The 57,446-nt window shown below is 69.4% G+C and carries 48 protein-coding genes (2 of these 48 only partly in view); 25 read left to right on the forward strand and 23 right to left on the reverse strand.

All coding sequences use genetic code 11. The features are described from left to right. The 3 genes from prpB to ACFO8M_RS15885 form a co-directional block, all read left to right on the forward strand. Positions 1-702, forward strand: partial view of a methylisocitrate lyase gene (gene prpB / locus ACFO8M_RS15875; RefSeq protein ID WP_387977293.1) — the 3' portion only. 204 nt of this gene lie to the left of the window's left edge; the window shows 702 of its 906 coding nt (coding positions 205-906); the start codon falls outside the window, past its left edge; it ends in the stop codon at positions 700-702. Continuing rightward, on the forward strand, positions 699-1,817 hold the full coding sequence (locus tag ACFO8M_RS15880; protein WP_387977295.1) for a bifunctional 2-methylcitrate synthase/citrate synthase: 1,119 nt from the start codon (positions 699-701) through the stop codon (positions 1,815-1,817). Before prpB ends, ACFO8M_RS15880 begins: the two co-directional genes overlap by 4 nt. 91 nt (positions 1,818-1,908) lie before the next feature. Then, a complete protein-coding gene (locus ACFO8M_RS15885) occupies positions 1,909-2,442 on the forward strand; it encodes a DinB family protein (protein WP_387977297.1) in 534 nt (177 codons plus the stop codon). Positions 2,443-2,462: 20 nt separating this feature from the next. Here ACFO8M_RS15885 and ACFO8M_RS15890 read toward each other — a convergent pair whose 3' ends face one another. Further along, on the reverse strand, positions 2,463-3,008 hold the full coding sequence (locus ACFO8M_RS15890; RefSeq protein WP_387977299.1) for a potassium channel family protein: 546 nt from the start codon (positions 3,006-3,008) through the stop codon (positions 2,463-2,465). A 10-nt stretch (positions 3,009-3,018) separates the two neighbouring features. Beyond that, on the reverse strand, positions 3,019-4,326 hold the full coding sequence (locus ACFO8M_RS15895; RefSeq protein WP_387977301.1) for a chloride channel protein: 1,308 nt from the start codon (positions 4,324-4,326) through the stop codon (positions 3,019-3,021). Between the two features lie 173 nt (positions 4,327-4,499). Here ACFO8M_RS15895 and ACFO8M_RS15900 point away from each other — a divergent pair, with 173 nt between their 5' ends. Beyond that, on the forward strand, positions 4,500-5,081 hold the full coding sequence (locus ACFO8M_RS15900) for a DUF4396 domain-containing protein (protein WP_387977303.1): 582 nt from the start codon (positions 4,500-4,502) through the stop codon (positions 5,079-5,081). Here the strand turns inward: ACFO8M_RS15900 and ACFO8M_RS15905 are convergent. Further along, complete coding sequence (locus tag ACFO8M_RS15905) at positions 5,078-5,644, reverse strand: TetR/AcrR family transcriptional regulator (RefSeq protein ID WP_387977305.1); 567 nt, start codon at positions 5,642-5,644, stop codon at positions 5,078-5,080. The two genes, ACFO8M_RS15900 and ACFO8M_RS15905, sit on opposite strands and share 4 nt — an antisense overlap. A gap of 181 nt (positions 5,645-5,825) precedes the next feature. Between ACFO8M_RS15905 and ACFO8M_RS15910 the strand changes: the two genes are divergently transcribed. After that, positions 5,826-7,328: an MDR family MFS transporter gene (locus ACFO8M_RS15910; protein ID WP_387977307.1), complete on the forward strand. Its 1,503-nt coding sequence runs from the start codon at positions 5,826-5,828 to the stop codon at positions 7,326-7,328. 102 nt (positions 7,329-7,430) lie between these two features. Further along, positions 7,431-7,892 carry an SRPBCC family protein gene (locus ACFO8M_RS15915; protein ID WP_387977309.1) on the forward strand — a complete coding sequence of 154 codons (462 nt, stop codon included), beginning with the start codon at positions 7,431-7,433 and terminating at the stop codon, positions 7,890-7,892. 26 nt (positions 7,893-7,918) lie between these two features. Here ACFO8M_RS15915 and ACFO8M_RS15920 read toward each other — a convergent pair whose 3' ends face one another. The 3 genes from ACFO8M_RS15920 to ACFO8M_RS15925 are packed head-to-tail and all read right to left on the reverse strand — an operon-like array spanning position 7,919 to position 13,435. Next, positions 7,919-11,086 carry an error-prone DNA polymerase gene (locus tag ACFO8M_RS15920; RefSeq protein ID WP_449267474.1) on the reverse strand — a complete coding sequence of 1,056 codons (3,168 nt, stop codon included), beginning with the start codon at positions 11,084-11,086 and terminating at the stop codon, positions 7,919-7,921. Next, positions 11,079-12,464, reverse strand: a complete 1,386-nt coding sequence (locus ACFO8M_RS26585; protein WP_449267475.1) for a DNA polymerase Y family protein — start codon at positions 12,462-12,464, stop codon at positions 11,079-11,081. Before ACFO8M_RS26585 ends, ACFO8M_RS15920 begins: the two co-directional genes overlap by 8 nt. Continuing rightward, the gene (locus ACFO8M_RS15925; RefSeq protein WP_387977311.1) at positions 12,461-13,435 is read right to left on the reverse strand and encodes a hypothetical protein; all 975 of its coding nucleotides are present in this window, start codon (positions 13,433-13,435) and stop codon (positions 12,461-12,463) included. Before ACFO8M_RS15925 ends, ACFO8M_RS26585 begins: the two co-directional genes overlap by 4 nt. A gap of 458 nt (positions 13,436-13,893) precedes the next feature. Here ACFO8M_RS15925 and ACFO8M_RS15930 point away from each other — a divergent pair, with 458 nt between their 5' ends. Together ACFO8M_RS15930 and helR are read left to right on the forward strand one after the other, a co-directional pair. Beyond that, positions 13,894-15,102, forward strand: a complete 1,209-nt coding sequence (locus ACFO8M_RS15930; RefSeq protein ID WP_387977313.1) for a glycosyltransferase — start codon at positions 13,894-13,896, stop codon at positions 15,100-15,102. Positions 15,103-15,112: 10 nt separating this feature from the next. Continuing rightward, complete coding sequence (helR, locus tag ACFO8M_RS15935) at positions 15,113-17,263, forward strand: RNA polymerase recycling motor ATPase HelR (protein ID WP_387977315.1); 2,151 nt, start codon at positions 15,113-15,115, stop codon at positions 17,261-17,263. 129 nt (positions 17,264-17,392) lie between these two features. Here helR and ACFO8M_RS15940 read toward each other — a convergent pair whose 3' ends face one another. Next, the gene (locus ACFO8M_RS15940) at positions 17,393-17,968 is read right to left on the reverse strand and encodes a transposase family protein (RefSeq protein WP_387977317.1); all 576 of its coding nucleotides are present in this window, start codon (positions 17,966-17,968) and stop codon (positions 17,393-17,395) included. 292 nt (positions 17,969-18,260) lie between these two features. On the opposite strand from ACFO8M_RS15940, the gene ACFO8M_RS15945 reads away from it, so the two are divergent. Both ACFO8M_RS15945 and ACFO8M_RS15950 read left to right on the forward strand, forming a co-directional pair. After that, entirely contained in the window at positions 18,261-19,097 is an 837-nt protein-coding gene (locus tag ACFO8M_RS15945) for an MBL fold metallo-hydrolase (RefSeq protein ID WP_387977318.1), read from the forward strand. A 257-nt stretch (positions 19,098-19,354) separates the two neighbouring features. Next, the gene (locus ACFO8M_RS15950; protein WP_387977320.1) at positions 19,355-22,303 is read left to right on the forward strand and encodes a carbohydrate binding domain-containing protein; all 2,949 of its coding nucleotides are present in this window, start codon (positions 19,355-19,357) and stop codon (positions 22,301-22,303) included. A gap of 65 nt (positions 22,304-22,368) precedes the next feature. Here ACFO8M_RS15950 and ACFO8M_RS15955 read toward each other — a convergent pair whose 3' ends face one another. Both ACFO8M_RS15955 and ACFO8M_RS15960 read right to left on the reverse strand, forming a co-directional pair. Next, entirely contained in the window at positions 22,369-23,718 is a 1,350-nt protein-coding gene (locus ACFO8M_RS15955) for an MFS transporter (protein ID WP_387977322.1), read from the reverse strand. A 216-nt stretch (positions 23,719-23,934) separates the two neighbouring features. Continuing rightward, on the reverse strand, positions 23,935-24,603 hold the full coding sequence (locus ACFO8M_RS15960) for a TetR family transcriptional regulator (RefSeq protein WP_387977323.1): 669 nt from the start codon (positions 24,601-24,603) through the stop codon (positions 23,935-23,937). Positions 24,604-24,773: 170 nt separating this feature from the next. On the opposite strand from ACFO8M_RS15960, the gene ACFO8M_RS15965 reads away from it, so the two are divergent. Together ACFO8M_RS15965 and ACFO8M_RS15970 are read left to right on the forward strand one after the other, a co-directional pair. Further along, complete coding sequence (locus tag ACFO8M_RS15965) at positions 24,774-25,658, forward strand: shikimate dehydrogenase (RefSeq protein ID WP_387977325.1); 885 nt, start codon at positions 24,774-24,776, stop codon at positions 25,656-25,658. Positions 25,659-25,660: 2 nt separating this feature from the next. Then, the gene (locus tag ACFO8M_RS15970) at positions 25,661-27,502 is read left to right on the forward strand and encodes a bifunctional sugar phosphate isomerase/epimerase/4-hydroxyphenylpyruvate dioxygenase family protein (protein ID WP_387977327.1); all 1,842 of its coding nucleotides are present in this window, start codon (positions 25,661-25,663) and stop codon (positions 27,500-27,502) included. Here ACFO8M_RS15970 and ACFO8M_RS15975 read toward each other — a convergent pair. Beyond that, positions 27,477-27,905: an SRPBCC family protein gene (locus ACFO8M_RS15975; RefSeq protein ID WP_387977328.1), complete on the reverse strand. Its 429-nt coding sequence runs from the start codon at positions 27,903-27,905 to the stop codon at positions 27,477-27,479. The genes ACFO8M_RS15970 and ACFO8M_RS15975 overlap by 26 nt on opposite strands. Positions 27,906-28,093: 188 nt before the next feature. Here ACFO8M_RS15975 and ACFO8M_RS15980 point away from each other — a divergent pair, with 188 nt between their 5' ends. Together ACFO8M_RS15980 and ACFO8M_RS15985 are read left to right on the forward strand one after the other, a co-directional pair. Next, complete coding sequence (locus ACFO8M_RS15980; protein WP_387977330.1) at positions 28,094-29,392, forward strand: GH1 family beta-glucosidase; 1,299 nt, start codon at positions 28,094-28,096, stop codon at positions 29,390-29,392. Further along, entirely contained in the window at positions 29,392-30,666 is a 1,275-nt protein-coding gene (locus ACFO8M_RS15985; RefSeq protein WP_387977332.1) for an MFS transporter, read from the forward strand. Before ACFO8M_RS15980 ends, ACFO8M_RS15985 begins: the two co-directional genes overlap by 1 nt. Here ACFO8M_RS15985 and ACFO8M_RS15990 read toward each other — a convergent pair. From ACFO8M_RS15990 to ACFO8M_RS16015, 6 genes are all read right to left on the reverse strand, one after another. Then, complete coding sequence (locus tag ACFO8M_RS15990) at positions 30,585-31,904, reverse strand: sulfotransferase family protein (RefSeq protein ID WP_387977334.1); 1,320 nt, start codon at positions 31,902-31,904, stop codon at positions 30,585-30,587. The genes ACFO8M_RS15985 and ACFO8M_RS15990 overlap by 82 nt on opposite strands. Before the next feature lie 191 nt (positions 31,905-32,095). Further along, complete coding sequence (locus ACFO8M_RS15995) at positions 32,096-32,743, reverse strand: response regulator transcription factor (protein ID WP_387977336.1); 648 nt, start codon at positions 32,741-32,743, stop codon at positions 32,096-32,098. Next, complete coding sequence (locus ACFO8M_RS16000; RefSeq protein ID WP_387977338.1) at positions 32,728-34,020, reverse strand: sensor histidine kinase; 1,293 nt, start codon at positions 34,018-34,020, stop codon at positions 32,728-32,730. Before ACFO8M_RS16000 ends, ACFO8M_RS15995 begins: the two co-directional genes overlap by 16 nt. Positions 34,021-34,230: 210 nt before the next feature. Next, entirely contained in the window at positions 34,231-34,791 is a 561-nt protein-coding gene (locus tag ACFO8M_RS16005) for a GNAT family N-acetyltransferase (protein WP_387977340.1), read from the reverse strand. A gap of 13 nt (positions 34,792-34,804) precedes the next feature. Next, positions 34,805-35,143, reverse strand: coding sequence for a thioredoxin family protein (locus tag ACFO8M_RS16010; RefSeq protein ID WP_387977341.1), 339 nt, complete (start codon positions 35,141-35,143; stop codon positions 34,805-34,807). A 46-nt stretch (positions 35,144-35,189) separates the two neighbouring features. Then, positions 35,190-35,615, reverse strand: a complete 426-nt coding sequence (locus tag ACFO8M_RS16015) for a winged helix-turn-helix transcriptional regulator (protein ID WP_387977343.1) — start codon at positions 35,613-35,615, stop codon at positions 35,190-35,192. Between the two features lie 97 nt (positions 35,616-35,712). Between ACFO8M_RS16015 and ACFO8M_RS16020 the strand changes: the two genes are divergently transcribed. Then, entirely contained in the window at positions 35,713-36,588 is an 876-nt protein-coding gene (locus tag ACFO8M_RS16020) for an ATP-grasp domain-containing protein (protein WP_387977345.1), read from the forward strand. Here ACFO8M_RS16020 and ACFO8M_RS16025 read toward each other — a convergent pair. Beyond that, positions 36,571-37,536, reverse strand: coding sequence for a GlxA family transcriptional regulator (locus tag ACFO8M_RS16025; RefSeq protein WP_387977347.1), 966 nt, complete (start codon positions 37,534-37,536; stop codon positions 36,571-36,573). The two genes, ACFO8M_RS16020 and ACFO8M_RS16025, sit on opposite strands and share 18 nt — an antisense overlap. 135 nt (positions 37,537-37,671) lie before the next feature. Here ACFO8M_RS16025 and ACFO8M_RS16030 point away from each other — a divergent pair, with 135 nt between their 5' ends. The 4 genes from ACFO8M_RS16030 to ACFO8M_RS16045 all read left to right on the forward strand — a co-directional run bounded on the left by ACFO8M_RS16030 (position 37,672) and on the right by ACFO8M_RS16045 (position 41,545). Beyond that, positions 37,672-38,250 carry a hypothetical protein gene (locus ACFO8M_RS16030; protein ID WP_387977349.1) on the forward strand — a complete coding sequence of 193 codons (579 nt, stop codon included), beginning with the start codon at positions 37,672-37,674 and terminating at the stop codon, positions 38,248-38,250. Positions 38,251-38,379: 129 nt separating this feature from the next. Then, positions 38,380-39,240, forward strand: a complete 861-nt coding sequence (locus tag ACFO8M_RS16035; RefSeq protein WP_387977351.1) for a glycoside hydrolase — start codon at positions 38,380-38,382, stop codon at positions 39,238-39,240. A gap of 169 nt (positions 39,241-39,409) precedes the next feature. Next, positions 39,410-40,912, forward strand: coding sequence for a pectinesterase family protein (locus tag ACFO8M_RS16040; protein WP_387977353.1), 1,503 nt, complete (start codon positions 39,410-39,412; stop codon positions 40,910-40,912). Between the two features lie 168 nt (positions 40,913-41,080). After that, entirely contained in the window at positions 41,081-41,545 is a 465-nt protein-coding gene (locus ACFO8M_RS16045; protein WP_387977355.1) for a VOC family protein, read from the forward strand. 81 nt (positions 41,546-41,626) lie between these two features. Here ACFO8M_RS16045 and ACFO8M_RS16050 read toward each other — a convergent pair whose 3' ends face one another. Beyond that, positions 41,627-43,228 (reverse strand): carbohydrate-binding protein, encoded by a 1,602-nt coding sequence (locus ACFO8M_RS16050; protein WP_387977356.1) that lies wholly within the window; start codon positions 43,226-43,228, stop codon positions 41,627-41,629. A gap of 330 nt (positions 43,229-43,558) precedes the next feature. Between ACFO8M_RS16050 and ACFO8M_RS16055 the strand changes: the two genes are divergently transcribed. Next, entirely contained in the window at positions 43,559-45,625 is a 2,067-nt protein-coding gene (locus ACFO8M_RS16055; protein ID WP_387977358.1) for a cellulase family glycosylhydrolase, read from the forward strand. Between the two features lie 223 nt (positions 45,626-45,848). Continuing rightward, positions 45,849-46,292, forward strand: coding sequence for a hypothetical protein (locus ACFO8M_RS16060; protein WP_387977360.1), 444 nt, complete (start codon positions 45,849-45,851; stop codon positions 46,290-46,292). Positions 46,293-46,365: 73 nt separating this feature from the next. Here ACFO8M_RS16060 and ACFO8M_RS16065 read toward each other — a convergent pair whose 3' ends face one another. After that, positions 46,366-46,701: an ArsR/SmtB family transcription factor gene (locus ACFO8M_RS16065; RefSeq protein ID WP_387977362.1), complete on the reverse strand. Its 336-nt coding sequence runs from the start codon at positions 46,699-46,701 to the stop codon at positions 46,366-46,368. 94 nt (positions 46,702-46,795) lie between these two features. Between ACFO8M_RS16065 and ACFO8M_RS16070 the strand changes: the two genes are divergently transcribed. Continuing rightward, positions 46,796-47,791: a zinc-dependent alcohol dehydrogenase family protein gene (locus tag ACFO8M_RS16070; protein WP_387977364.1), complete on the forward strand. Its 996-nt coding sequence runs from the start codon at positions 46,796-46,798 to the stop codon at positions 47,789-47,791. Positions 47,792-48,020: 229 nt separating this feature from the next. Here ACFO8M_RS16070 and ACFO8M_RS16075 read toward each other — a convergent pair whose 3' ends face one another. The 3 genes from ACFO8M_RS16075 to ACFO8M_RS16085 are packed head-to-tail and all read right to left on the reverse strand — an operon-like array spanning position 48,021 to position 52,855. Next, a complete protein-coding gene (locus ACFO8M_RS16075; RefSeq protein WP_387977365.1) occupies positions 48,021-49,007 on the reverse strand; it encodes a LacI family DNA-binding transcriptional regulator in 987 nt (328 codons plus the stop codon). A 48-nt stretch (positions 49,008-49,055) separates the two neighbouring features. After that, positions 49,056-51,329 carry an alpha-L-arabinofuranosidase C-terminal domain-containing protein gene (locus ACFO8M_RS16080; RefSeq protein ID WP_387977367.1) on the reverse strand — a complete coding sequence of 758 codons (2,274 nt, stop codon included), beginning with the start codon at positions 51,327-51,329 and terminating at the stop codon, positions 49,056-49,058. Next, entirely contained in the window at positions 51,326-52,855 is a 1,530-nt protein-coding gene (locus ACFO8M_RS16085) for an alpha-N-arabinofuranosidase (protein WP_387977369.1), read from the reverse strand. Before ACFO8M_RS16085 ends, ACFO8M_RS16080 begins: the two co-directional genes overlap by 4 nt. 191 nt (positions 52,856-53,046) lie before the next feature. Here ACFO8M_RS16085 and ACFO8M_RS16090 point away from each other — a divergent pair, with 191 nt between their 5' ends. The 3 genes from ACFO8M_RS16090 to ACFO8M_RS16100 are packed head-to-tail and all read left to right on the forward strand — an operon-like array spanning position 53,047 to position 55,466. Further along, a complete protein-coding gene (locus tag ACFO8M_RS16090; protein WP_387977371.1) occupies positions 53,047-53,730 on the forward strand; it encodes a cyclase family protein in 684 nt (227 codons plus the stop codon). A gap of 21 nt (positions 53,731-53,751) precedes the next feature. Further along, entirely contained in the window at positions 53,752-54,396 is a 645-nt protein-coding gene (pnuC, locus tag ACFO8M_RS16095) for a nicotinamide riboside transporter PnuC (RefSeq protein ID WP_387977373.1), read from the forward strand. After that, positions 54,393-55,466, forward strand: coding sequence for an AAA family ATPase (locus tag ACFO8M_RS16100; RefSeq protein WP_387977375.1), 1,074 nt, complete (start codon positions 54,393-54,395; stop codon positions 55,464-55,466). The genes pnuC and ACFO8M_RS16100 overlap by 4 nt, the downstream gene beginning before the upstream one ends. 45 nt (positions 55,467-55,511) lie before the next feature. Here the strand turns inward: ACFO8M_RS16100 and ACFO8M_RS16105 are convergent, their stop codons facing one another. Next, positions 55,512-57,446 carry the 3' portion of a potassium transporter Kup gene (locus ACFO8M_RS16105; protein WP_387977377.1) on the reverse strand. 39 nt of this gene lie beyond the right edge of the window, so only the last 1,935 of its 1,974 coding nucleotides appear in the window; the start codon falls outside the window, past its right edge; its stop codon occupies positions 55,512-55,514.

Here is a 57,446-nt window from a genome sequence, read left to right on the forward strand (position 1 = left end):
GAGGTCGCCGGGCGCGGCGGCCAGATCGCCCGCGCCACCGACCTGCCCACTCTCATCGACGCCGACACCGGCTTCGGCGAGCCCGCCAACGTCGCCCGCACCATCGCGGCCTTCGAGGACGCCGGCCTCGCCGGATGCCACCTCGAAGACCAGGTCAACCCCAAGCGCTGCGGGCACCTCGACGGCAAAGAGGTCGTACCGACCGCCCAGATGCTGCAGCGGGTCCGCGCGGCCGTCCAGGCCCGCGCCGACCCCGACTTCGTCATCTGCGCCCGCACCGACGCCCGCGCCCTCGAGGGCCTGGACGCCGCCATCGACCGCGCCAAAGCCTATGTGGACGCCGGGGCGGACATGGTCTTCCCCGAGGCGCTGCGCACCGAATCCGAGTTCGCGGCCTTCCGCGAGGCGGTCGACGTGCCGCTCCTGGCGAACATGACCGAGTTCGGCACCTCGCCCGCACTCACCGCCCGCCAGCTGGAGAACCTCGGCTACAACCTCGTGATCTGGCCCGTCTCCAGCCTCCGGGCCGCGATGGGCGCCGTCGAGGACCTGTTCGACACCTTGGAGGCCGAGGGCACCCAGGCCTCCCATGTGGACCGGATGCAGACCCGCGCCCGCCTCTACGAACTGGTCGACTACGCCTCCTACGCCGAGTTCGACCGGCAGCTCTTCGACTTCAAGATCCCCGGGAGGGACGCATGAACACCGAAATCCACAAGGGCCTCGCCGGAGTCGTCGCCGACACCACCGCGATCTCCGAGGTCGTCCCCGAGACCAACTCCCTCACCTACCGCGGCTACCCCGTGCAGGAACTCGCCCGCGGCCGCTCGTTCGAGGCCGTCGCCCACCTCATCTGGTACGGCGACCTGCCCGACCGGGCCGCACTCGCCCGCTTCGCCGAACGCGAAGGCGCGCAACGGGAGGTCACCCGCTCGACCATCGCCGTCATCGACCGCCTCCCTGACAACTGCCACCCGATGGACCTGCTGCGCACCGCCGTCAGCTGCCTCGGCGCCGAGGACCCGGCCGAGGACGACAACAGCCCGGCCGCCAACCGCGCCAAGGCCGAGGCGATGTTCGCGAAGCTCCCCACCGTGATCGCCCACGACTTCCGCCGCCGCAAAGGCCTCGACCGCATCGCGCCCGACCCCGGCCTCGGCTTCGCCGAGAACTTCTTCCACATGTGCTTCGGCGCGGTGCCCGAGCCGGAAGTGCTGCGCTGCTTCGAGGTCTCGATGATCCTCTACGCCGAGCACAGCTTCAACGCCTCCACCTTCACCGCCCGCACCGTCGCCTCCACCCTCTCGGACATCTACTCCGCCGTCACCGCCGCGATCGGCGCCCTCAAAGGCCCGCTCCACGGCGGCGCGAACGAGGCGGTCATGCGCATGATGCTCGACATCGGCGACCCCGCGCTGGCCCGCGACTGGCTGCACGAACGCCTGGCCGCCAAGGAGAAGGTGATGGGCTTCGGCCACCGCGTATACAAGGACGCCGACTCGCGCGTGCCGACCATGAAGGCCGCGTTCACGAGCATGGCCGAGATCCGCGGCGGCGAACGCTGGGTCGCGATGTACGAGGAACTGGAGTCGGCCATGCTGGAGGCCAAGGGCCTCCACCCGAACCTCGACTTCCCGGCCGGGCCCGCCTACTACCTCATGGGCTTCGACATCCCGATGTTCACGCCGCTGTTCGTCATGTCCCGCATCACGGGTTGGACCGCGCACGTGATCGAGCAGCTCGAGTCGAACGCGCTGATCCGGCCGCTGAGCGCCTACACCGGGCTCGCGCAGCGCGCGATCCCGCTGGCGGCCTGACCGTCACGGGGCCGAGGCGTCATTCGGGTGTGCGGAGCCCGGCCTGGCCAACCTCGTTGCGCACCGGGCGCGGCCGGGCCAGAATCGGGTCATGTCTAAAGCGATGTTCGCCGAAGGCGACGCCGACCCCCGCACGGATCCTCCTGGTGAGGCGGGTGAGCGCGAGATCCTGCTGGGGTTCCTGCGATTCCAAAGGGAGACGCTCGAACTCAAGTGCTCTGGTCTGAACCCCGAGCAGCTCGCTCGACGCTCGGTGGAGCCGTCCGGGATGTCCCTGCTCGGGCTGGTGCGGCACCTGTCCGATGTGGAGCGCGGATGGATCCGCAGCCGCGTCGCGCAACAGGAGGTCGAGCCCCGGTTCTGGCGGGCCGACGCCGAGGACGCCGCCTTCGACGAGGCCGAGGGCACCCCTGAGTGCGTCGAAGCCGCGTGGGCGTTCTTCCGTGACGAGGCGGCCCTCACCGACCGGTTCGCAGCCGAGACACCGCTGGAGGCGACGTACGAGCACTGGCAGGGGACGCTGTCGCTGCGGTGGATCCTCCACCACCTGCTCAACGAGTACGCCCGCCACAACGGACACGCCGACCTGCTCCGTGAGCGCATCGACGGCAGGGTCGGGGCCTAGAGGAGGGCCCGCAGCTGCGCTCAGCGGTCGCGGCGGTCGTGGGTGCGGGCGCGTTCGGCGAGTTTGCCGGCCACGAGCGAGGCCGAACCGGCGATCGCGGTGATGTTGAACGCCATCTGCACGCACAGGACGACCCGGGCGGTCTGGCCCTGCGCCGAGACGTCGCCGAATCCGACGGTGAGCAGGGTGCTCAGCGCGAAGTAGAGGCCGTCGACGCGGGTGTCCAGGCCGTCGAACTGCTCGGGCCGGTGCACGGCCAGGCCGTAGTCGATGAGCGCGAACAGCAGCAGCCCCGCGAGGATCCCGACGACCAGGGCTCCGAGGGGCGCGTCGGGCTCCCGGAGCTGCCGCACCGCCTGCCAGCGGATGGCGATCGTCAGCACCGCCAGCATGACGACGGTGACGCACCAGCGCACGATCAGGACGCCGGTGTCGGGCTCGGCCCGGATCGGGACGACCGCGAAGACGACGACGAGCGCGACGCACGCGAGCAACCACCGCAGCGCGTACGGGAAACGCCGCCGTCCCATGTGCTCCTTCTCGACTCCGGAGTGCTTGTCCTGCATGGGCACCGCCTTAATCTGCGACGGGCGCCGGCTCGCGCCCGGCGCCGGTCCGGTCGATGAGCTGCTCTGACGCGAAGGCCACGACCACGGCGACGAGCACGATCGGCGTCATCCCGGTGGCCCCCGATCCGAGCAGCAGCGTGATGAGGACCGCCGAGGAGACCGGCAGCGGCAGGATGGCCGCGGTGGCGGCGGCCATGCCCGCGGCGATGGCGGGCACGAGGCCGAAGCCGGGCAGGCCGCTGAGCAGCGCCCCGGCGGCCGCACCGAGGAACACGGCAGGGAAGATCGGGCCGCCGCGCAAGGTCGCGAGGGCCACCGCGTAAGCCAGGCCCTTCAAGAGCAGCAGAGCGATGAGCGCCCCGACGGGCGGCGTCGTCCCCTGCTCGGTGAGCGTCCCCAGCGAGTCCTGCCCGGAGAGGACGACTTCGACGGGGGAGCGTCCGGTCAGGAGCGAGTAGGCCCCGGCGGCGACCGCGGTCACGGCCACGGCCGCCATCGCCATGCGCGCGGGCCGCCGGGTCGTGATCGGGACGAGGCGCCGCCCGAGGTGGTGGATCTGGCGGACGCTCACGGCGATGAGCACGGCCATGGGAATGGTCCACAGCAGATCGGCCAGGTCAGGCCGGGCGGGCGCGTCGAGCCCCGGGAGTTGCAGCGATGGCACCTCCAGGCCCGTCCACACGCCGAGCCCGGTGAAGACGAGCGCGCCGACCCCGGCCGCGAACAGGCACGGCAGCACCACCCTGGTCGGGCGGAGTCCGGTCCGGCCCACGGATTCGAGGATGAACACGGCCGCGACCAGCGGGCTGCCGAAGATGACGGCGACCGCCGCCGCGGACCCGGACGCGCTGAGGAGGCCGCTTTCGGGGCCGCCGCGCGCGATCCACTTGGCGGTGAGCATGAGTGCGAGCGCCCCGCCCACGGCCATGAGCGGCGCCTCGGGACCGAGCACGACGCCGAGCGGCAGGCCGCCGATGGCCGCGAGCAGCACCCCTGGCAGGTGCGAAGGCGGCACGGGGTCGGCCGAGAGCCCTTCGATCGGGACGTGCCCGCCGTGCCCGGGGAGCCGACTGACAGCGACGGCGACGAGTGCGCCGCCGATGAGGAGCCATGGGGCCGGCCACCACCAGGGCACCGGATCCAGCCCCCACTGCTCGGGCAGGTCCTCCCAGACGAAGGCCGTGAGCCAATGCAGCAGCGCGAGGAACCCGAAGGCGGCCACCGAGACCGGAACGCCGATGAGGCCCGCGAGGGCGAGCACGCGCACGTACCAGCCGTCGAGCCGCTCGGGGGCGCCGTCCGAAGTCCCGACCATGCCGCCCCTTCCGCTCCACCGTTCGCTGCACTGTGGATCTTCCTACGGCGGACGCCCAGGCCGCAGGGCATTGGGTTTCTCATGCCCGGATCCGGCTTGCGTAATACCCTATGGGGGTATACGATCTCTCGGGCGCGGCCGCCCCGGGCCGCAGAGTAACAAGGAGCAGCACTGTGGACCACTCAGCCCATGGGCGCCACGGCGATCACGGCCATGCCGCAGCAGACCACGCCGCCAAAGACCATGCCGCGGAACACCACACCGCTGAAAGCCACGCCGACCACGGCTCCCATGAAGCCCACGGCGCGCAGGCAAAGACCGCGAGCTGGGGCATGGCCGCCTCCGCCACGCTCCACTGCCTGACCGGCTGCGCCATCGGCGAAGTGATCGGCGTGGTCATCGGCACCGCCCTCGGCTGGCACGGCGCGGCCACCATCGCCCTCGCGATCGTGCTCGCCTTCATCTTCGGCTACGCCCTGACCATGCGCGGCGTCATGCGCGCCGGGCTGTCCTTCAAGGACGCGCTGAAGATCGCGCTCGCCGCCGACACCATCTCGATCGCCGTCATGGAGATCGTGGACAACGCGTTCATCCTCGCCATCCCCGGTTCGATGGAGATGGGCCTGGCCGACCCCCGGTTCTGGCTCACGCTGGCCGCCGCGCTCGCGATCGCCTTCGTGGTCACCGTCCCGATCAACCGCCGGCTCATCTCACGCGGTAAGGGACACGCGGTCGTGCACCAGCACCACCACTAGGCGGAAGCGGCGACGGGGCGCAGCGCGTCCATGGTCCGGTCGAGGCAGTGCCCGAAGTCGTCCGGCCGGGTCACCGCGTGCACCATCGCCGCGTGCAGGCACGCGAACGCGCCGCCGACCACCGCGCGCAGCACCACCGAGTCGGGCTCGCACCCATGGCGGTGCGCGGCCCGGGCCTGCAGCAGTTCGGCCAGTGAACGCTGGAGCCGGTCGAGCCGGCCCAGATAGGCCGCGAACAGCCGCGGGCTCTCGTCCACGATCCGCTGGAGCGCCGCGTCGTGATCGCGCAGCGCGGGATCGGCGAGGCGCTCCACGATCGGGTCGAACGCGTGACGCAGCGAGTCCCATGCGGACTCCTCCAGCGGCCGCGCCTCCAGCCGCCCCACGAGGTCGTAGCCCAGGCGCTCGAGACTGTCGAGCACCACTTCGTCCTTTGAGGCGAAGTAGCGGAAGAACGAGCGCTGCGACATGCCGACCGCCGCGGCGATCTCGTCAACCGTGGTGTCCTCGAATCCCTTCGCGACGAACAGCTCCTCAGCGGCCCGTGCGATTCTCGACTGCACGGCCCGACGTGATACTTCTCGCAAGCTCCCACCGGCGGTCATGACTAGGATGGTAGCAACTGCAATGATTGACAGTCACTGACACATTTCGGTGCGCGTGCCCCGTCACCCCCGGCACCCGGTGGGCGCCGGAGCGGGCCCGTCGGCACCGGCCAGGAACACCACCGAAGGAAACCGCCCCATGACCGTTGACCAGCGACCGGCCGACACCCCAGAGGCCGCCGCCGAAACCCCCGCAGAGACAGCACCCGAACCAGGGATGTCGAAGCAGATCAAGATCGTGCTCGGCGTGCTCCTCGTCGCCACGTTCGTCATGATCCTGAACGAGACCGTGATGGGCGTGGCCCTGCCGCGCCTCATGGACCAGTTCCAGATCACCGCCGCCACCGTGCAGTGGCTGACGACCGGCTTCATGCTCACCATGGCCGTCGTCATCCCCATGACCGGCCTCATCCTGCAGCGCTTCACCACCCGCACGGTGTTCCTCGCCGCCATCGGCCTGTTCACCGCCGGCACCCTGCTCGCCGGCGCGGCCACGGTCTTCCCCGTGCTCGTCGCCGCCCGCGTCATCCAGGCCAGCGGCACCGCCGTCATGCTGCCGCTGCTCATGACCACCGTGATGACCTTCGTCCCGGCCGAACGCCGCGGACGCACCATGGGCTTCATCACCATCGTCATCGCCGTGGCCCCCGCGATCGGCCCGACCTTCTCCGGGTTCATCCTCAACAACCTCACCTGGCGCTGGATGTTCCTGGCAGTGCTGCCCATCGCCGTACTCGCCCTCGTCCTCGGCGGGGTCCTCATCAAGAACCTCGGCGAGACCCGCCCGGTCAAGCTCGACCTGCTCTCCGCGCTCCTCTCTGCGGTGGCCTTCGGCGGCCTCATCTACGGCCTCAGCAGCTTCGGCGAATCCGCGGCCGGGAACGACACCCCGATCCCGCCCTACGCCGCCGTCGCGGCCGGCGCCGCGTCGCTGGCCCTGTTCGTCTTCCGCCAGCTCCGGCTCCAGCGCCGCGACGCGGCCCTGATGGACATGCGGCCCTTCAAGAGCCGCTCGTTCACCGTCGGCATCGTCATGCTGCTGATCTCGATGGCGACCCTCTTCGGCTCGCTCATCCTGCTGCCCATCTACCTCCAGAACGTCCTGGGCCTCACCACCCTCGAAACCGGCCTGGTCGTCCTGCCCGGCGGCCTCGCGATGGGTCTCTCCGGCCCGTTCATCGGCCGCATCTTCGACCGCGTCGGCCCCCGGCCGCTCGTCATCCCCGGCTCGATCGTCCTCGCGAGCGCCGTCGGACTCCTGACGATGCTCGACCAGGACAGCGCGGTCTGGTTCATCGTGGTCATCAACGTGATGCTCAGCCTCGGACTCAGCAGCCTCATGACCCCGCTCATGACGTCCTCGCTCGGAGCCCTGCCCATGGAGCTCTACCCCCACGGCAGCGCCATCATGAGCACCCTCCAGCAGGTCGCGGGCGCGGCCGGCACCGCCGTGTTCATCACGCTCATGACCAGCGGCGCCGCCTCGAGCATCGAGTCCGGCGCCAACGAGATCACCGCCCAGGCCGACGGCATCCACCTCGCCTTCCTGTGCGGCACCGCCATGGCCGTCGTCGCCGTGGCCGCCTCCTTCCTCGTGAAGAAGGCGGACGGCCCCGCGGCCGACGCCATCCCGTCCCACTAACGGGACACGAACACAGGCCCGGCCCCGACTCCTTGAACTCATGGAGTCGGGGCCGGGCCTTTTCGCGCCCCCGCTGTCGGTGCCGAGTGCTACGGTCCCCCCATGTCGAGAACCGACCGGGCAAGCAGGGACATCCCCGTCGCAGTCGAACGCGTCTACGCCGCGCTCATCGACCCCGAAGCGCTGGCCGTCTGGCTGCCGCCCGACGGCATGACCGCGCGCTTCGACCACTACGACGCCCGCCCCGGCGGCAACTACCGCATGACCCTCACCTACAACGACGCCTCCGGCTCGCCCGGCAAGACCACCGCCGAAGCCGACACCGTCGAAGCCCACTTCACGGAAATCGTGCCGAACACCCGCATCGTAACCGAGATCGACTTCGTCTCCGACGATCCCGCCTTCACCGGCACCATGACCCAGACGTGGACCCTCGAACCGACCCCCGAAGGCACCCGCGTCACCATCACCGCCCAGAACGTCCCCAGCGGCATCTCGCCCGAAGACCACGCCGACGGCATGGCCTCCTCGCTCCTCAACCTCGCCGCCTACCTGGAGCGCTGACGGCTCGCGCCTGAACGGCTCGCGCTCTAACGGAAGTCCCGGGACGGCGCGCTCGGGCTGTTCAAGTCGAGCACCGTGAGCTTGTCGGCCACGATCATCGGCATCGTGTCCTTCGCGGCATCGATCGGCTTCTCCACCGAGCCCCTGATGACCAGGGCCTTCGCGACCGAGGCGACGCTCCGCCAGCGCTTCCAGAGCCCTTGGGAGCACACGATGTTCGCGATGCCGGTCTCGTCCTCCAAACTGAGGAACGTGACGCCCTTGGCGGTCGAGGGGCGCTGGCGGTGGGTGACGATCCCGGCGACCTCGATGCGTTCGCCGTCTTCGATGTAGGGGAGCCGGTCGGCGGGGAGGACCCCGGCGGCGTCGAGCGCGGCGCGGGCCAGTTCCATCGGGTGGGTCTGGACGGAGAGGCCCAGGCCGGTGTAGTCGGCGCGGGCGAGTTCGGCGGCGCTCATGCCCGGGAGGGTCGGCGGCGGCGCGGCTGGTCCGGTGCCGGGGATGGTGTCGGGGCGCTCGTCCACGGTCCCGGCCGTCCACAGTGCTTTGCGGCGGTCGGGTTCAAGGCTTTCCAGGGCTCCGGCGACGGCGAGCTTCTCCATGCGCTCCTTGCCGAGTCCGGCCCGGCGGGCGAGGTCGGCGAGGCTCTGGAACGGGCCGTCCGCTTCCCGTGCGGCGACTATGCGTTCGGCCGCGGGGGCCCCCAGGCCCTTGACGTTGTCGAGGCCGAGGCGCAGGTCCGCCACGCCCATGAGCGGTGCGAGGCACTGCCGTTCGGTGGGGATGAGGGAGGCGACCTCCTTGCTGGCGTTGACCTCCGGGGCCAGGACGATGAGGCCGTGGCGTGCGGCGTCGGCGATGAGGGAGGCGGGGGAGTAGAAGCCCATCGGCTGGCTCGCGAGGAGGCCGGCGTAGAACGCGGCGGGGTAGTGGCATTTGAGCCAGGCCGAGGAGTAGACGAGGAACGCGAAGCTGGCGGCGTGCGATTCGGGGAAGCCGAAGTCGGCGAAGGACCGCAGCTGCTCGTAGAGCCGGTCGGCGTCCGCGCCGGTGATGCCCCGTTCGGCCATGCCGGAGTAGAGGCGTCCTCGCAGTTCCTCCATGCGTTCTTCGGATCGTTTGGCGCCCATGGCTCGCCGGAGCCGGTCGGCTTCGCCGGCGTCGAATCCGGCGGCGTCGATGGCGATGCGCATCAGCTGCTCTTGGAACAGCGGCACGCCGTAGGTGCGCTCCAGGGTCTTGTGGAGGATTTCGGGCACGAGGTGGCGCCAGGGTTCGCCGTGGCGGCGGCGCAGGTACGGGTGGACGGCGCCGCCCTGGATGGGGCCGGGGCGGATGAGCGCCACTTCGGCGACGAGGTCGTGGAACTCCCTGGGGCGCAGGCGGGGGAGTGTCGCCATCTGGGCGCGGGACTCGACCTGGAAGACGCCCACGGTGTCGGCCCGGCAGAGCATGTCGTAGACGGCCTCGTCGTCGGGCGGCAGCCGCCACAGGTCGATCCGGCTCCCGTGGAAGTCGGCCACGAGGTCGGCCATGCGGTGCAGGGCCTCCAGCATGCCCAGGCCCAGCAGGTCGAATTTGACGAGCCCGGCGTCGGCGCAGTCCTCTTTGTCCCATTGGAGGACGGTGCGGTCCTTCATGCGGGCGGGCTCGACCGGGACGATCTCGCTGACCGGCTGCTCGGTGAGGACCATGCCGCCGGGGTGGATGCCCAGGTGCTGCGGCATGTGGGTGAAGTCGGCGGCGAGCGATTGGACGTCGGCGGGGATGCCCTCGGCCTCGTCGGGGTCGAGGCCGCCCCAGTAGTGGAGGCGCTTGGACCACGCGACGGCCTGGTCGTGGCCGTATCCGAGGGCCTTGGCGGCGTCGCGCACCGCCGAGCGGGGCCGGTAGGTGACCACGTTGGCCACCAGGGCGGCCCGGTCGCGGCCGTACTTGTTGTAGACGTACTGGATGACCTCTTCGCGGCGGCCGGACTCGATGTCGATGTCGATGTCGGGCGGGCCGTCGCGGGCGGCGGAGAGGAACCGCTCGAACAGCAGCCCGAAGGACACGGGGTCCACATTGGTGACGCCGAGGGCGTAGCAGACGGCGCTGTTCGCAGCCGATCCCCTTCCCTGGCAGTAGATGTCGTGGGCCCTGCAGAAGTCGACGATGTCGGCGACGATGAGGAAGTAGCCGCTGAACCCGAGCTGCGCGATGATCCGCAGCTCGTGCCGGATCTGGTCCCAGGCCCCGGGGACCGTCGCGGACTCCGGCGGCCCGTAGCGCTCGGTAGCGCCTTCATCGGTCAGGGCTTCGAGGTAGGTGTCGTCGTCGAGGCCGTCTGGGACGGGGAAGTGCGGCAGCCGGGGGGCCAGCAGTTTGAGGGTGAAGGCGCATTCGGCGGCGATCCGCACGGATTCGGCGACGGCCTCGGGGAAGTCGGCGAAGCGCTGCGCCATCTCGGTGCCGCTGCGCAGGTGCGCCCCGGCGTTCGCGGGCAGGTGCGGGTCGGTCGCTTCGAGGGTGCCGCGGGCCCGGACGGCCGCGAGCGCGGCGGCGGTCCTGGCGCGGTTCGGGGCCGCGTAGTGGACGTTGTTGGTGGCCACGGTCGGCACGCCGAAGCGGCGGGCCAGGCCCGCGAGTGTTTCGATCCGTTTCGTGTCGTCGGGCAGGTCGTGGCAGGTGAGTTCGACGGCGAGGTGCTCGGGGCCGAAGGCGTCGGCGAGTTCGCGCAGGGCGTCCTCGGCGGCGTCCGGGCCGCCGGAGTCCAAGGCCGCGTTGAGGAAGCCTTTGCGGCAGCCGGTGAGAACCTGCCAGCCGCCGTTCGCTTGGGCGGCAAGGTTTTCGAGGTGGTAGCGCGGCAGGTCCTTCTCGCCGCCTTCGAGTTTGGCCGCGGTGATGGCGCGGGAGAGGGAGCGGTAGCCGTCGGGGTCGCGGGCGAGGACGACGAGGTGGCGTCCGGCCGGGTCGACCTGGCCGCGGCGGGCCCGGGGCAGATCGAGGTTCAGTTCGGCACCGAAGACCGTGGAGAGCCCGAGTTTCAATGCGGCCGAGTCGAACTGCGGGACCGCGTACAGGCCGTCGTGGTCGGTGATCGCGAGTCCTTTGAGGCCGAGCCGGTGCGCTTCTGCGGCGAGCGCGGCGGGGGCGTCCGCGCCGTCGGCGAAGGAGTAGTGGGAGTGGCAGTGCAGCTCGGCGTACTCAGTCATACCAGCCCACCGCCTTCCATTGCCCGCTTTCGCAGACGAGGAGGGCGGCGCGGCCGTCGGCGAGCTCGACCTGGAGCCGCGCGTAGCGGCGGGCCGCGGGGCTCCACCAGCGTTCGGACACCGGCCACGGCCCGGCCCAGGCGACGACCGGGATTCGCTTGCCGCCCAGGGCGATCAGGGCCGGGGCGGCGGACAGGTCGCCGCGGGCGAGGGCCGCCACGGGGGCGCCGGCCGCGTCGAGGACGGCGACGGTCTCGTCGGTGCCGATGAGGCTGGGCAGCGGATCGGGCAGCGTTCCGGGCCACGGGCCGGAGGGCGGCGGCGGTGCGTGCTCGACTTCCCATGCGGCGGAACCGAACCGTTCGTCGAGGTCGCGGCCGTCGGTGGCGGCGGCGATCTGCACGGCGTCGGGGCCGAAGCGGCTCTGGGTGTGCCGCAGGGCGGCCTCGGCCTTCACTTCCCGGGCGCCTTTGTCGCCCCACAGGCCCCGCCCGGCCGCGACCAGGCCGATGAGTCCGCCGGGGGCGAGTTCGAGCACGGTGATGGCGTGCGCGGTCTCGTCGATCGTCTCGCTCGCCGAACCGGTGGCGAGCCAGCCTTCGCACTGCCAGCGCACCCGCCGGGCCAGTTCGGCCGCGCCGATGGCCGGGTCGAGCTGCCAGGTGCGCCGCCGCTCCATGCCGCTGCCGGTGCGGGCGGTGATGGTGACGCGGGTGCAGGCGAGATTGCGCTCGTCCAATATGGTCAGCAGGCGTTCGGCCAGTGGCCGGGCGGCGAAGACGGCCTGTTCGACGGTGGCGTACGGGGTCTCGGGGGTGTCGGTCACGGTCAGCTCCGGCGCGGCCGGGCGGGGGACGAGCGGGCGGGAGAACTGCCCGGCGGCGAGCAGCTGGGCCCGGCGCACGGCCGCGCCGAACCGCTCCGCGACGGCTTGGCCGGGCAGGTCGCGGAAGGCACCGAGTGTGCCGATGCCCAAGTGGCGCAGGGTCTCGCAGGTCTCGGCCTCGACCAGGCCCGTGGCCTGGAGGTCGAGGATGTCGCGCTGGGCGAGGAAGGCCGCGTCGCGCCCGGTCGGGACGATCCGGCCTTCGCGGGCGGCCAGGACCGCGGCGAACAGGCCGTCGGCGACGCCGGTGAGGCAGTCCTGGTTGACGAGGCCCGCGACGGTGTCGATGAGGGTCTCGCAGAAGGCGGCCTCCTCGCCCGCGCCGCGACGCAGCGGCACGGCGACGACGCCGGGTTCGAGCACTTCGACGTATGGCGTGAGCAGGTCGAGCGCATCGAGCACCGGCTCGAACGCGGCCGAGTCCTCGGCATCCCAATCCACGAGCCGCATCACGAGGACCCGCCCCGACGCTCGTCGCACCTGCACGCTCACGGGAGATCACTCCCGGCGCGGTGAAGCGGGACGATCCGACGCGGGGTTCCTCCGGCTCGGTTCACCGCTCCGCTTCGCCCGGCGGCATCGCGGTCCACGGTGGATCGGGGGCGCAGGTCGATGACGTTCTTGCGGGCGCCGCGATCTGTTCCGGCGGTTCTCGCGGACAGCTCGATGACGTCCGCTTCCTCCTCGCCGCCGTAGGGCCAGATTCGAGCTTTCCGGGTGCTTCCGGAGCGCCAATATGCGGCGACCTCCAGCTCGCAGGCATCGAGGCGTCCGGCACCCCAGCGTCGTCCTGCATTGGGGCGCAAGCCCTTCCAACTCACGTGGGCGACTTCGAGCCGGGCGTCGGCGCCGGCCACCGGGCGGGTCTCCCACCAGATGATCGCGGTCCCGCTCTTGCGGGCGCGTGCGGTCAGCCGCCGCGTCTGCGTCGGCGTGAGCCCTTCGCTCGGCACCACCACCGCGGCGACGCCCTCGGCGAGCGTCCCCGCCGCTTCGGCTACGAGCGACCCCGGGTCGACCAGCGCCACGCGCCCGAGGTCGACTCCGGCGGCCGTCGCCGCCAGCGGGTATACCCGCGGCATCCCGACCAGCGCACACCAGGCCCCGGCCCCGGTCGGACCGGCTAGGAGCCGCCACAGCAGCGAGGTCGCCCCGCGCCGCGAAGCCGTGATTGCGGTCACGGTTGCGAGTCCGCCGTAGGGCAGCAGCGCGGAAATGTCGGGGGTGACGGGGAGGATGGCCCTCGGAGCCTGCACCATGTCCGGGCGTGGCGCGGCCTCGGCCGGTGGGGCGACACGCGGCTCGGCGACGACCGCGCCGCGGACCGCGGCGAGATCCGGCTCGGCGGTCAGCGCCGATCCGCTCGCTAGGCGGGCCTCGCGGGCCTCGACTGCCGGGCGCAGCTCTGCGGCGGTGCGCAGGCCGAGCTCAGCGGCCAGCGCGGCCGCGACGGATGTCGCCACCAGTTCCCCCGTGTCATGTCGAACATGTGTATCAACTTCAACATACCGAACTGGTGGCAGGGCGCAAGCTCAAACAGGTGTTTGATAAATCTCTTGGCGATGATTCACGACCCCGCCCAGGTCACATGGCACGGAATGGCCACGAAACGGCACTTCCACGGCGATCGCGCCCACCCGGGCCACACTGGTCGCCGCATGGGAAAAGCGGTTGAACGGCCCGAGCCCGCAGGCGTCGCGGCGGCCCTGAGGCGGCCGACCGCGCGTCGGCCAGCCGATCGGTCACCGGCCGGTCCTCGACCGGACCCCGGAGACACGAAAGGGAAGCGGCCTGCGCCTCTTCCCTCTCCAGAATATAACCCCGGGGGTCCGAAGAGGGGTACACCGGGGTGTGTTTTAGCAGGTCAGAGGGGTGCACAATCGTACTTCCAAGCCAGAACACGAAGCTCCGGAGGCGTGGAATGCGTGTACTGCTGTCGACCTACGGGTCGCGAGGAGATGTCGAACCGCTCGCGGGACTCGCGGCGGAATTGCGGCAGCTCGGTGCGGAGGTGCGGGTGTGCGCACCGCCGGACGAGGAGGGCAACCGGCGGCTGACCGCCGTCGGCGCGGAGGTCGTGCCGGTCGGCCGGTCGGTGCGGGACCTCGTGTCCGGGCCGAAGCCCGCGACCCCGGCGAACGCGCCGGAGGTCGCGGCGGCCCTCGTGACCGCGCAGTCCGAGGGGCTCCTCCCCGCCGCGGAGGACTGCGACGTCCTGTTGGCGACCGGCCTGTTCCCGGCCGCCGCGCGGACCGTGGCCGAGCAGGCCGGGATCCGGTACGTGTTCGCCACCTTCATCCCCGGCATCCTGCCCTCGCCGTACCACCCGCCGCTGCGCCGCCCGGGGAAGCCGTTCCCGCCCGGCGCCGACAACCGGACGCTGTGGGGGATCGACGCCGAGAACCTGGACGCGCTCTACTCGGCGCCGCTCAACGCGCTGCGGGCGTCGGTGGGCCTGCCCCGGGTGGACGACCTCCGCGCCCACGTCTACACCGACCAGCCGTGGCTGGCCTCGGACCCGGTCCTGGGCCCGTGGCGCGAGGCCCCGGACCTCGAAGTGGTGCGCACCGGCTTCTGGATCCTGCCGGACGAGCGCCCGCTGCCGGCAGACCTGGAGGCGTTCCTCGACGCGGGCGATCCGCCCGTGTTCGTGGGCTTCGGCAGCATGCCGATCCGCGATCCGCGGGAGGCCTCGCGGATCGTCGTCGAGGCGGTCCGCGCGCAGGGCCGTCGCGCCGTCGTCGCCAGCGGCTGGGGCGGCATCGGCCCGATCGACGACGGGGACGACTGCTTCGGCGTCGGCGAGGTCAACCACCAGGCGCTGTTCCGCCGGGTCGCTGTCGTCGTGCACCACGGCGGCGCGGGCACGACCGCGACGGCCGCCCGGTCGGGCGCGTCCCAGGTCGTCGTCCCGCAGATGGCCGACCAGCCGTACTGGGCCGGGCGCGTGGCCGACCTCGGCATCGGCGTCGCGCACGACGGCCCGGTTCCCACGTTCGAGTCCCTTTCAGCCGCAATCGAAACGGCCCTGTCCGCCAAGACCCGTGAACGGGCGGCCGCCGTGGCCGCCGTGATCCGCACCGACGGCGCGGCCGTTGCCGCGCGCCTGCTGCTCGAAGGGAGCCGCTGACTTGAACGCCATGGGCCACAGCGCATTCGATCTTCCCTCGAACCTCTCGGCCAAGGCCGACCCGAAGCTCATCGCCGCCGACGAGCGGCATTTCGCCGCCATCGCCACGAGCCTGGAGCAGTCGATCGCCGACCTGTCCGACCGCCTCGACGCCGCGCGCAGGGCGCCGGGCGGCACGGGGCGATTCGACGGCCAGGCGGCGGCCGACCGGGACCGGGAGATCCACCGGCTCACCGCCCGCCTGCGCACGCTGCGCCGCTACGGCCTCGACCTGTGCCTCGGCAGGACCGTCGCCGACGACGGCGACACGATCTACATCGGACGTCTCGGTCTCACCGACGGCGACGGCCGACGTCTGCTGCTCGACTGGCGCTCGCCCGCCGCCGAACCGTTCTTCGGCGCGACCCACGCCCGCCCCGAGGGCCTGGCGAGCCGCCGCCGGTACCGCTGGACCCACGGCCGGATCAGCGACTACTGGGACGAGGTGTTCACCCCGGACGGACTCGAAGGACATGCCGCCCTTGACGACCAGTCCGCCTTCATCGCCACCCTGGGCAGCAGCCGGTCGGAGCGGATGCGCGACGTGCTCGGCACCATCCAAGCCGACCAGGACGCCATCATCCGCGCCGGATCCCAAGGCACCCTTGTGGTCGACGGCGGTCCTGGCACCGGCAAGACCGTCGTCGCGCTCCACCGCGCCGCGTACCTGCTCTACTCCGACCCGCGCGTGGGCCACCACAAGGGAGGCGTGCTGTTCGTCGGCCCCCACCAGCCCTACCTGGCCTACGTCGCCGACGTCCTCCCCAGCCTCGGCGAGGAGGGCGTGCAGACCTGCACCGTGCGCGACCTCCAACCCGAGGGCGCCGACGCACCGGACGAAGCGGACCCCGACGTGGCCGCCCTGAAAGCCGGTGCGGCCATGGTGAAGGCGATCGAACCGGCCGTGCGCCGCTACGAACACCCGCCCACCAAGGGGCTGACCGTCGAGACCCACTGGTCCGAGGTCCGGCTCAGCGCCGCCGACTGGGCCGACGCGTTCGACGCGGCGGGGCTCGGCACGCCCCACAACGAAGCGCGCGAGGAGATCTGGGACGAACTGGTCGCGATCATCACCGAGAAGCACGACGAGGACGAGATCGAGCCGGACCTGCTGCGCCGGTCACTCGCCCGCAACCGGGAACTGGTGCGCGCCTTCGACAAAGCCTGGCCGATCATCGAGCCCGCCGACCTCGTCGCGGCACTGTGGGCGGTCCCCGACTTCCTGCGCATGTGCGCCCCCTGGCTCGACGAGGACCAGGTCGCGCTGCTCTACCGCGAGGACCCGAAGGCCTGGACCGTGTCCGACCTGCCGCTCCTCGACGCCGCACGCCACCGCCTCGGCGACCCGGAGTCGTCCCGGAGAGCCCGCCGCCGGGAGGCCGAGATCGCCTCCGAACGTAAAGTGATCGACAAGGTCGTGGAGGAGATCCTCGAGGCCGGCGACGGCAACGTGGAGGAGATGATCCTCCTCAAGGGCGCCGACCTCCAGGACGCCCTGGTCCACTACGAGGACCTGGAGACCGCCGACCCCGACCCGCTCGCCGGGCCGTTCGCGCACGTCATCGTCGACGAGGCCCAGGAGCTGACCGACGCCGAATGGCAGATGCTGCTGCGCCGCTGCCCGTCACGGAGCTTCACCATCGTCGGCGACCGCGCCCAGGCCCGGCACGGGTTCACCGAGACCTGGGCCGGACGGCTCGAACGGACCGGCCTGAACCACGTCAACCTGGCCTCCCTGAGCATCAACTACCGCACGCCCGCCGAAGTCATGGAGGAGGCCGAGCAGGTCATCAAGGCCGCGCTCCCGGACGCCAACGTGCCGACCTCGGTCCGCACCAGCGGCGTCCCCGTCCAGCACGGGTCCATTGCGGACCTCGATGCGATCCTGGACGCCTGGCTCGCCGAGCACGCCGACGGGACCGCCTGCGTCATAGGCGATCCGAACCGCGAAGGGACCTCCCGCGTCCGGTCGCTCACCCCGGAGCTGTCGAAGGGACTCGAATTCGACCTCGTCGTGCTCGTCGACCCTGAAACGTTCGGCGAGGGCATCGAAGGGGCGGTGGACCGGTACGTGGCGATGACCCGCGCGACCCAGAGGCTGGTGGTCCTCACCAGCGCCTGAGTCGAATTCCTTGCACTGCAAGGACATTGTCGTCGGAGGTCTGGCGGGCGAGACTGGCGAAACGCCGAGTCGTCAGGTCGCTGAACGGCTTGATCATCATCCGCCACGTTGATCACCACCAACGCTCGGTCATGATCGGTGTTCGTAGCCGTTGAGGACCTGAACGGCCTTGGCGATCTGGGTAACCCGCTGCGGATCGCATCGGATCCGGTCGAAGATCGACCACTTCTTGAGCTGCGAGAACATCCGCTCGCCCGGACCGCGTAGCCGGGCGTGGACGCGATTGGCCTCTCTCTGCCACTCGGGTTTGCCCCGTCCTTTGTACGGCGTGACCACCAGGTCGTGGTCGAGCCCGTCGTAGCCCTTGTCTCCCAGGGCGAACAGGCCGTACTCGCGTAGCAGACGCGGGATCTGCCAGATCCGGGCGGCCTTGGTGTCGTGGGTCGAGCCAGGGGCTTCGGCTGAGAGCAGGCCGATGGTCTCGCGGATGCGGCGGCTGGAGGTCGACGCCGAGATCCCGAAGCTGGCCGCGAGGTCGGCCAGGCGTTCGCTTTTATGCAGGTGGGCAAGGGTGAGCAGGGCCTGCTGGCCGGGGTCGAGAGCCCTCCAACGGGAGCCGATCTGCTTGCGGTGGGATCGGATGAGGACGGACACGCGGGTCAGGGTGTCGCTCGACAGGGGAAGTGGGGCGGTGTAGGACAGCAAGGAGGCTCCTGGCAGGCAATGGATTTCAGCACCCGTGGTTCCACCAGGAGCCTTCGCCGTGCCCGCCGCCAGGACCAGCACCGACACCATCAAACTCGCTGCGCCCCAATTGAACCCACCCAAGGTGCAACGAGCTCCTTGAGCGCCGCGCATCTTGCTCAACGATGCCAGAGCGCGCGCCAAAGGTGGTTGTATCTCGATGGTGCGGGATGCGGCGATGAAAGTCGGGCGCCCGTGTCGTCTCTGTACGCAGCGGGCGTATTCGCGCCGGCATGAAAAGAGGAGGAGTCCCATGCTGCGTCAGGTAGCGGAGGGCGTGTCGACCCACCAGAGCGAGTTGCTCGAGAACAACGCCGTTGTGGTGCAAGGCCGGGCCGGTGTGCTGCTCGTCGATCCCGGCCTGACTGGATCCGAAATGGCCTGCCTTGCGACCGACCTTCGCGAGCTGGGACAGAGCGTTGTGGCGGGCTTCGCGACGCATCCCGATTGGGACCACGTGCTCTGGCACCCCGACCTCGGCGAAGCGCCTCGCTACGGCACGGCCCGCTGCGCGGCGTTCATGCAAGATTTTCGGTCGAACGCCGACTGGAAGGCCCGCGCCGCCGAAGCGTTGCCGCCGGAGATCGCCGAGGAGACACCGCTGGACCTGTTCGGCCTCATCACCGGCCTGCCCGCCGGAACCGCGCGGATTCCATGGGACGGACCTGAAGTCCGGATCATCGAGAATCCTGCGCATGCCCCGGGCCATGCGGCGCTGCTCATCGAGGAACGCGGGGTGCTCGTCGCCGGCGACATGCTCTCCGATGTCCTGGTCCCCAACCTCGACACGTTGAACGACGCCAACGACCCGATCGAGGAGTACCTCGTCGGGCTGCGGCGGCTCGAGGACGTGGCAGGCGAGGCCGATGTCGTCGTCCCCGGCCACGGGTCGGTCGGCGGCGCCGATGAGCTGCGCGCCAGGATCGAGATGGACCGGGCGTACGTGCTCGCCTTGAGCGAGGGCCGTGTTCCCGATGACCCGCGAGTCGGCGAGACGGCCAAGCCCGGCTGGGAATGGACCAGCGACATCGCCATCGAGCAGGTCCAGCGCCTCGCCGAGCGACACGGACACGGCGGCACCCCCGGCTAGGCGCGTCGCCGTCGATCCGAGACGGTGAAGGGGCCCGAGCCGATGATTCGGCTTGGGCCCCTTCACGTCTGCCACTTCACTCCTCGACGGGGAAGAGAGCGGGCGCATCGGGACAGGTCGCGCCGAACGGTCATATATCGAGGCATGAGCATATGGAAAACTCTGTGCTAAAGTGCAGATAGTTCTTGCAAGAACTGCAAGAACACCTCTGGGAACGGCAAGAATCAATCCGTCCACCTCGCCCACAGGAGTTCGACATGACTCGCGGACAACCCCGCCGTTCCCAGCGGAACCGCCTGCTTCCCGCTGCACTCGCCTTGGCCGCCATGCTCTTCGCGCTGCTGGCCGTCCCCTCGGCCTCCAGTGCGGCCACCACGGCAACGGTCTACTACCGGGCCGCGACCAGCTGGACCACGGTCAACATCCACTACGCGCCCACCGGCGGCTCGTGGACCACCGCCCCCGGCGTCCCGATGGAGGCCGCCTGCACCGGCTGGTACTCCTACGAGATCGACCTCGGCGCCGCGACCGGCGCGCAGGTCACCTTCAACAACGGTTCCGGGACCTGGGACAACAACAACGGCGCCAACTACGCGGTCGGCTCGGGAGACATCACCATCGCCTCGGGGGTGAAGAGCACGGGGAACCCTTGCGGCGGTGAGGAAGCGGTCGTCTACTACGACCTCACCTCGATGGGCTGGACCCAGGCGTACATGCACTACGCGGTCAACGGCGTCTGGACGACCGCGCCCGGGACGGCGATGGTCGAGGCCGCCTGCGCGGGCTGGGTCCGCCTGACCGTGCCGCTCGGCTCGGCCACGAGCTTGAAGGCCGCGTTCAACAACGGGTCGAGCCTCTGGGACAACAACGCCGGTGCCGACTACACGATCGGCGCAGGAGTCACGACGGTCTCGGACGCCAAGGTCACCGCCGATGCCGCCGACCCGTGCGTATCGGCCGAGCCCGACACCGTCGCTCCCGCTACGCCCCAAGGGCTCACGGCCACGGTGAACGCCACCACCGTGATCCTGTCGTGGACGGCGGCCACGGACGACGTCGGCGTCACCGGTTACCGCCTGACCCGCACCTCGGCCGACGGCACGGTCACCCGCACCACCGCCTCCACGAAGTTCACCGACGCGAACCTCGACCCGAACACGGCCTACAGCTATACGGTCGCCGCGTACGACGCTGCCGGGAACGCCTCCGCCGCAAGCGGTTCGGTCTCGGCGACGACCGGCGAGGTCCCCGACGCCGCCACCACGGGCGAGATGCTCGGCGGCGACCCGCGCCAGGACCCGATCTACTTCGCGATGACCGCCCGCTTCTACGACGGCGACGAGTCGAACAACCGCGGCGGCTCCAAGCACGAGACCTCCGGCAACGCCGAATACGACGACCCGATGTTCCGCGGGGACTTCTCCGGCCTCATGGACCGGCTCGACTACATCAAGGGCCTCGGCTTCTCGGCCGTGTGGATCACCCCGGTGGTGCTCAACCGCTCCGACTACGACTACCACGGCTACCACGGGTACGACTTCTACGAGATCGACGCCCGCCTGGAATCCGAGGGCGCGTCCTACCAGGACCTCATCGACACCGCTCACGACAAGGGCATGAAGATCTACCAGGACGTGGTCTTCAACCACTCCTCCCGCTGGGGCGCGGTCGGTCTGGAGACGCCCACGGTCTACGGCGTCCAGGACGGCCAGTGGGGCGACTTCTACGACACCTACAACCCCGACTTCACCTACGACGGCCTCTCGGTCGAGCCGAACTCGGGCCGCTCCTACTACAACGGCGACCTCTGGTCCACTGCGGAGCCCGCCGACAACACGTGCGCGAACTGGGGTGTCTTCTCCGGCAACTACAGCTCCGAGGGCTGGAAGGTCTACCACTGCCAGTGGCCCAGCGCCACATCGGGAATGTTCTCCGCCGAGAACTACCACCAGTGCTGGATCGGCAACTGGGAAGGCGAGGACGCCCGCTCCTGCTGGCTCCATGAGGACCTCGCCGACTTCAACACCGAATCCGAAGCCGTGCAGGACTACCTGATCGGCGCCTACAAGCAGTACATCGACATGGGCGTCGACGGCTTCCGCGTCGACACCGCCGTCCACATTCCACGCGTCACCTGGAACCGGGTCTTCCTGCCCGCACTGCAAGAGCACCTGGTGTCCAAGTACGGCGAGGACAAGGCGAACGACTTCTACATCTTCGGCGAGGTCGCGGCCTTCGTCCACGACCGCTGGAACCGCGGCTCGGTCAACCACTCCGCCCAGTTCTACACCTGGCAGGAGCGTCGCGAATACGCCGACGACGACGTGGCCGCCGCGCTCGAGCAGTACCAGTGGGAGAACACCCAGGGCACCGAGAACCAGCCCACCAGCACCAACGCGTTCCTGGAAGGCAACACCTACCACGCCCCTGACTACAGCGAGTTCTCCGGCATGAACATCATCGACATGCGCATGCACATGAACTTCGGTGAAGCGAGCAACGCGTTCCACAACGGCAAGGACTCCGACCCCTGGGTCAACGACGCCACCTTCAACGCCGTGTACGTCGACTCGCACGACTACGGCCCCAACAAGTCCAGCAACCGCTACTCCGGCGGCACCACCGCCTGGGCCGAGAACATGAACCTCATGTGGACCTTCCGCGGCATCCCCACCCTCTATTACGGATCGGAGATCGAGTTCCAGGCCGGCGCCCAGATCGACTGCGGGCCTTCCTGCCCGCTCTCGGAGACCGGCCGCGCCTACTACGGCGACCACCTCGAAGGCACGATCGAAGTGAGCGACTTCAGCCAAGTCGAATCGGCCACCGGGGCCATCGCCACCACGTTGAACCAGCCGCTCGTCGAGCACCTGCAGCGGCTCAACGAGATCCGGCGCGCGGTTCCGGCGCTTTCGATGGGCCAGTACTCCACTGCGAACATCAGCGGCGGCATCGCCTTCAAACGCCGCTACACCGACTCGTCCGTCGACAGCTTCGCGCTGGTCGCGATCTCCAGCTCGGCGACGTTCAGCGGCATCCCCAACGGCACCTACACCGACGCGGTGAGCGGCGCGACCACCACCGTCACCAACGGCACCCTGACCGCCTCGGTCTCGGGCCAGGGTGACATGGCCGTGTACGTCCTCACCACGTCCCTGACCGCCGCCCCCGGCCAGGTCGGCGACGACGGGCCGTACCTCTCCTGAGGCTTGCCTCCCAGAGAAAAGGGCCGGCCGCGCAGCAACCCTGCGCGACCGGCCCGCTCTCACTCCTACACGCCCACAGGCGGTTTCACCGGAGCCTCCTTGACACCGAGCAGCTCGGTGGGCACTTTGGACGTCTCCCTGCCGGTGAAGACCGCGACAGCGTTCACCAGGCACATCAGCGCCGTGAAGACCGCCACGCCGAGCCACGCGCCCTTAGCGTCACCGGTGATGGCCACCGCGATCGTCGGCAGGAACCCGCTGATCGCGAACCCGACCTGCGTCCCGATCGCCATGCCCGACAAGCGCACCCGCGCCGAGAACATCTCGCCGTAGAACGACGGCCAGGTGGCGTTCGCCGCCTGGTACACCAGGCCGAACATCAGCACCCCGAGGATGAAGATCAGCGCCCAGTTCCCGACCGAGATCGACCACAGGTACGGGAAGATCAGCACCGCGCAGCCCAGCGACCCGGTCAGGAACACCGGTTTGCGCCCGAAGCGGTCCGCGAGCGTCCCCCAGAACGGGATCGTCGCCACCGCGATGATGTTCGCCGCCACGCCGACCCACAGCATCGGCGTGCGGTCCAGCCCGATCGTGTTCACCGCGTAGTTCAGCGCCCAGACCGTGAAGATCGTGCTCACCGAGGCGATGAGCGCCGCGAAGATCACCCGCAGCACGTCCGCCCAGTGATCGCGCAGCAGCACCGCGAGCGGCAGCTTCACGACGTTGCCCGCCTTCGCCTCGTCCTCGAAGACCGGCGTCTCTTCGATCTTGCGGCGGATCAGGTAGCCGACGACGACCATGACCACGCTGGCCCAGAACGGAATCCGCCAGCCCCAGCTGAGCAGGTCCTCCTCGGGCAGCGCCGCCACGGGCAGGAACGCCGCCGTCGCGATGAGCTGGCCGGCCTGCGTGCCGCTCAGCGTCCAGCTGGTGAAGAACGCCCGCCGGTCGGCGGGCGCGTGCTCCAGGCTCATCGAGTTCGCGCTGGCCTGCTCGCCCGCGGCCGAGAGTCCTTGCAGGAGGCGGAGGACGACGAGCGCGATCGGCGCGAAGAGCCCGGCGGTCTCGTAGCTCGGCAGGCACCCGACGAGGAACGTGGAGGCGCCCATGAGCAGCAGGGTGAAGACCAGGACCCGCTTGCGGCCGAACCGGTCGCCGACGTGCCCGAGCAGGACGGCCCCGAGCGGTCGGGCCGCGTAGCCGACGCCGAAAGTGGACAGTGCGAGCAGGGTTCCGGTGGCGGGGTTGGAAGAAGGGAAGAAGACCTGGCCGAAGACGAGCGCTGCGGCCGTGCCGTAGATGAAGAAGTCGTAGTACTCCAGGGCGCTGCCGATCCAGGCGGCGACGGCCGTCTTCCTCGGCTTGCCGCGGGCGCTGAGGCCCGGCGGTAGGGGGGTGGGGTGGTCTGACACGGTGAGCTCCTCTGGCGGTGCGCCATTGCATGGGCAGAGACGCAGTCTTCCCATCCGAGCGACGATGAACGTACTGGATAGTTATGTACTGCTTGGTTAATACCCGATCATTCGCCAGCGCCACGGCCGTGTCAAGAGGAAGTCGGGACAGAGTTTGCGCACCTCAAGGCGATGGGTGCATTGCAGCCCATCGATGTTGCGGGAGCGGGGCCGGTGTCAGCGGGCCGTCAGGTACTCGACCACCATGTCGCCCAGCATGTTCCGGTAGTGCTCGCGCCGCTTGGGATCGAGCAGGTCGCGGTCGAAGATCGCGTTGATGGTGTGCCGGTTGGCGGTGCGGAAGACGCAGAAGGAACTGATGAGGATGTGGACGTCGAAGGCGTCCACGTCTTCGCGGAACAGCTTGTCGGCCCAGCCGCGTTCGAGGATCCGGCTGATCACGTCGACCACCGGGGCCGAAAGCCCCGGCAGCATCTCGGATTCGGCGAGGTGCTTGGCGCCGTGGATGTTCTCGATGCTCACGAGCCTGATGAAGTCGGGGTGCGACTCGTGGTGGTCGAAGGTGAGCTCGGCGAGCTGGCGCACGGCCGCGACCGGGTCGAGGTGCTCGACGTCCACTTGGCGCTCAAGGGATCGGATGACCGAGTAGGCCCGCTCGAGCACGGCCAGGTAGAGCCCCTGCTTGCTCTCGAAGTAGTAGTAGATCATCCGCTTGGTGGTGCGGGTCTTGGCGGCGATCTCGTCCACCCGCGCTCCCGCGTACCCGTTCGCGGCGAACTCGCTGGTCGCCACTTCGAGGATCTCGCCGCGGGTGCGCTGCGGGTCGCGTACGCGGTCGCCGCCCTCGGCGTCGGCCGGGGTGGTCTGCGACGGCGTTGTGGTCAAGCGGGTCCCTCGGGCGTGTGTCGGGCCGGGCGGCGGGTCCCGCAACTCTAACGCGGATCGGGTGCGGTTCCCGGAACGGGCCCTTCCCGGCTGCCCCTTTCCAAACCGGCCCAAGGTTGATAGTTTGAATGAACTAGTTCGTACATTAGGTCCGACCGCGAGGAGACCACGTGGCCCAAGACTTCGGAGCGCCGGGCGCCCGCCTCATCGGGCTCATCGGCGCGGGACTCGGGCCCTCCCTCAGCCCGGCGCTGCATGAACGCGAGGCCGACCGGCTCGGCCTGCGCTACCAGTACCGGCGCCTCGACCTCCTCGAACTCGGCCTCGAACCCGAACGGATCGGCGAACTCCTGGCCGCCGCCCGACTCACCGGCTACACCGGCCTCAACATCACCCACCCGGTCAAGCAGCTCGTCACCGCCCACCTCGACGTCCTCTCCGAAGAGGCCGCCGTGCTCGGCGCGGTGAACACCGTCCTCTTCAAGGGCGGCAAGGCACTCGGCTACAACACCGACGCCTCCGGCTTCGCCCGCAGCGCCATGGGCGGCCTCGCCGGGGCCGACATGGACCGGATCGTGCTCCTCGGCGCCGGAGGCGCGGGCGCGGCCGTCGCGCACGCCCTGCTCGGCATCGGCGCCGGCGCGATCCGCGTGCTCGACCTGGACGCCGACCGCAGCGCCCGCCTCGTGGACGCGCTCGGCGCCCACTTCGGACGCCACCGCATCAGCGCCGGCCCGCTCGACGAGCTGCAATCCGCTCTCGCCGCGGCGGACGGCCTCGTCCACGCCACCCCCACCGGCATGCGCGAGCACCCCGGATCGGCAGTGCCGCAAGCGTTCCTGCGCCCCGGCCTCTGGGTCGCCGACGTCGTGTACTTCCCGCTCGAGACCGAACTGCTCACCGCCGCCCGCGCCGCGGGCTGCCGGGTGCTCGACGGCGGCCGGATGGCGGTCTACCAGGCCGTTGACTCCATGCGGCTCTTCACCGGCGTCGAACCGAACGCCGACCGGATGCTCCGCCATTTCGACGAACTCGTGCACACCCGAAGGAGCTGACCTTGCCCCCGAACCGGAAGCTCGGCATCGCCACCGTCTGCCTCTCCGGCACCCTCGAAGACAAACTCGACGCGGCCGCCGCCGCAGGCTTCGACGGCGTCGAGATCTTCGAACCGGACCTCGTCGCTTCTGCCCTCGCCCCCGAGGAGATCCGTACACGCTGCGCCGACCTCGGCCTGAACATCGATCTCTACCAACCGTTCCGCGATTTCGAAGCCGTCCCGCCGGATCTGCTCGCCGCGAACCTGCGCCGTGCCGAGAAGAAATTCGACCTGATGGAACGCCTCGGCGCCTCGATGGCCCTGGTCTGCTCCACCGTCTCGCCCGAGTCGGTGAACGACGACGACCTGGCCGCCGAGCACCTGCACCTCCTCGCGACCCGCGCTGCGGAGCGGGGCGTCCGCATCGCGTACGAGGCGCTGGCCTGGGGCCGCCATGTGAGCACCTTCGACCACTCGTGGCGGATCGTGCGGCGAGCCGACCACCCCGACCTCGGACTGTGCCTCGACAGCTTCCACATCCTTTCGCGCGGTTCGGATCCCGCCCCGATCCGCGTGATCCCGGCGGAGAAGCTGTTCTTCCTCCAGCTCGCGGACGCGCCGCACCTGGACATGGACGTGCTCCAGTGGAGCCGCCACCACCGCCTGTTCCCCGGGCAGGGCGCGTTCGACCTGCCGCGTTTCCTCGACCTGGTGCTCCGATCCGGATACGAGGGTCCGCTCTCGCTCGAGGTCTTCAATGACGTGTTCCGCCAATCCGATCCGCGCGTGGCCGCCGTGGACGCACTGCGGTCCCTGCTGAGCCTGCGGGAATCGGTGGAGCCGCGGTCCGTGGAGGGCGGCCTGCCCGCACCGCCGGAGCTCCAGGGTTTCGCGTTCGTCGAGATCGCCGCGGGCGGCGGCGCCGCACCCGAGGTCACCGGCGCGCTCGACGCCCTCGGCTTCACCCGCACCGGGCGACACCGTTCCAAGCCGGTCGCCTTGTGGGAGCAGGGAAGCGCGCGAGTCCTGGTGAACACCGATGTGGACGCCGGGGACGCGACGGCGGTGGCCGCGATCGCCGTCGAGAGCCCGGACCCGGCCGCCTCGGCGCGTCGGGCCGAGCGGCTGCTGGCCCCGGTCCTGTCCCGGGAGCACCGCGCCGATGAAGCCGATCTCGCCGCGATCGCCGCCCCGGACGGCACCTCGGTGTTCTTCTGTCGCACGGATGTCGAGGAGAGCTGGCTCGCCGACTTCGAAGCTGTGGGCGGGTCCGCGCCATCGGTCTTGAGCGCGGTCGACCATGTCGCGCTCACCCAGCAGACCGACGACTTCGACGGCGCGGCCCTGTTCTACCGCACCGTGTTCGGGCTCCACCCCGAAGTCCCGGCCGAGGTCGCCGCCCCGTTCGGGCTCGTGCGGAGTCTGTCGATGACCGATGCGGCGCAGTGGGTCCGGATCGCGCTGAGCGTCGCGGCCGTGCGCCGCGGCGAATGGGCCCCGGGCGTGCCGCACCCGCAGCACGTCGCCTTCGCAACCGACGACATCGCCGGAGCCGCTGCGCGCCTGCGCGATCGGGGCCTGCTGCTGGCGATCCCGGACAACTACTACGACGACCTCGACGCGAGGATCGCGCCCGAGCGCCTCGACCTCCTGCGCGAGCATTCCCTGCTCTACGACCGCGACGAGCAGGGCGAGTTCCTGCACTGCTACACGCCGGTCCTCGGTACCCGGATCTTCTTCGAAGTCGTGCAACGCATCAGCGGCTATCGCGGGTACGGGGCCCTCAACGCCCCGGTCCGCATGGCCGCCCATCGCCGCGTCCGTCTCCAGGGGCTCGCTAGCGTCGTTCGAGGAGTTGCTTGAGGGCTTCGAGATTGGCGGCCACGGCCGATTTCACCTTGATCGCCGCCAGCGGCGCGATGACGCGCACGGCCCCGGAGGGCTGGAGGCGCATCGTGTTGGTGAGGAGCGTGCCGCCGCCGGCCGGGGCCAGCAGGTAGTCGACCTCGGAGTGGAACGGCCCGAGATCGCCTCGGATGGAGAGCCTGCTGTCGGGCTCGAATGCGGTCACCTCCAGCGATTCCTCGCTGCGAGTGGGGATGGTCCGGGTCTGGCGGTAGCGGGAGCCGACGCCGACCGGGCCTGCGGAAGTCAGCTCGGTCTCGCCGAGCGCGTAATTCCATTGAGGAAGATTCTCGAGGTCGGCGAGGTAGGCGAACACGTCGGCGGTCCGGCGGTCGATCGTGATCGTGTTGGTGAACTTCATCGGGCTCATCCTATGCCCGGCGGCATCGACCGTGCGGTCCTCGACGTCGGCGGCCTCCTGCACGAAACTCCGGTCCTCTCAGGGGTTACCGCCGGGTCACCCTGCTGGTATCTTCACGAAAGTTACTCGCGTCACTTTCGGAGGTGCCTGTGGTCGCAACGCCGCGTTTGCCCGACTTCGCTTGGGGGGTGGCCACTTCGGCCTTCCAGATCGAAGGCGCCACGGCAGAGGACGGCCGCGGGCCGTCCGTCTGGGACACCTACACCGGCACGCCCGGGAAGATCCGCGACGGCCACACCGCCGAGACCGCCTGCGACCACTACCACCGCTACCCCGAGGACATCGCCTTGATGCGCGACCTCGGCGTCGACGTCTACCGGTTCTCTGTCAGCTGGCCGCGCGTGAGACCGGGCGGGACCGGCCCGACCAACGCGGCCGGCCTCGACTTCTACGAACGCCTCGTCGACGGCCTGCTCGAAGCCGGGATCACCCCGATGGCGACCCTGTACCACTGGGACCTGCCGCAGCCCCTCGAAGACGCCGGCGGCTGGCTCGACCGCGACACCGCCCACCGCTTCGCCGAATACGCCGCCATCACCGCTGAGCGCCTCGGCGACCGCGTCCGGCACTGGATCACCCTGAACGAGCCCTTCGAGCACATGGCCCTCGGCTACGCGCTCGGCCAGCACGCCCCCGGGCACACGCTGCTGCTCGACGCGCTCCCCGCAGCCCACCACCAGCTCCTCGGACACGGCCTCGCCACCAGCGCCCTCCGCGCCGCGGGCGCCCCGTTCGTCATGCTCACCAACAGCTATACGCCTGCGGTTCCCTTCACCGGCAACGAGAACGACCTCGCCGCCGCCGAGGCCTACGACCTCCTCCACCGCCGCCTGTTCACCGACCCGGTCCTGCGCGGCCGCTACCCCGACCTCACCGCGTTCGGCTTCACCGAGGCACTGCCGTTCGTGAAGGACGGCGACCTGGAGGCCATCGCGCAACCCATCGACGGCCTCGGCGTCAACTACTACAACCCGACCCGCCTCGCCGGGCCCGCGCCCGAATCGCCGCTGCCTTTCGACATCATCGAGTTCGACCACGTGCCGACCACCGACTTCGGCTGGCCCGTCATCCCCTCCGGCCTCACACAGACCCTTGTGGAACTCACCGAGGACTACGGCCTCGACCTGCCGCCCCTGTGGGTCACCGAGAACGGCTGCTCGTACACCGCAGAGCCCGCCGCCGACGGCACGATCCCCGACCGGTTCCGCATCGACTACCTTGCGGCGCACGTGAAGGCCGTCGAGGCCGCGATCGCGCAAGGAGCCGACGTCCGCGGCTACCTCGTGTGGAGCCTCCTCGACAACTTCGAATGGGCCGAAGGCTTCCACCAGCGCTTCGGACTGGTGCATGTGGACCCGGACACCCAGGACCGCACCCCGAAGGCCTCGTTCGACTGGTACCGCAACCACATCGCAAGCCGGCCCTGATGACCACCACCCCTCAAGCCCCTGCGCCCGCGGCCCTCGCCGAACCCGAACGCAACGTCGGCAAAGCCTGGATCGGCGGCATCTCCACCGGGATGCTCGGCCTGTACATGGCCTTCTTCACCCCGATCCAGGTGCTGCTGCCGCTGCAGCTCGCCGACATCGACGAGGACGGCAAAGTCGCCGCGTTCGGCCTCGTCACCGGCTTCGGCGCGCTCGTCGCCGTCGTCGCCAACCCCCTCGCCGGAGCCCTCTCGGACCGCACCACCGGCCGCTTCGGCCGCCGCCACCCCTGGACCCTCGGCGGCGTCGCGCTCGGCGCGGCCGCTCTCTGCCTCCTCGGCCTCCAGACCAGCGTCCTCGGCGTGCTCCTGTGCTGGTGCCTCGCCCAAGCGGCCCTCAACGCCGGGTACGCGAGCCTCAACGCGGGCATCCCCGACCACGTGCCCGTCCGCCAGCGCGCCGTCGTCTCCGGCTGGATCGGCTTCCCGCAGGCCCTCGGGCTCGTCATCGGCGCGGTCATCGTCACGATGCTCGTCACCGACCTCCCGACCGGCTACCTCGTGATCGGCTTGGCGGCCATCGCCATGGCGCTGCCGTTCGTCCTGTCCACACCGGACCCGCCGCTGCCCCGCGCCGCCCGGCCGCCGTTCTCGTGGCGGGCGCTGGCGGGCACCTTCTGGGTCTCCCCGCGCGCCCATCCGGACTTCGCCTGGGCCTGGTTCACGCGTTTCCTCGTCATGCTCGGCAACGCCACAGGCACGCTCTACCTGCTGTTCTTCCTACAGGACGCGGTGGGCTACGAGACGCTCTTCCCCGGCCACAGCGCCGACGAGGGCGTCCTGATCCTCACCCTGCTCTACACCGGCGGCGTCATCGCCACCTCGGTCGCCGGGGGAGTGCTCTCCGACCGGGTCGGGCGCCGCAAACCGCTCGTGGTCGCCTCCGCGGCCGTGATGACCTGTGCCGCATTGATCCTGACGTTCTGGCACACTTGGCCGGCCGCGCTCGCCGCCGCCACGATCATGGGCGCCGGCTTCGGCGTCTACCTCTCGGTGGACCAGGCGCTCATCACCCAGGTGCTCCCGGCCGCGTCCGACCGCGCCAAAGACCTGGGCATCATCAACATCGCCGCCACCGCCCCGCAGGTCCTCGGCCCCGCGCTGGCGGCGCCGATCGTCGCCGGCTTCGGCGGCTACTCAGGGCTGTACGCCTTGAGCGCGATCGTCACCCTCCTCGGCGGCATCCTGGTGTGGCCCATCAAGTCCGTGCGCTGATCAGCGATCGCCGGCATGGCGCGGACTGCTATTTGAGCATCGTGACGAACCGCTCGTAATCGCCGAAGGCGTCGCCGATCGCGTCCGGCGAGAGCCCGTAGTTGCTCATCGCGTACTCGTGCCCGCGATGATCGGTCGGCCTGTCGAGCGCGATCTTCAGGTTGCGCTCGTCGACGTCGCTCCAGCGGATGTCCAACTGCTCGAACAGTTTCGGGACGTACGCGTGGGGGGGCGGACATCAGCAGGTGGTAGCCGACGTCGATGACTATGCTCCGCGGCAGTTGGGCCCGCTGATCGCGCGCGGAGGCGACTCCTTCGGAGAGGATCTGGAGCCAGAGCGCTCCGATCGCGTGGAGATCGACTGCGCTGCGCTTGACGTGCAGGCGGATCAGCGATTCGGCCATGGAGCACATCGAGCCCATGACCGTGTTCGGGTCGCGGTGGGTCCACACGACTTGCGCGTCGGGGAAGACCCGGTGCACTGCCTGGAGGTGGAACAGCGATCCGGGGTGCTTGAGCGCCCAGCGCTTGGGCTCCCGCCCGTGCTGGAGGACCTGCAGGCATTCCTTGATGAACTGGTAGTCGGGGGTCGAGTCGTGGGTCTTCAGGAACTCGACGTAGTCCGGCATCGGGAGCACGCTGCAGTGCAGGGCGGTGTGGATGAGCAGGAAGTAGATCTCCTCGGGCAGGTCGGCCGAGACGGGGTGGATCTGCTTCCAGGAGGGGCTGAGGGCGAGCGTCTGGTCGAGGCGGCGCTGGGTGGCGGTGCGCCGGCGCTTCTCGGTGCGGGGGGCCTGGGGGAGGTCGACGTTGTACATCTCCCACAGGAGCGGCCCGCGGCTGCCCGGAGATTGGGCGAGCACCTTGTGGGTCAAGGTGGTCGCGGTCCGCGGCATGCCGACGACGAAGATCGGCGCTTTGATGACCTCGCGACCGATCTCGGGATGGAGGTTGTGGAGTTTCCGCACCCGGAAGAGGTTGTCGACGCGGGCGGTGATCATGTCGAGGATCGACAGCCAGCCGACGCCGGAGAGGCCTTCGGTGCCGGCGGTGAACCGCATGAGCCGGCGGATCGAGTCGAGTAGGGCCTCGTCCGACTCGCGGAGCGTGACGCCGTCGATATCGGATCGGACCTTGTCCACGATCTTGTCGAACGCCTTGTCCGGGTCGTGGCGGCCTCGGGCGGGGAGTGCGGTGAGCAGGTTCGCGATGTCGAGCGTGATCGAGGTGCGCCGCAAGGTGTTTCTCCTCAAGGGGGCCAATCAGGGGACGCCACGATGGTAGGCAGGAAGCGTCTTCGTCTTGGTTTCGGCCCGCTGTAGGCGGTTCGCGGCGACGGTGTAGTTCCCTGACCGGCGAAATCCTTGCGGCGCAAGGAGAAGGGCGGCGGTCCCACCGGTCGTCGTCCGCGACACGCAGCGCACTGAAGTCAAGGTCGGTTCAGGAAAGTCAAGACCGCGAGGACCCGGCGGTTGCCGTTCTCGTCGTCGCTGATGCCGAGCTTGCCGAACATCGAGGTCGTGTACTTGCTGATCGCGCTCTCGCTCAGGAACAGTCGCTTGCTGATCGCCTGGTTCGACAGCCCTTCCGCCATGAGTCCGAGCACGTCCAACTCGCGATCGGTCAGCTTCGCGAGCCGCCGGTTCGACGGGCCGCTCGTCAGCAGCCTGGCGATCACGGCCGGATCGACAGCCGTGCCGCCCTTGGCTACTCGCTCCAGCGCATCGATGAACTGGTCGGCGTCGAACACACTGTCCTTCAGGAAGTACCCGATGCCGCCCGCGCCGTCGGCCAGCAGTTCGCGAGCGTACAGCTGCTGCACGTGCTGCGACAGGATCAGTATCGGGAGGCCGGGGACCTCGCGGCGGGCCGCGATCGCCGCTCGCAGACCTTCGTCGGACTGCGTCGGCGGCATCCGGACATCCACGACGGCGACGTCGGGCCGCCATTGCAGCAGCACTTCGAGGGTTTCCGGTCCCGTGGTGGCCGTCGCGACCACCTCGTGCCCGTAGGCCTCGATCAGGCGGACCATTCCGTCGCGCAGGAGGTAGAGGTCTTCGGCTACAACGATTCGCATGGCACCGTCATCTTCGCACGGGTCGGTCCTCCGACCGGACTGTCGAGCTCCAGCTTGCCGTCGAAGACACCCAGGCGTCGGCGCAGCCCCGCGAGTCCGCCGTCGGGGACGGCCTCGGCCCGTCCCCGGCCGTCGTCCTCGACTTCGACGACCAGGTCAGACCCGATCAGGGCGATGTCGATCCGTGCTCTGGTCGCGCGGGCGTGCTTGACCGCATTCGTGATCAACTCGGCGATCCCGAAGTACAGGGCCGCCTCGATCGGCGCGTCCAGGCGCATCCGGAGGTCGGCGCTCACGGCCACTTCGATCGAGCTGTCCAGGGCCAGCGCCCGGACGGCGTCGACCAGGCCGCGTTCGTTCAACACCGGGGGACTGATGCCTCTGACCAGCTCCCGCAGTTCGACCAGTGACGCCGCAGCGCCCGCCCGCGCCTCCCGCATCAGCGCCTTCGCTCCGGCGGGGTCGGTCTCCATGAGCTTCTCGGCGGTCGCCAGCGCCAGACCCAGCGCGACCAGGCGTGCCTGGGCGCCGTCGTGCAGGTCCCTTTCGATGCGGCGGATCTCGGCCGCCTGCGCCACGGTCGAATCCGCGCGCTGGGCCGTCAGCTCGTCCACTCGTTCGGCAAGCGCCGTCGCCTGCGAGCGGCCTAGGAACCGCACTGTGAGCGGCACGGCGGGCCGCCAGGCGAACGGAGCGGCGGCGAGGGCGATGACCAGTCCGAGTACGCCGATCAGTCGCATGGAGGCACTTGACGGCGCGAATTCGACGACCAGTGCCATATCGGCGTCCGGCTGTGCGAACCCGAGCACCGCTGCGACCAGGCCTGCGGGCGGGACGGCCGCGATCGCACCCGCTCCAGCCGCGACCACGGTGAATCGCAGGTCGCGCCAGGTGGCCGGGTCGCGGAACCGGTCCTTCAGCTCCTGGTCCTCGCGTGCCTCCTTCTGCGTACTCGTGTAGGAGTAGCCGTTCCACCAGTACCCGGTGCTCATCTGGACGATCGGATGCCGTTCGCGTTCACCCGAGCGAATGACCGACCCGGCCCGCCGCTCGGCGAACCTCCGGAACCTCCCGGCCACCGGCTTCGACAGGGCCAGGGTTGCGGCGCAGGCGATCAGGAACGGCGCGATCGACTCCCACGGGCTGAGGCCGAACCACAACACGACTACGGCCACGGCTGCCCAGCCGGCTGGGATCAGCAGGCCCGTTCCGGCGACGGCGCACGACCGCGCGAATCCCGTCCAGACCTTCGATGCCCACAACTTCGCCCCTCGCATGGCCGTCCCCTCGCTCGCTGCTCCGGCTCTGCGACCCACACCTACCGTGTCGGCCGAACCGGCTTGAGGCCTCGACTGTGCACCATGCTGAGGCCCTTGCCAATGCGATCGGCCTGGGAGTGGGGCTGGACCCACCCGGTCGTGGGGCTCGGCGCCCTCTTGGGGGGCATCCTGGTGTGGCCCATCAAATCCGTGCTGAAAAACCCGGCACTACTCGGGCCGAACGGCCGCGTACAGCAGCATGTCCCGGCGGACCCCGGCGATCTCCTGGTGGCTGCGCAGGACCCCTTCACGCAGGTAGCCGGCGCGCTCGGCGGTGCGTGTCGAGCCGACGTTCCACGGCTCGATGTACAGCGCGATCCGGAACAGTCCCGGCACCGTCCATCCGAAGGCGGTGAGCGCGGTGAGGGCATCGGCGGCGTACCCGCGTCCCCGGGCGGAGGGCGCGACCGAGTACCCGGCCGTGGCCCTGCCGTCGGGGAGCTGGCTGAGCCAGAGCCCGCATTGGCCCACGGCCGCATCGGTCGCCGCCTCGGCGATCGCGAAGGAGAAGCCGGTGCCCTCGTCATATCGCCGGTGCTGCCGATTGATCCATTCCAGGGCCTCGTCGTCTCCGGCGTGCGGGGGCAGTGTGCCGATCGTGGGGACGTAGGGATCGGTCGAGAGTTCCCTGGCCATGGCCGCATCGCCCGCCCGCGCGCGACGGAGCAGGACTCCACCGTGCGCGGGAGGCGTGCGCGGCCATGGCGGTAGCGACGAGGTCGAATCCATGGGCCGTATCGTCTCAGCTGGCGGACGGCTTCGGGAGGTGCGGTTCCAGCTCGCGGAGGATCGCGGATCGCGGCCGGGCGCCCATGACCTGGGTGACGACCTCACCGGAGACGAACAGCGCCAGGGTCGGCATGCCCATGACCTGGTACTTCCTGGTCGTCTCAGGGTTGGCGTCGACATCGAGCGCGACGACGCGCAGCCGGTCGTGCTCGCTCTCGGCGATCGACTCGAGCACCGGGGCGATGGTCTTGCACGGCGGGCACCAGTCGGCGGTGAATTCGACGAGCACCGGGATCGGGCTGGAGAGGACGTCGTCGGCAAAGGCGGCGTCGGTGGTCTCGTTGAGGGACATGCGTATTCCTTCTTCCATCGGTTCTCGTGGCGGTATGCGCGGGAGTTCAGCGGCGGACTTCGGCGATGAGCCGCCCATGCGGATCGATCTGCTCGCCGCATTCGCATTGCAGGACCGCGCTGACGCGGCCGCCGCAGCTGCTGTGCCGGTAGACGATCTCAGGCAGGTCGCCTTCGGCGAGATGCCGTTCGCCCCAATCGGAGAGCGCCGACAGGACGGGCAGCAGGTCGATCCCCGCCTCGGTGAGCACGTACTCGTTGCGGGTGCGCTGCCCGGGCATGCGGTAGGGCCGCGTGGCGAGCAGGCCGGCCTCGGTGAGCCGGTGCAGCCGGTCGGAGAGCACCTGCCGAGGAGCCCCGGTCGAGGCCTGCAACTGGTCGAACCGCCGCAGGCCGAGCGCCGTCTCCCGAACGATGAGCAGTGCCCACCGATCCCCGACGACGTCGAGCACCTCCGCGATCGCATTCTTCACAGTCCAGAGTCTAGACCATGAACCCAGCCTCTGCCAGCGATCTGCGGGCGGTATCACCTGACCGGAGCCGATCGTATGCGGCGGTTAGCATGCCGAGATGCCCGCCGCGTTCCTGTACTGCGCTGACATGCTCAGCCCGCGCCGCCCCGACGAGCACTTCGCCGCCGAGGCAGCGCTCGCCGTCGGACTCGGCGCGTCGATCGCGCTGATCGACCATGACGCCTTGACTCGCGGCGACGCCGACCGAGCGGTCGCACGGGTCCCTGAGGGGCTCGGCGAGGCCTGGTACCGGGGCTGGATGGTGACCGGTGACCGGTATACCGAGCTGCATCGCGCGCTCGTCGAACGCGGCGTCCACCTCGCCACCGCGCCCGAGCAGTTCCGGTCGGCGCACGAGCTGCCCGGCTGGTACGGAAGGTTCGCGACCCTGACCCCGTCGAGCCGGTGGATCCCGTTGCGGGCAGGGGAGGTGCCCGCGCACGATGCGCTGGCGAGCGCGGTGGGGGAGCTTCCGGGCGGTCCGGGCATGGTCAAGGACTTCGTGAAGTCGCGCAAGGGCGAGCCGGAGGCCTTCTTCATCGAGGATCTCGGGGACCTGGAGGCGGTGCGGAAGGTCGCCGAGTGCTTCATCGAACGTCAGGGACCCGACCTGGCGGGCGGTCTCGTCCTGAGGGCCTTCGAGGACTTCGCAGGCTCCGGCGGCAGGGCCGCGGAGGCTCGCGTCTGGTGGGTGCGCGGCGAACCGGTCGTGGTCGGGCCGCACCCGGATCAGCCGCGCACCGTGGTCGACCCCGACTTGACCGGCGTAGCGGAGTCCGTTGCGGCGCTGGGATGCCCGTTCGTCACCACCGACCTCGCGCAGCGCGCTGACGGCGGTTGGCGTGTGGTGGAGGTAGGCGACGGCCAGGTCAGCGACTTCCCGAGCGGCATCGACCCGGAACCGCTGCTGCGCGCGCTATCCGGAGGTCGATGACACCGACCGGTATTGCGATGGGGCGATGCCGTACTCCCGGGTGAAGGCCTGTCGCAGGGCTTCTGCCGAGGCGAAGCCGCAGCGGGCGGCCACTCGGGCGACCGGGAGGTCGGTCGTCGTGAGCAGCTGGGCGGCGGCCGTGACTCGGGCCTGCCGGACGTAGCGGCCCGGGGTCTGGCGCAGGTGGGTTCGGAACAGGCGGGTCAGGTGCCGAGGGCTCACCCGCGCCAACTCGGCGAGGGACTCTGTGGACAGATCGGCGTCGAGGCGTTCGCTGACGTGGTCGGTCACCTTGCGGACCAGATCGTGGTCGACCGCGGGTGCGGCCGTGAACATGCTCATCTGGGCCTGGTTGCCCGGGCGGTGCAGGTAGGTGACCATCGCGCGCGAGACCCAGCGGGCCATGTCGGGGCCGAAGTCGGCCTCGATGAACGAGAGCGAGAGATCCAGGGCGCTGGTGACTCCCGCTGCGGTGTAGACGTTCCCGTCCTGGACCCAGATCGGCCTGGGGTCCACGTCGACCTTTTCGTACCGCGCCGCGAGCTGACTCGCGAAGTGCCAGTGGGTGGTCGCCCGCTTCCCGTCAAGCAGCCCGGCCGCGGCGAGGACGCTCGCGCCGGTGCAGAGGGAGGCGACGCGCTCGCTCTCGCGGGCCAAGCGCCGCACATGGCTCACCAGTCGCTCGTCGTCCGCCGCGCCGGTATGGCCGAGACCGCCCGAGACCACCAGCGTGCCAATGGGACCGCGCACCCGTTCGAGGGCCGCCTGCCCGTTGAGGACCAGGCCCGACGAGCAGGTGATCGGCCGCCCGCCCGGAGTGGCCAAGGCCAGGTCGTAGCCGATCGCTGCGTCGATCACCCGCACCGAGTCCAGTGTGGTCGTGACGCAGGCGATGTCGAGCAGTTCGGCGTCGTCGTAGCCGACGACGACCACGCGATGGCGATCCATGCCCTCCAGCCTAGGTCCGGAAGACCAGGAAGCCAAGATTTCGGACATGCCGAGCGCACCGGCTTGACCGGGGCTTTGCCAGCGAGGATCGTTGGGCATGCCAGATACCCCCTCTAGGTATATGAGGAGCCCATCATGACCGCCACCTCCGAACTCCGTTCCGCCAACCCCGTCCGCGCCGCACTGCGGCGCTGGCCCACCGCCTTCGGGATCGCCTTCGCCGTGTTCGCGGTGTGGGGCATGGCCTCCGGCGTCGAGCTGGGGCAGGTCGTCGCCGCCTCCGGGTTCGTCTACCTCGGCGCCGCCGCCGTCAAGCGGCGCGGCGCGGCCTGGCCGATGTTCGCCATGTCCTTCGTGGCGATCGGCGCCGCCGACTTCACGCCCTGGGGGGACCAGTTCGGCACCTGGGCCCTCCTCGGGCTCGCCGCCCTGCTCGCCCTCTACGGGCTCCTGCGCGGCGCGGCCCGCCCCGCAGAAGGCCTGCCGCTCCAGGCGATCGCGATGGCCCTCTTCGGGGGGATCGCCGCCGCGGTCCTCTTCATCGGCGGCGACCTCGGCGCGTACCTCGTGGCGGCCGGCCTGCTCGGGCACGCTGCCTGGGACGTCTACCACCACCGCAGGGAACTGGTCGTCTCGCGCTCGCTGGCCGAGTTCTGCTTCGTCCTGGACACGTTGGTGGCCATCATCATCGTGGTCGTGACGCTGCAGGGCTGATCGACCGGGCGGCGTTGGAAAGCGTTGACATTCGCGCGCCCAATGTGCACCATATATTGAGAATGTTCGATGTGACCGCAAATCTCCGCTGCGGTCGCATCGGCGCGCATCGACGCGAAGGCGGTCATCATGACGAACCCACCGCAAGCGGGCAGCACCCGGCGCAGTGCACTGAAACGGATCGCGGCGACGGCGGCAGCGGCCGCCGCCGCGCCCCTGATCGCGGTCGACCCGGCGAGAGCGGCCGACGCGGCCGCGGAGCAGGTCGGCGCCGCGGCCTGGGAGACCCTCATCGACGGGAACTCCTTCGCGAGCCGCGCCGCACTCGAATCCGAGTGGAACTACCTGTACCCCTGGGGATCCGACCACAACGGCACCGCCCGGATGTACGCCAGCTCCACGGACGACAACCACTGCTATCTGTCGCCCGCCGGCGTCCTCAACCTCAAGGCCACCCGCATCACCTGGGACGAGGGCAACAGCAGCAAGGACCCCTACCTGCCGATCCGCTACCACTCTGCGGCGATCCACGCGAAGAACCAGGTCCTCGTCAGCGACCAGTACCCGAACTGGGAGATCCGCGGCGAGTTCCAGGCTCCCTCGGCCCGCGGCACCTGGCCGGCCTTCTGGATCACCGGCGCCAACAGCTGGCCTCCGGAGAGCGACATCCTCGAATACAAGGGCGACAACCGGAACTGGTTCAACACCTACGACGGCGCCTGGGACAACACCCTCGTCACGGTCTCCTCGCCCGCCAGCTGGCACGAGTACCGCATCTGGATGACCAAGACCTCCGGCACGGACGTGCAGATCCACTACTACCTCGACGGCACATGGAAGGCCGCCCACACCGGCTCGAACTTCGTGGGCAAGGCCATGAACATCATCATCAACCTCCAGATGGAGGGCTCCTCGGGCTCCAGCGGCCCGAGTGGCGACACCTACTACAAGGCCCGGAACGTCTACGTGGGCCGCACCAACAACAGCTGACCGGCAACGAGAAGGGCCCGGTTCCCGCGCCGGGCCCTTCCTCGTTCCCATGCGGGGCCTTGGCATTGGGAAGCGATTGCCCTACAATCACATTGACAAATATAAATGCCCGGATTGCTGCGGAAATCTCCCGGCATGCCTCAGCGACCGGCTCTCCGATGGAGTCCACATGTCAACGAACCTCGAACGCCGCCCGCGGCGCAGGCGGCGCCTCGCAGCCGTCCTGTCCGTCCTCCTGGGGGCCGCGATCGCCGCGGCCGGGAGCTTCTTCGTCACCACCAGCGCGCACGCGGTGGAAACCGGTGTCTGGTACAACATCGAGTCCCGCCACTCCGGGCTCGTACTCGGCATCCGCGCCGCCTCCACCGCCAGCGGCGCCGAACTCGTCCAGTGGGCCAGCAACGGTTCGGCCGACCAGCAGTTCCGCTTCGTCGACGCCGGCGGAGGCTACTACAAGATCGAGAACCGCAACTCCGGGCTGTTCCTCGACGTGGCCAGCGGCAGCACCGCCGACGGCGCCACGATCCAGCAGTGGGGCGACGGCGGCAGCGCGAACCAGCAGTGGCGCATCACCGAGAGCGGCGGTTACGCCACCATCGTGAACCGCTCCTCCGGCAAAGCACTCGACGTCTGGGAATGGTCGACCGCCAACGGCGGCCGCATCTCCCAGTACACGCCCACGGGCGCGACCAACCAGCAGTGGGAGTTGAACGAAGTCGGCGCGGGCCAGGCCGACATCGTGGTCGCCGCCGACGGCTCGGGCGACTACACCACCGTGCAGGCCGCGGTGAACGCCGCCGCGTCGGGCGCGACCATCCTCATCAAGGCGGGCAACTACAAAGGCGCCGTGACCGTGCCCTCCAGCAAGACCGGAATCACCTTCATCGGTGCCACCGGCAATGCCGCCGACGTCGTCATCCACGAGAACCGCTGCGCCAGTTGCGACAACGGCTCCGGCGGCACGTGGGGGACCAGCGGCAGCGCCAGCGTCCTCCTGCAAGGGGCGAACTTCACCGCCGAAGACCTGACCTTCGCCAACTCCTACGACGAGGCCGCCAACGGCAACAGCCAGGCCGTCGCCGTCAAGGTCCAGGGCGACCGCATGGTCTTCGACAACGTGCGCTTCCTCGGCAACCAGGACACGCTCCTGACCGACTCGCCCTCGGCCACCACGGTCTCGCGCCAGTACTACCACGACTGCTACGTCGAAGGCGATGTCGACTTCATCTTCGGGCGCGGCACGGCCGTGTTCGACGGGTGCGAGATCAAGTCGCTGACCCGCGGTTCGACCAGCAACAACGGCTACGTCACCGCCGCGAGCACCGAGATCACCAACCCGTACGGGCTGCTGTTCTACCAGTGCGACATGACCAGCAACGCCCCGGCCAACTCGGTCTACCTCGGCCGGCCTTGGCCCGCAGGCGGTTCCACCACCGCGCGCGGCCAGGTCCTCTACCGCCAGTCCAACCTCGGCGCGCACTTCCGCACCGCCGAGCCGTGGTCCGACATGTCGGGCCTGGCCTGGGAGGACGCGCGCCTGAGGGAGTACCAGAACACCGGCCCGGGCGCCACGATCAACGCCAACCGTCCGCAGATGTCCTCAAGCGACGCCGCGAACTACGAACCCGTCGACTACCTGCGCGGCAGCGACGGCTGGAACCCCATCCGCTAGCCCGAACACACTGAGGCGGCCCGTCGGCATCCGACGGGCCGCCTCGTCACGCCGGACCATTTCTGCCCGAACCGCGCCGCCCGACCGCCGTCGGTGGTTGTCTGGAAGCACCGCCAGGAGACCACGAGCCGGGACGCGCAGTGCCCGGCCGACGAAGGAGGCAGTGCCATGGCCAAGGTGAAACCGATACCCGACGAATACCCGCGCGTGACGCCGTATCTGCACGTCAAAGGCGCGGCCGACGCCATCGAGTTCTACAAGACCGTGTTCAGCGCGGGCGAACGCGGCCGCATGGACGCCCCGAACGGCACGATCGGCCACGCCGAACTCGAGATCGGCGACTCCATGATCATGCTCTCCGACGAGGCCCCCGAGATGAACGCCTACGCCCCCGGGCACTTCGGCGGGACGCCCGTGTCGCTCCACGTGTACGTCGACGACGTGGACGCGGTCTTCGCCGCGGCGCTGGCGGCCGGGGCGAAGTCGCTCAATGACGTCGCCGACCAGTTCTACGGGGACCGGAGCGGCACCTTCGAGGACCCGTGGGGACACAAGTGGAACGTCTCCAGCCATGTCGAGGACGTCTCCCCCGAGGAGATGGAGAAGCGGGCCGCCGCTCAGCAGCAGGGCTGAGGCCCTCCCGCCGGACCAGAACGCGAAGGTGCCGCCGAGACTCGGTCTCGGCGGCACCTTCGCGTCCGTATCGGGACTCGGCTACAGCGTCACCACCCTGCCGCCGAGGGTGACCACGAGCTTGCCGGCCGAGTCGAAGGACCAGCCGAGAGCGCCCGAGTAGTTGGAGCAGCGGGACCCGTTGCTGCCCGTCCAGAATTGGTTCGAGCTGTCCGAGTTGCCGGAGATGCTGTCGTTCGTGCCTCCGCTGAAGAAGCACGAGGTGTTGTTGCGGAACACGTGCGAACCCGAGCTGAACTGGAAGTTCCGTTCCTCGCTGTCGACGCTCAGGTTGTTCGAGATCGTCATCGAGCCCGGGTTCGAGTTGAACGTGAACCCGTGCTGGCCGTTGTCGAACGCGATGCTCCGCACCACCGTGTGGTTGATGGGGACGTTCTCGCCGCCCAGCTTGTAGCCGTTGCGGTCGCCGTTGCTGTAGACGGTGCCGTTCGAAAGGGTGCCGTTGCGGTACGACAGCGAGTCCTCGATCCGGACCGTGCCGATCGGGTCGTAGTCGGAGTAGGTGTACAGGTCCCAGCCGTCGTCGGCGTTGTTGTGCGCCACCGCGTACCGGAACACGTTGCCCGAGCCGACGGTGAGCTTCGCGGCGAAGCCGTCAGCGTCTTCGCCGTCGGAGTCGGCGTTGTCGTGCGACTCGGCGCTGATGATGAGGTTGTTCGCCGGCCACGACGCCGTGGTGCTGGTGGAGGACTGGCGCGAGAGCTGGACGCCGCTGTCGCGGTTGTAGCGAGTGAGCGTGCGCTCCAGGATGTTGTTGCTGCCGCTCACGAAGATGCCGTTGTCACCGGCGCGCTCCACCGTGAGGCCCTTGAGGTGCCAGTAGTTCGCGTACAGCGCCAGGCCGCGGTTCGCGGAGGCCTCGGTCTGCGCCGAGAAGTTCAGCACCGGCCGCTCGCCCGGGTAGGCCGCGAGCGTCGTGCGGGCACTGGAGCTCCCGCTGTCCTGGTCGATCACGACGGTCGAGGAGTAGTTGTACGTGCCCCCTCGCATGTAGATCGTCCCGCCGGCGTTCACGCGGCTCAGCGCCGTGGCGAGCGTGGTCGGGGCCGCCTCGGTGCCCGCGGCGGAGTCGGAGCCGCCCGGGGCCACGTAGATCGCGCCGCCAGCGGGCGGCGGGGTCGTGGGAACCGAGCCGCCGACCTCGAAGTCGAGGTAGTCGATGTTGGCGAGGCCGTCGGCGGAGGTGGCGGTGAGGCGGATCGTGTTGCTGCCGGCGTTCACCGGCACGGTGAGGGTCTTGGTGGACCAGGTGGTCCACGCGCCTGTGCCGCCGAAGGCGCTGGCGGACTGGGCCACCGAGCCGTTGACGGTGATGTCGGCGGGGCGGGTCGCGGTGGTGCCGTTGGCGTACCGGATGCCAAGGGTGGCGGTGCCCGCGCTGGCGGCGGTCACCGTGAACTGCGCTGTCGCTCCCGTCGCGTTCGGGGTGTTGCAGAAACCGCTGCCGGAGAAGCCGGCGTTGTTGGAATCGATCGTGCCGGAGCACGTGGCGGGCGAGGTTTCGGCCTCGTAGCGGACGGGTGCCGCTGAGGCCGAGTTCATCGCCACCAGTGTGGCGGCGGTGGCGATGATGCCGGCGAACCCGGCCACGAGCGCGGTGCGCACGCTTCTTCGACGAGACATGTTGCTTCCCTTCGCAACTGCGTTGTTGCTGTGCCAAATTACGGTTCGCAAGCTTCACCGTGACTGAGGCTGAGAGGCCCCCAGACCCATTGACTTAAACATCGAAATGTATGAATCAACCGGTTGCCATGAGCGTAAGGAAAAGGCTTTCCTCTGTCAAGGGTGCATATCGGACATTCACGTTCCTGTTCGGAATTCCGGCGTCGACTCCCGCCTGGGCGATTGACAAAGTTTGGTGACCCAACTTAGTCTTGTATCGAGGATGCTCGATGCAACCCCCGGTACGGGCACCCCTCCCCCCGAGAGTCGAAGTGGACATGAAGGAGTGCCATGCAAGGCGTAAAGAGACGAACTCGCAGGTTGATCGCCCTGGCGATAACCGCGGTCGCCACCGTGGCGGCGGGCCTCGCCATACTCGCCCCCTCCGCCGCGTACGCGGCCGAAGGCTGCAAAGTGGAGTACAAGGTCGCCTCGCAATGGGGCGGCGGCTTCACCGGCGACGTCAAGATCACCAACCTCGGCGACGCGATCAACGGCTGGGACCTGGCGTGGACCTTCCCCAACGGCCAGCGCATCACCCAGATCTGGAACGCGTCCTACACCAACACCGGTGACCAGGTCACCGCCAAGAGCCTCGGCTACAACAGGTCCATCGCCAAGGACGCCTCCGTCTCCTTCGGCTTCAACGGCTCCTGGAGCGGCACCAACGGCGTGCCCACCCAGTTCAAGCTCAACGGCGTCGTCTGCACCGGCACGATCGGCGAGCCCAGCACCCCGCCCACGACCACCCCGCCGCCCACCGGCGGCGCCACGGCGATGGAGACCGTCGCCGCGATGGAGCCCGGCTGGAACCTCGGCAACACGCTCGACGCCGTCGGCGCCGACGAGACCGCCTGGGGCAACCCGCGCGTCACCCAGGAGCTGGTGAACAACATCGCCGCCCAGGGTTACAACAGCATCCGCATCCCCATCACCTGGGACAACCACCAGTCGAAGACCGCCCCTTACGCCGTCGAGGACGCCTACCTCGACCGCGTCCAGGAGGTCGTCGGGTACGCGCTCAACGCCGACCTGCATGTGCTCATCAACATCCACCACGACTCGTGGATCTGGATGGCGGACATGAACACCAACCGCACCGTCGTCGAGGCCCGCTACGAGGCCATCTGGACCGAGCTCGCGACCCGCTTCCGCGACGCGCCGCCCGAGGTGCTGTTCGAGAGCGTGAACGAGCCGCAGTTCAACAACGTGGACGACGCGACCGCCCACGCCCTCCTGAACGACCTCAACGTGCAGTTCCACGAGATCGTGCGCGGCACCGGCGGCGGCAACGCCACCCGCGTGCTCGTCCTCCCGACCCTGCACACCAGCGCCGACCAGGGACACCTCGACTCGCTCAGCAGCACGATCACCGCACTCGACGACCCGAACATCGCCGCGACCATCCACTTCTACGGCTTCTGGCCGTTCAGCGTGAACGTTGCGGGCTACACGAAGTTCAACGCCGAGGTCCAGGCCGACATCGAGGGGTACTTCAACCGCGCCTACGACGAGTTCATCGCGAACGACATCCCGGTCATCGTCGGCGAGTGGGGCCTGCTGGGCTTCGACGCCCACACCGGCACCGTCGAGCAGGGCGAGAAGCTGAAGTTCTTCGAGTACGTGGGCTACTACGCGAAGCAGAAGGGCCTCACCCTCCAGCTCTGGGACAACGGCCAGCACTTCAACCGCACCACCTTCCAGTGGCGCGACGCCGAGCTCTACAACATGATGAAGGCCAGTTGGACCTCCCGCTCGGGCACGGCCTCCTCCGACCAGGTGTACGTGGCGAAGTCGGGCACCGTCGCCGACGTCTCGCTGACCCTCAACCTGAACGGGACCACGTTCCAGTCGCTGCGGCTGGGCACGACCGACCTCGTGCAGGGCACCGACTACACGATCTCGGGCTCGACGCTCACGATCAAGGCCGGCCGGCTCACCAGCCTGCTCGGCGACCGCGACTACGGGGTCAAGGCCGACCTGCACGCGGTGTTCTCGCAGGGCACGCCCTGGCGGATCAGTATCATCTCCTACGACCAGCCGACGATGTCGGCCGCGACCGGCGCCTCGAGCACCTTCGCGATCCCGACCCAGTTCAATGGCGACCAGCTGGCGACCATGGAGGCGAAGTACGCCGACGGCACCAACGCCGGCCCGCAGAACTGGACCTCCTACAAGGAGTTCGCCCGCGCGTTCAGCCCCGACTACACGGCCGGGACGATCAGCCTGCCGACCGCGTTCTGGAACGACGTCAACGACGGCCAGAAGGTCACCTTGACGTTCCACTTCTGGAGCGGCAAGACCGTCACCTACTACGTGACCGAATCCGGCGGCAACGTCACCGGCTCGCTCACCTGACCTGACACATAGGAGCGGCTCCGGCGCCTCGCGCCGGGGCCGCTCGTCGTCTCTCGCACATGGTCCTCACCGTGTTTGGATTCCATTGTGCGGACTTCCGTCCAACTTGGAGAAATTTCTGTGGGAGCGGTGCAACTCCCTGGCGCGTCGCGGCGTATTGATAATCGACGATCCCCTACGTCCGCACCGGCTTCGGCCGTTGCACCGATCATTTGGAGACTGTATGTCCATCCGTTCATCCAAGCTCGTGGCGCGCGCCTGCACCGTGCTCGCCGCCGCGACCCTCGTCGGATTCGCGCTGGCGCCGAGTGCGGCCCAGGCCGCCAGCAGCGGCACCGCCTTCTGGAAGGACCCCGACTCCATCTACAACGGCGGTCGGGCCGAAAGCTCGAGCTCGGGCGAGAACCTCGCGCTCCTGGACTTCCGCGCCGACGGCTGGGGCACCCGCGCCCAACTCCAGGTCAAGACCCTCGACCCGGCCGGGTACTGGTACTGGAAGAACACCGGTCCCGTCTGCTTCGACGACACGAACACCAGCAACTCCGCCGGCGGCATGACCGTCTGCGACAGCAACGTCGCCGAGAACCACACGTACCGGATCCACATCTGGGCGTCGAGCAGCGGCACCTACAAGTGGCACAACTACAGCGGAGAGATCACGGCCTAGCCGGCCGTCTGCACTGAACCGCTGAGCGGTTCGGGGCAGCCCTGGCGTTGGGGGCCAGGGCTGCACGCGCAATTCAGTCGTCGCCGCGACCCGCGACGGCTTCGAGAAGCCCGGGAAGGACCTCTTCGATCTCACTGCGGCGCAAGGTGTTCATGCGCGAAGTGCCGACGTACCGCTGGCGGATGAGCCCGGCCTCGCGCAGCACGTTGAAGTGGTGGGTCGCGGTCGACTTGCTCACTGTCAGGCCGAACGTCCCGCAGGCGCGGTCCTCATTCGAGGTGTACAGCTCGCGGACGATGCTGCGCCGCACCGGATCCACGAGGGCTTCGAGCACCTGCTGCAGCGACACGTCGCCGATCTCCGGGTGCGCGGGCACCCGCCCCTGACCCTTACGCTCTGCCGTCCGCATGTCGACCTCCCGAGCCCATCATACGACCACCATCGAAGTATGATCAATATCGAACTTCGATCACGATCGTACTTATGCGGTGAAGGAGCTGGACATGGCCAAGACGGTGCGCTTCCACGAATACGGCGGCCCCGAGGTGCTGCGCGTCGAGGACGTCCCAGTGGGCGAGCCCGGACCAGGCGAGGCGCTGGTGCGGATCGAGGCCGTCGGCCTCAACCGGGCCGAGGCGCTGTTCCGCGGCGGGGTCTACATCGAGCAGGCCCGGTCGTTCCCGGCCCGGCTGGGAGCCGAAGCCGCCGGCGTCATCGAGTCGCTGGGGGAGGGGGTCACCGGTTTCCGCGCGGGCCAAGCCGTCAGCGTGATCCCGACGTTCTCGATGAACGACTACGGCGTGTACGCCGAGCGGGCGGTCGTCCCGGTCGCCGCCCTCATTGCTCGCCCCGAAACGCTCGACGCCGTCGAAGGCTCGGCCGTGTGGATGCCGTACCTCACCGCCTACGGTGCCCTTGCCCAAGTCGGCGGCATCCGGCCCGGCGACACCGCCGTCATCACCGCCGCCTCCAGCAGCGTCGGCCTCGCCGCGATCCAGATCGCGAACCGACTCGGCGCGATCCCCATCGCGACCACCCGGACCCAGGTCAAAAAGGACGCACTCCTGAAAGCCGGTGCGGCCCAAGTGATCGTCACGGATAAGGAGGACATTGCCGCGAAGGTCCTCGAATGCACCGACGGCCGCGGCGCCGAGTTCGCCTTCGACGCCGTCGCCGGACCCGGCGTCACCGACCTCGCCAGCGCCGTCGCCCCCGACGGCACCCTGTTCCTGTACGGCGCGCTCTCCGGCCAGCCGACGCCCTACCCGGGCTTCGACCTCGGCATGCCCGCCTTGAACATGCGCACCTTCCTCGTCCACGAGACCACCCGCAATCCCGAACGGCTGCGCGTGGCGGCGGCATTCATCGGCTCCGGCCTGCGCGACGGCACGTTCACGCCGACGATTGACCGCGTCTTCGCCCTCGACGACATTGCCGACGCCCACCGTCACATGGAGCAGGGCGCGCAGTTCGGGAAGCTCGTGGCCACCGTCCACTGATCGCGATTCAGTCGAGGGGCCTATCGTCAATCGATGCTGGAGCCGCCGCCCAGTCCCCACGCTGCGGCGTTCCCCCGCTCTGGCGTGGCAGTTGGTCCGGGCGTGTTCTCGGGCTCACTGTGGGACCCGGAACGGGATCGCCGGTAGGCCAGGTTGTCCTTGGCAATCTGCTGGACCTCCAGGGGCTGGATGTCCGGATTCTATCGCCCGGTCGCGAGCGGCGGCGTTCTCAGCGAGTGGATTCGCGGATCTTGATTTCGAAAGGGGCCGTGTGCTCTTCGGGAGGCCGGGCGGGGTCTTCGAGGCGGGCGGCGATGAGCTCGACCGCCTTCTCGGCCATCCAGCGGTGGTCGGGAGCGATAGTGGACAGTGACGGAGTGAGGAACTCGGAGACGGAGATGTCGTCGAAGCCGATCACGCGCACGTCCTCGGGGCAGCGCAGGCCCAGGTCCGCCAGACCGCGCAGGACGCCGATCGCCACGGTGTCGGTGATCGCGACGACGCCGTCGAAGTCCACGCCCGCTTCGTGGAGGTCGTGCACCGCTCGGCGGCCGGTCTCCTGGCCCATGCCGGAGAGGCACACGAGTGCGGGGTCGACGCTCATCCCGGCGGCTTTCAGCGCGTCCGTGTAGCCGCGGTGGCGGCGCGAGCCGACGTGCACGCCTTCGAGGCTCCAACCGGTGACGTTCGCGATCCGGGTGCAGCCACGCTCGATGAGGTGTTCGGTGGCCGCCCGCGAACCGCCCTCGTTGTCCATGCCCACGTGGTCGATGGTCCGGCCGAAGTCGCGCTCGCCGAGCAGCACGATGGGGAAATCGCTCCAGCTGCTGGTCTGCTCGCGCGGGTCGAGGATCACCGCGCTCAGGATGAGCCCGTCGAACTGCAGGCGGTGGGACTGGTTGATCGCCTCGGCCTCGCCTTCCTCGGCCGCCCCGGTCTGCTCGATGGCGACATGGAAGCCCTTGGCTCCGGCCGCCGCGATCACGTGCTCGCCGAGCATCCCGAAGTAGGGCTGGTCGACGCCGGGCACCGCGAGACCGATCACCCCGGTGCGCCCGGCCTTCAAGGTGCGGGCGTTGACGTTGAGGCGGTAACCGGACTGCTGGACGGCTTCGAGCACGCGCTTGCGCACCGGGTCGCTCACCCCGGGCCGGTTGTTGACCACATTGGATACGGTCATCTTCGACACCCCGGCCAGCCGCGCCACGTCGCTCATCGTCACCATAGTCGGTTACCGCCTCTCATCTGCCGCTCCATCCTCCCATCATCCGACAGGTCGGATGACGCCCGTCGTGAAGGACCACGGGGGCAACTCCAGTTCGACACCGTTATCGCCCTTCGCAGTCACCTCCACAAGGGTCATGGGCGAGGTCTCGCCCGGCACGCCCTCGTCCGGTCCGGCGCCCGCCAGGACCCGCATCGAACCCGACACCGGGCCCTCCTCGGGCAGCACGACCGACGCCGTGCGGGCCAGGTCGGTCGCGTTCACCAGCCGCAGAACGTATTCGCTCCCTCCAGTGCGGGCGCGCGAGAGCACTCCGGCCTCCACGCGACGCTCGGGCCGCAGGTCCTGCTCGTAGTCGTGCCGCAGCTCGCCGTCGACCCACACCTGGACGCGCGGCCCGTCGAGGCGGACGCGGACGCGCACCGGCTTCCCCGTCTGGACGCCGGTCCACGGGATCGGCCCGTGGTCGCACTCGCCGATCCCGTCGTCGCTGCGCGTCACCGTGGTCGACTTGTTCTGCCAGCCCCCGATGTGGACTTCCAGGAAGCTCTGGGGCGCCTCGGGCCCGAGGACGACGGTGAAGCCCTCGATGCCCTCCTGCTGGACGGCCTCGAATTCCAGTTCGGCGCTGGTCGGATCGATGCCGCCGAGCAGGACCCCTTCGCCCTCGGCGGAGGTGACCGCGTCGGGCAGGCGGTTCCCGTCGAGACGGACGTCGGTGAACGCGACGGTGGCTCGATCGGAGCGCAGCCGCGCGGTGCCCTCCCGGGGCAGCGCCACTGGAACCGCTTGCACGCCTTCGAGTTCGACCGGGTGGACGCGTTCGCCGCGCTCCTCGCCGAAGCCGCGCTGCACGAAATAGGACGCGCTGGGGCGCACCTCGTCGGCCGTGAAGTAGATGAGGTCCGGTTCCCACTGCGTGTGCCCCACCCGCGCCAGCAGCGGCGCGTACGAGGCCAGCTTCACCACCTCGGGGCAGCGTTCGAGCCCGATCATGTACGCCGCCTCGGCCAGTGCCGAGCGCACCTTGTTCGACCGGGCCGCGTACTCGCCGATGTAGACCTTGGCCTCGGCCGGGTCGTACGCCTGGTACCGGTCGGTGTTCTGGTGGAACCAGCGCGGGATCTGGTACCCGTGCTCGTCGACCATCGGCGTCCCGCGCTCGCGCGCGTACGCCCACCCGGCCTCGTAGTCGGGCCCGGCCGGCTGCGGGCCGGAGGTGCCGATCACGGTGATCTCTGGGTACGCCGTGATCACCGCGTCCTCGATGCGCGCGTAGCGGTCCCGGAAAGCGTCGGTGATCTGGTCCTCGTTGCCGATGCCGAGGTACCGCAGCCCGAACGGCTCGGGATGGCCCAGCGCGGCCCGCTTGGCGCCCCACTCGGTGTCGGTGCCGCCGTTGGCGAACTCGACGAGGTCGAGCACGTCCTGGACGTAGGCGTCCATCTCCGACTCGGGGATCGGCTTGCCGCCGCCGGGGGTGTTCTGGCAGCACACGCCGGCGGCGACGATCGGGATCGGCGTCGCGCCGGTGGCCTCGCACAGCTCGAAGTACTCGACGTACCCGATCTGACGGGACTGGTGGTAGCCCCACAGGTTGCGGATCTGCTCGCGCTCGTGGCGCGGCCCGATCGTGCGCTTCCAGTGGTACATGTTCTCCAGACCGAGGCCGTGGGCCAGGCACCCGCCGGGGAAGCGGATGAAGCTGGGCCGCAGGTCCTGCAGCGCCGCAAGGAGATCGGGGCGGAAGGTCAGCGGTTCGCCGTCGGTGTCGAGTGGCCGCAGCGAGACGCAGTCGAGGTCGACCACGGCGCCCTCGGGCACCGCGATGCGCAGCTCGCCGCGCCCCGTCGCGGCCGCGGTGAAGTCGATCTCGACGCGCTGCCAGCCGCCGGGGGCCACTGAGGCTCCGGCGCGGGCGAGGCCGTCGCCGACCTCGGTCTCCAACCGGACCGGTTCACCTTGGGCGCGAGCGAAACAAGTGAGCCAGAGTCGGTCGCCCTCGGTGAGGCCGATCCCGTCCCAGCCCTCGTTCGCAAGCACGGCCGGGCCGGTGACGCGGAGGTAGTGCGCGTTGTTCTCGTGCACCGGGTCCTCGTGGCGCACCTCCACCTCGCCCACGGCGTCCCACCCGGTGAGCGCGTGCCATCCTTCGCGGTCGGCCTCGTTGAACTCGAAGTCGCCGTTGCGGATCAATTCGGCGTTGAGTCCACCGTCGAGGGCGTCGTTCAAGTCCTCGATGAACAGGCCCCAAAGGTCGGGGGCCGCGTCGGCGCCAGCGGCGCCGACGCGGACGGTGAACCGCTCGCTCACGCGAGGGCACCCGAGACGGTCACGAACGAGTGCGCCGGGAGGTGCACGCGCAGCTTCGAACCCTCGACCTTCACGCCCTCGTGCGCGCGCGGCGCGACGGCCTCGAGCGCCTCAGGCGTGTTGTGCGACTGCAGCGTGTCGGCGGTGAGGATGAGCGATTCATACTCGCCCAGCCCGCCGCCGCGCAGGTCGATCTCGACGTCCTGGCCCTCGCTCGCGTCCAGGTTGGACAGCGAGACGAGCAGGCGGCCGTTCTTGCGGGAGGCCGAGACCGAGACCGTCGGCAGCTCCTTGCCGTCGACCTCGCGGGTCGGGAGGCCCTTCGGGGCGTCCACGCGCAGACTGGCGGCGTCCTGGTGGCCCTTGTTCATCTGGAACACGTGGTAGGTCGGGGTGAGCACCAGCGCGCCCGTGTCGGGGTCGGTGAGGATCATCGCCTGCAGCACGTTCACCGTCTGCGCGATGTTCGCCATGATGAGGCGGTCGGCGTGCTTGTGGAAGATGTCGAAGTGGAGGCTCGCCACGAGAGCGTCGCGCATCGTGTTCTGCTGGTACAGGAAACCGGGGTTGGTGCCGGGCTCGACGTCCCACCAGGTGCCCCACTCGTCCAGCACGATCCCGATCTCCTTCGTCGGGTCGTACAGGTCCATGACGTTGGCGTGGCCGGTGAGCAGCTCGTCGGTGCGGTTGGCCTTGAGCATCGTCGTGTAGTACTCGTCGTCGGTGAAGACGGTGGCCTTGCCCTTGTCGTCCCAGGTGCCCGCGATCGTGTAGTAGTGCACGGAGACGGCGTTGTAGAGCTTGCGCTCGACGCGCTGGCAGCCGATGTGGCTCAGCTGCTCCATGAGCGTCTTGGTCCACTCGAAGTTGAAGTCGGCGGCGCCGGCGGCGATGCGGTAGAGCTTGTTGTCGCCGTAGTCGCGGCAGTAGGTCGCGTACTTGCGGGCGTCCATCGCGTACTGCTCGGCGCTCATGTTGCCGCCGCAGCCCCAGGTCTCGTTGCCCAGGCCCCAGAACTTGACCTTCCACGGCTCTTCGCGGCCGTTCGCCTTGCGCAGGCGCACCATCGGGGAGTCGCCGTCGCGGGTGAGGTACTCGACCCACTCGCTCATCTCGCGGACGGTGCCGGAGCCGACGTTGCCGGAGATGTACGGCTCGGTCTCGAGCAGCTCGCACAGGGCCATGAACTCGTGGGTGCCGAAGTGGTTGTTCTCCTCGACTCCGCCCCAGTGGGTGTTGATCATGGCGGCGCGGTCCTCTTTCGGGCCGATGCCGTCCATCCAGTGGTACTCGTCGGCGAAGCAGCCGCCGGGCCAGCGCAGGTTGGGGATGTCGAGGGCGCGGAGGGCCTCGACGACGTCGAGGCGGATGCCGCCCTCGTTGGGGATGTCGGAGTCCTCGCCGACGTAGAAGCCCCCGTAGATGCAGCGGCCCAGGTGCTCGGCGAAGTGGCCGTACACGTGCTTGCTGATCTTGGGGCCTTCGATGTCGACGTTGATGACGGCGGAGACGGCGTCGTTGCTCATTGGGGGCCTTCCTGGCGGTCGAACGAGCGGTGTTGGCGTGAATGATCTTTATCGGTAAAGCGCGGTTCACTCTACCCGGTCCCTCACCGTCCATGTCAAGTCCGGCGCGGAACGGAATTCGCCGCGTCCCGATGACTGAGCACGACCGGATACCCGTGGACACGGCCGGAGTTCCCGTGATTCCATGCGGCATGGCCGAACGCAACCGCACACTCGTCGAACTCAACCACCCGATCACCGCGGGCATGACCACCTACCCGGGCATGCCCGGGCCCGTCATCACCCCGTACCTCACCCGCGAGGACTCCAGGTCCCACTACGAGGAGGGCACCGAGTTCTCGATCGGCCGCATCGAGATGATCGCCAACACCGGCACCTACCTCGACACCCCGAACCACCGCTACCCCGACGGCTTCGACCTGGCCGGCCTCGACCTCGCCAAGGTCGCCGACGTGCCGACCACCGTCATCGACCTCAGCGGCGCCGCCAACCGCGCGATCGGCCCTGAATCCCTCGCGGCGCACGCCATCGGCGGCACCGCCGTCCTGCTGCGCACCGACTGGTCCCGCCACTGGGGGACCGACGCCTACCTCGCCACCGCCGACGCCCCCTACCTCACCGCCGAAGGCGCCCGGTTCCTGGTCGAAGCCGGCGCGGTCCTCGTCGGCATCGACAGCGTCAACATCGACAACGCCGCCGGCGTCGGCCCCCGCCCCGCCCACACGACCCTCCTCGGCGCCGGGATCCCCATCCTCGAACACCTCACCGGCCTCGAGCAGCTCCCTGCCACCGGCGCCCGCCTCCACGCCGTCCCGCCGCGCATCCACGGCTTCGGCACCTTCCCCACCCGCGCCTACGCCATCATCGAGTCCTAAAACCCCCGAGAAGGACCCCGCATGAACGCCCTCATGGACTTCCTGTACCTGCCCCTGTTCACGATCGCCGAAGTCCCCACCACCCTCGCCGAGGGCCTCGCCTTCATCACCGGCGCGCTGTGCGTCTGGCTCGTCGCCCGCCAGCACATCGCCAACTGGGGCATCGGCATCGCCAACTGCCTGCTCTTCATCCTCATCTTCACCGACAGCGGCCTCTACGCCGACGCGGGCCTGCAGCTCGTGTTCATCGCCCTCGGCGTCTACGGCTGGTGGAACTGGGTGAAAGGCGGCGGCCCCGCCGCCGACGCCCTCCCGGTGAGCCGCACCGGCCGCATCGAATGGTTCGGCCTCATCGGCGCGGGCCTCATCGGGCTCGCGGGGATCGCGATCCTCCTGACCGCGGCGACCGACTCGACCGTCCCGTTCTGGGACGCGCTCACCACCGTGCTCTCCCTCCTCGCCACCTACGGGCAGTGCCGCAAGCGCGTCGAATCCTGGTACCTGTGGATCGCGGCCGACATCGTGTACGTCCCGCTGTACGCCTACAAGGGCCTCTACCTCACCTCGATCCTCTACATCGGATTCATGGCGCTGTGCGTGATCGGCCTGCTCAACTGGAAGAAAGACCTTGCCGCCCAAGCCCAACCGGCCGAGGCCACCGCATGACCCGACCCGAGCACGGCCTGGTCCTCGGCAAGTTCTACCCGCCGCACGCCGGCCACCACCACCTGATCCGCACCGCCGAAGCCGGATGCGAACGCCTCACCGTCCTCGTCTCCCACGCCACCGTCGAGTCGATCCCCCTGGCGACTCGAGTCGCCTGGCTCCAGGAGGCCCACCCCGAGGCGAAAGTCATCGGCGCGGTCGACGACGTCCACATGGACCTCAACGACGAGGCGATCTGGCAGGCCCACGTCGACATCTTCAAGGCCGCCGTGCCCGAGCGCATCGACGCCCTCTTCACCTCCGAGAGCTACGGCCCCGAACTGGCCCGCCGCCTCGGCGCCGTCCACATCGAAGTGGACCAGGACCGCGGCGCGTTCCCCGTCTCCGGCACGAAGGTGCGGGCCGACCCGGCCGGGAACTGGGACTACCTGGAAGGCCCCGTGAAAGCCGGTCTGGCGCTTCGCGTCGTGGCCCTCGGCGCCGAATCGACCGGCACGACCACGGTTGCGGAGGCGCTGGCCGAGCATTACCGGGAGCGCGGCGGCGTCTGGTCCCAGACCCGGTGCGTGGGGGAGTACGGCCGCATCTTCAGTGAGGAGAAACTGCGCGCACTTCAGGCCGCGAACCCGGACGCCACCTGGAACGACGTCCGCTTCGCGACCGAGGACTTCCCGCTGATCGCCAAGCGCCAGAACGAACTCGAGGAGCGGGTCGTCCGCGCCGGCGGCTCGGTCCTGTTCTGCGACACCGACGCCTTCGCGACGACCGTCTGGCACGAGCGCTATCTGGGGGACCGCAACCCCGAGGTCGAGGCGATCGCATTCGAGCACGACCTCTACCTTCTCACCGACCACGAGGGCGTCCCGTTCGAAGACGACGGCCTCCGCGCCGACGAGCACCTGCGCCCGTGGATGACCGCGCGCTTCGAGGCGGAACTCGAACGCACCGGTCGCCGTTACGTCAAGCTCCAAGGCCCGCACGAGCAACGGCTCGAGCGGGCGGTCGAGGCGGTCGACGCACTCATCGCGGAAGGCTGGCACTTCACGAAGCCGCTCCCCGAATACCGCTGACGCGCGAACGGCCCGGTCGCCAGCGCGACCGGGCCGTCTCGGCATCTAGACCTCGATGTGGGAGCCGACGATGATCGTGCGGTCGCGCGGCAGCTGGAAGTGCTCCGCCGCATCGGAGGTGATGTGGGAGGTGGCGATGAACAGGTGCTTGCGCCAGTTCGCCATCGTCGGTTCGGTTCCCGCCCGGAGCTGGATCGTGGAGAGGAAGTAGGTGGCGTTGCGCAAGCGCAGCCGCCGCCCCTCGGACTGCTCCTGGCCGACCAGCTGCAGCGCGCGCGGCACGTCGGGTGCCTCGGCGTAACCGAACCGCGCGGTCACATGGATGACCGCGTCGTTGTCGTGCCCCAGGTCGTCGACGACGATCCGCTCGGATTCGGGGACGCGCGGCACCGGCTGCGTCTCGACCGAGAGGATCACGATGTGCGCGTACCGGGCGTGGTTGAGCTCCAGCGCCGCCCGCAGCGCCAAGGGCGCGGTGTCCTTGCCGCGGCCCAGGAACACACCGGTCCCCGGCACATGGGCGCATTTCGGTTCGCCCCGGCGCAGCTTGTCGACGAACTCGCGCAAGGGCCCTTCGCGCCGTTCGCGTTCGGCCGAGACCACCTCGCGGCCCTTCTGCCAGGTGATCATCACGGTGAACGCGGTGAGGCCGATGAGCAGCGGCAGCCACGCGCCGTGAATGATCTTGGTGGTGCTCGCCGCCAGGAACGTCACGTTGATCGCCAGCAGCAGCCCGCCACCGCTGACCAGGACCCATTTCGGTGTGCCCCAACGCACTCGGGCGATGTAGAGGAACAGGACCGTGACGATGACGATCGTGGCGATCACGGCCATGCCGTAGGCGAAGGCCAGCGACTCGGAGGTGCGGAAGGCGAACACCAGCGTCAGGACCGAGATCATGAGCAGCCAGTTGATCCACGGCACGTAGATCTGGCCGTAATGGTGCTCGGAGGTGTGGGCGATGCGCAGCCGCGGCAGGTAGCCCAGCTCGGAGGCCTGCGCGGCGACCGAGAAGGCGCCGCTGATGACGGCCTGCGAGGCGATCACGGTCGCCGTCGCGGCCAGGAGCAGCAGCGGGATGCGGCCCCACTCGGGGGCGAGGAGGAAGAACGAGCCGGCGATGTTCCCGGTGTCCTCCAGGATGAGCGCGCCCTGGCCCATGTAGTTGAGCAGCAGCGCGGGGAAGACCATGAACAGCCAGGCGCGGGAGATGGGCTTGCGTCCGAAGTGCCCCATGTCGGCGTAGAGCGCCTCGGCGCCGGTGAATGTCAGGATGACGGCCGCGAGCGCGAAGAACGCGATGTCGAAGTGGCCGAACAGGAAGTCGATCGCGTAGACGGGGGAGAGGGCCCTGAGGATTTCGGAGTTGCGGGCGATGCCGCCGAGGCCCAGGACGGCGAGGGTCGTGAACCAGACGATCATGATGGGGCCGAAGCAGCGGCCGATCGCCGCGGTGCCCTTGCGCTGGAACGCGAACAGGGCCACGATGATGACCGCGGTGACGGGGATGATGAACGTCTCGAGGTCGGGGTTGATGGTCTTGACGCCCTCGACGGCCGAGAGCACGGAGATCGCGGGAGTGATCATGCTGTCGCCGAGGAACAGCGCGGCGCCGAAGATGCCGAGAGCGGCGAGGACCAAGCCGGCCTTGCGGCCGCGGCCCTCGCTGTGGCGGCGGATGAGGGTGATGAGGGCCATGATGCCGCCCTCGCCGTCGTTGTCGGTGCGCATGGCGAAACCGACGTAGAAGATCGTCACGATGATCAGGAGCGACCAGAAGATGAGCGAGATGATGCCGAAGACGTTGTCGGTGCTCGTCGGCACGGGGTGGGGGTCTGCGGGGTTGAAGATCGTCTGGAGGGCATAGATGGGGCTGGTGCCGATGTCGCCGTAGACGATGCCGAGAGCGCCGACGACCAGGGCGAGTCGTGCGGCACCGCCGGCCGTGGGACTTCGCGGGAACTCCGGGCTCGGCTCCAA

Origin of the sequence: Glycomyces rhizosphaerae (assembly GCF_042647865.1) — a bacterium.
In the GTDB taxonomy this organism is placed as follows: Bacteria; Actinomycetota; Actinomycetes; order Mycobacteriales; family Micromonosporaceae; genus Glycomyces; species Glycomyces rhizosphaerae.

Excerpts from the sequence above, each read along its gene's own strand:
- ACFO8M_RS15890 (WP_387977299.1), bottom strand. The coding sequence starts at position 3,008 with ATGCAGGACAAGCACTCCGGAGTCGAGAAGGAGCACATGGGACGGCGG.
- ACFO8M_RS15880 (WP_387977295.1), top strand. The coding sequence starts at position 699 with ATGAACACCGAAATCCACAAGGGCCTCGCCGGAGTCGTCGCCGACACC.
- ACFO8M_RS15920 (WP_449267474.1), bottom strand. The coding sequence starts at position 11,086 with ATGACTGAGTACGCCGAGCTGCACTGCCACTCCCACTACTCCTTCGCC.
- ACFO8M_RS16100 (WP_387977375.1), top strand. The coding sequence starts at position 54,393 with ATGACCCGACCCGAGCACGGCCTGGTCCTCGGCAAGTTCTACCCGCCG.
- ACFO8M_RS16025 (WP_387977347.1), bottom strand. The coding sequence starts at position 37,536 with ATGGATCGCCATCGCGTGGTCGTCGTCGGCTACGACGACGCCGAACTG.
- ACFO8M_RS16060 (WP_387977360.1), top strand. The coding sequence starts at position 45,849 with ATGTCCATCCGTTCATCCAAGCTCGTGGCGCGCGCCTGCACCGTGCTC.
- ACFO8M_RS15945 (WP_387977318.1), top strand. The coding sequence starts at position 18,261 with ATGCTGCGTCAGGTAGCGGAGGGCGTGTCGACCCACCAGAGCGAGTTG.
- ACFO8M_RS15930 (WP_387977313.1), top strand. The coding sequence starts at position 13,894 with ATGCGTGTACTGCTGTCGACCTACGGGTCGCGAGGAGATGTCGAACCG.
- ACFO8M_RS15885 (WP_387977297.1), top strand. The coding sequence starts at position 1,909 with ATGTCTAAAGCGATGTTCGCCGAAGGCGACGCCGACCCCCGCACGGAT.
- ACFO8M_RS16090 (WP_387977371.1), top strand. The coding sequence starts at position 53,047 with ATGGCCGAACGCAACCGCACACTCGTCGAACTCAACCACCCGATCACC.
- ACFO8M_RS15915 (WP_387977309.1), top strand. The coding sequence starts at position 7,431 with ATGTCGAGAACCGACCGGGCAAGCAGGGACATCCCCGTCGCAGTCGAA.
- ACFO8M_RS16030 (WP_387977349.1), top strand. The coding sequence starts at position 37,672 with ATGACCGCCACCTCCGAACTCCGTTCCGCCAACCCCGTCCGCGCCGCA.
- pnuC (WP_387977373.1), top strand. The coding sequence starts at position 53,752 with ATGAACGCCCTCATGGACTTCCTGTACCTGCCCCTGTTCACGATCGCC.
- helR (WP_387977315.1), top strand. The coding sequence starts at position 15,113 with ATGGGCCACAGCGCATTCGATCTTCCCTCGAACCTCTCGGCCAAGGCC.
- ACFO8M_RS16045 (WP_387977355.1), top strand. The coding sequence starts at position 41,081 with ATGGCCAAGGTGAAACCGATACCCGACGAATACCCGCGCGTGACGCCG.
- ACFO8M_RS15985 (WP_387977332.1), top strand. The coding sequence starts at position 29,392 with ATGACCACCACCCCTCAAGCCCCTGCGCCCGCGGCCCTCGCCGAACCC.
- ACFO8M_RS16005 (WP_387977340.1), bottom strand. The coding sequence starts at position 34,791 with ATGGATTCGACCTCGTCGCTACCGCCATGGCCGCGCACGCCTCCCGCG.
- ACFO8M_RS16050 (WP_387977356.1), bottom strand. The coding sequence starts at position 43,228 with ATGTCTCGTCGAAGAAGCGTGCGCACCGCGCTCGTGGCCGGGTTCGCC.
- ACFO8M_RS16020 (WP_387977345.1), top strand. The coding sequence starts at position 35,713 with ATGCCCGCCGCGTTCCTGTACTGCGCTGACATGCTCAGCCCGCGCCGC.
- ACFO8M_RS16075 (WP_387977365.1), bottom strand. The coding sequence starts at position 49,007 with ATGAGCGACGTGGCGCGGCTGGCCGGGGTGTCGAAGATGACCGTATCC.
- ACFO8M_RS16085 (WP_387977369.1), bottom strand. The coding sequence starts at position 52,855 with ATGAGCAACGACGCCGTCTCCGCCGTCATCAACGTCGACATCGAAGGC.
- ACFO8M_RS16010 (WP_387977341.1), bottom strand. The coding sequence starts at position 35,143 with ATGTCCCTCAACGAGACCACCGACGCCGCCTTTGCCGACGACGTCCTC.
- ACFO8M_RS16070 (WP_387977364.1), top strand. The coding sequence starts at position 46,796 with ATGGCCAAGACGGTGCGCTTCCACGAATACGGCGGCCCCGAGGTGCTG.
- ACFO8M_RS16000 (WP_387977338.1), bottom strand. The coding sequence starts at position 34,020 with ATGCGAGGGGCGAAGTTGTGGGCATCGAAGGTCTGGACGGGATTCGCG.
- ACFO8M_RS15975 (WP_387977328.1), bottom strand. The coding sequence starts at position 27,905 with ATGAAGTTCACCAACACGATCACGATCGACCGCCGGACCGCCGACGTG.
- ACFO8M_RS16065 (WP_387977362.1), bottom strand. The coding sequence starts at position 46,701 with ATGCGGACGGCAGAGCGTAAGGGTCAGGGGCGGGTGCCCGCGCACCCG.
- ACFO8M_RS16055 (WP_387977358.1), top strand. The coding sequence starts at position 43,559 with ATGCAAGGCGTAAAGAGACGAACTCGCAGGTTGATCGCCCTGGCGATA.
- ACFO8M_RS16035 (WP_387977351.1), top strand. The coding sequence starts at position 38,380 with ATGACGAACCCACCGCAAGCGGGCAGCACCCGGCGCAGTGCACTGAAA.
- ACFO8M_RS15910 (WP_387977307.1), top strand. The coding sequence starts at position 5,826 with ATGACCGTTGACCAGCGACCGGCCGACACCCCAGAGGCCGCCGCCGAA.
- ACFO8M_RS16040 (WP_387977353.1), top strand. The coding sequence starts at position 39,410 with ATGTCAACGAACCTCGAACGCCGCCCGCGGCGCAGGCGGCGCCTCGCA.
- ACFO8M_RS15895 (WP_387977301.1), bottom strand. The coding sequence starts at position 4,326 with ATGGTCGGGACTTCGGACGGCGCCCCCGAGCGGCTCGACGGCTGGTAC.
- ACFO8M_RS15995 (WP_387977336.1), bottom strand. The coding sequence starts at position 32,743 with ATGCGAATCGTTGTAGCCGAAGACCTCTACCTCCTGCGCGACGGAATG.
- ACFO8M_RS15950 (WP_387977320.1), top strand. The coding sequence starts at position 19,355 with ATGACTCGCGGACAACCCCGCCGTTCCCAGCGGAACCGCCTGCTTCCC.